Source organism: Pseudorhodoplanes sp., assembly GCF_059499825.1.
This window is the reverse complement of sequence record NZ_JCABZI010000019.1, coordinates 1-55,394: the sequence shown is the minus strand read 5'-3', so window position 1 is coordinate 55,394 and position 55,394 is coordinate 1. Positions and strand designations below refer to the sequence as shown.

General features: G+C 63.6%; 55 protein-coding genes (1 of these 55 running past the window's edge). 33 read left to right on the top strand and 22 right to left on the bottom strand.

Annotated features, from left to right (window positions below; all coding sequences use genetic code 11):
- Positions 1–75, top strand: the final stretch of a protein-coding gene (locus AC5I5I_RS23080; RefSeq protein WP_495977018.1) for a DUF502 domain-containing protein. It extends 690 nt beyond the left edge of the window; 75 of the gene's 765 nt are visible here — the last part of the coding sequence; its start codon lies beyond the left edge, outside the window; it ends in the stop codon at positions 73–75.
- 35 nt (positions 76–110) lie between these two features.
- Positions 111–476: a DUF805 domain-containing protein gene (locus tag AC5I5I_RS23075; protein WP_495977016.1), complete on the top strand. Its 366-nt coding sequence runs from the start codon at positions 111–113 to the stop codon at positions 474–476.
- On the opposite strand, the gene recG is transcribed toward AC5I5I_RS23075, so the two are convergent.
- On the bottom strand, positions 477–2,576 hold the full coding sequence (gene recG / locus AC5I5I_RS23070; RefSeq protein ID WP_495977014.1) for an ATP-dependent DNA helicase RecG: 2,100 nt from the start codon (positions 2,574–2,576) through the stop codon (positions 477–479).
- Positions 2,577–2,727: 151 nt separating this feature from the next.
- Between recG and AC5I5I_RS23065 the strand changes: the two genes are divergently transcribed.
- Positions 2,728–3,018 carry an FAD assembly factor SdhE gene (locus tag AC5I5I_RS23065; RefSeq protein ID WP_495977012.1) on the top strand — a complete coding sequence of 97 codons (291 nt, stop codon included), beginning with the start codon at positions 2,728–2,730 and terminating at the stop codon, positions 3,016–3,018.
- Positions 3,018–6,527 (top strand): transcription-repair coupling factor, encoded by a 3,510-nt coding sequence (mfd, locus tag AC5I5I_RS23060; protein WP_495977010.1) that lies wholly within the window; start codon positions 3,018–3,020, stop codon positions 6,525–6,527. Before AC5I5I_RS23065 ends, mfd begins: the two co-directional genes overlap by 1 nt.
- Here the strand turns inward: mfd and AC5I5I_RS23055 are convergent.
- The 5 genes from AC5I5I_RS23055 to AC5I5I_RS23035 form a co-directional block, all read right to left on the bottom strand.
- A complete protein-coding gene (locus tag AC5I5I_RS23055; protein ID WP_495977009.1) occupies positions 6,524–7,198 on the bottom strand; it encodes a DsbA family oxidoreductase in 675 nt (224 codons plus the stop codon). The genes mfd and AC5I5I_RS23055 overlap by 4 nt on opposite strands.
- Before the next feature lie 56 nt (positions 7,199–7,254).
- Complete coding sequence (locus AC5I5I_RS23050) at positions 7,255–8,505, bottom strand: GGDEF domain-containing protein (RefSeq protein WP_495977007.1); 1,251 nt, start codon at positions 8,503–8,505, stop codon at positions 7,255–7,257.
- A gap of 76 nt (positions 8,506–8,581) precedes the next feature.
- The gene (locus AC5I5I_RS23045) at positions 8,582–10,078 is read right to left on the bottom strand and encodes an AMP-binding protein (protein WP_495977005.1); all 1,497 of its coding nucleotides are present in this window, start codon (positions 10,076–10,078) and stop codon (positions 8,582–8,584) included.
- A gap of 2 nt (positions 10,079–10,080) precedes the next feature.
- Positions 10,081–11,853 (bottom strand): extracellular solute-binding protein, encoded by a 1,773-nt coding sequence (locus AC5I5I_RS23040; protein ID WP_495977004.1) that lies wholly within the window; start codon positions 11,851–11,853, stop codon positions 10,081–10,083.
- A gap of 96 nt (positions 11,854–11,949) precedes the next feature.
- Positions 11,950–12,156 (bottom strand): hypothetical protein, encoded by a 207-nt coding sequence (locus tag AC5I5I_RS23035; RefSeq protein ID WP_495977002.1) that lies wholly within the window; start codon positions 12,154–12,156, stop codon positions 11,950–11,952.
- Here AC5I5I_RS23035 and AC5I5I_RS23030 point away from each other — a divergent pair.
- Together AC5I5I_RS23030 and AC5I5I_RS23025 are read left to right on the top strand one after the other, a co-directional pair.
- Positions 12,155–12,895, top strand: a complete 741-nt coding sequence (locus AC5I5I_RS23030) for an invasion associated locus B family protein (RefSeq protein ID WP_495977000.1) — start codon at positions 12,155–12,157, stop codon at positions 12,893–12,895. The two genes, AC5I5I_RS23035 and AC5I5I_RS23030, sit on opposite strands and share 2 nt — an antisense overlap.
- A 208-nt stretch (positions 12,896–13,103) precedes the next feature.
- The gene (locus AC5I5I_RS23025; RefSeq protein WP_495976998.1) at positions 13,104–13,802 is read left to right on the top strand and encodes an invasion associated locus B family protein; all 699 of its coding nucleotides are present in this window, start codon (positions 13,104–13,106) and stop codon (positions 13,800–13,802) included.
- Positions 13,803–13,873: 71 nt separating this feature from the next.
- Here the strand turns inward: AC5I5I_RS23025 and hspQ are convergent, their stop codons facing one another.
- Positions 13,874–14,212: a heat shock protein HspQ gene (hspQ, locus tag AC5I5I_RS23020; protein ID WP_495976996.1), complete on the bottom strand. Its 339-nt coding sequence runs from the start codon at positions 14,210–14,212 to the stop codon at positions 13,874–13,876.
- 93 nt (positions 14,213–14,305) lie between these two features.
- Entirely contained in the window at positions 14,306–15,349 is a 1,044-nt protein-coding gene (locus tag AC5I5I_RS23015; protein ID WP_495976994.1) for an HpcH/HpaI aldolase/citrate lyase family protein, read from the bottom strand.
- A 173-nt stretch (positions 15,350–15,522) separates the two neighbouring features.
- Between AC5I5I_RS23015 and AC5I5I_RS23010 the strand changes: the two genes are divergently transcribed.
- The 3 genes from AC5I5I_RS23010 (at position 15,523) to AC5I5I_RS23000 (ending at position 18,950) form a co-directional block, all read left to right on the top strand.
- Positions 15,523–16,689 (top strand): ABC transporter substrate-binding protein, encoded by a 1,167-nt coding sequence (locus tag AC5I5I_RS23010; protein ID WP_495976992.1) that lies wholly within the window; start codon positions 15,523–15,525, stop codon positions 16,687–16,689.
- 161 nt (positions 16,690–16,850) lie between these two features.
- Entirely contained in the window at positions 16,851–17,807 is a 957-nt protein-coding gene (locus tag AC5I5I_RS23005) for an AEC family transporter (RefSeq protein WP_495976991.1), read from the top strand.
- Between the two features lie 48 nt (positions 17,808–17,855).
- The gene (locus AC5I5I_RS23000) at positions 17,856–18,950 is read left to right on the top strand and encodes a CaiB/BaiF CoA transferase family protein (protein WP_495976989.1); all 1,095 of its coding nucleotides are present in this window, start codon (positions 17,856–17,858) and stop codon (positions 18,948–18,950) included.
- Here AC5I5I_RS23000 and AC5I5I_RS22995 read toward each other — a convergent pair.
- Positions 18,945–20,147 carry a UbiH/UbiF family hydroxylase gene (locus tag AC5I5I_RS22995; protein ID WP_495976987.1) on the bottom strand — a complete coding sequence of 401 codons (1,203 nt, stop codon included), beginning with the start codon at positions 20,145–20,147 and terminating at the stop codon, positions 18,945–18,947. The genes AC5I5I_RS23000 and AC5I5I_RS22995 overlap by 6 nt on opposite strands.
- A 268-nt stretch (positions 20,148–20,415) precedes the next feature.
- Here AC5I5I_RS22995 and AC5I5I_RS22990 point away from each other — a divergent pair, with 268 nt between their 5' ends.
- The 8 genes from AC5I5I_RS22990 (at position 20,416) to AC5I5I_RS22955 (ending at position 28,287) form a co-directional block, all read left to right on the top strand.
- Complete coding sequence (locus AC5I5I_RS22990; RefSeq protein ID WP_495976985.1) at positions 20,416–21,258, top strand: DUF2182 domain-containing protein; 843 nt, start codon at positions 20,416–20,418, stop codon at positions 21,256–21,258.
- Positions 21,259–21,275: 17 nt separating this feature from the next.
- Positions 21,276–21,887 carry a DUF1326 domain-containing protein gene (locus tag AC5I5I_RS22985; RefSeq protein ID WP_495976983.1) on the top strand — a complete coding sequence of 204 codons (612 nt, stop codon included), beginning with the start codon at positions 21,276–21,278 and terminating at the stop codon, positions 21,885–21,887.
- Positions 21,888–21,897: 10 nt separating this feature from the next.
- A complete protein-coding gene (locus tag AC5I5I_RS22980; RefSeq protein ID WP_495976981.1) occupies positions 21,898–22,608 on the top strand; it encodes a CDP-alcohol phosphatidyltransferase family protein in 711 nt (236 codons plus the stop codon).
- Positions 22,609–22,650: 42 nt separating this feature from the next.
- Positions 22,651–23,382 (top strand): SDR family oxidoreductase, encoded by a 732-nt coding sequence (locus AC5I5I_RS22975; RefSeq protein ID WP_495976979.1) that lies wholly within the window; start codon positions 22,651–22,653, stop codon positions 23,380–23,382.
- Between the two features lie 109 nt (positions 23,383–23,491).
- Positions 23,492–24,469, top strand: a complete 978-nt coding sequence (locus tag AC5I5I_RS22970) for a quinone oxidoreductase family protein (RefSeq protein ID WP_495976977.1) — start codon at positions 23,492–23,494, stop codon at positions 24,467–24,469.
- Between the two features lie 166 nt (positions 24,470–24,635).
- Positions 24,636–25,811: a urate hydroxylase PuuD gene (locus AC5I5I_RS22965; protein WP_495976975.1), complete on the top strand. Its 1,176-nt coding sequence runs from the start codon at positions 24,636–24,638 to the stop codon at positions 25,809–25,811.
- Between the two features lie 2 nt (positions 25,812–25,813).
- The gene (locus tag AC5I5I_RS22960; RefSeq protein WP_495976973.1) at positions 25,814–27,079 is read left to right on the top strand and encodes an allantoate amidohydrolase; all 1,266 of its coding nucleotides are present in this window, start codon (positions 25,814–25,816) and stop codon (positions 27,077–27,079) included.
- Positions 27,076–28,287 (top strand): ArgE/DapE family deacylase, encoded by a 1,212-nt coding sequence (locus AC5I5I_RS22955; RefSeq protein ID WP_495976971.1) that lies wholly within the window; start codon positions 27,076–27,078, stop codon positions 28,285–28,287. Before AC5I5I_RS22960 ends, AC5I5I_RS22955 begins: the two co-directional genes overlap by 4 nt.
- A 34-nt stretch (positions 28,288–28,321) precedes the next feature.
- Here AC5I5I_RS22955 and AC5I5I_RS22950 read toward each other — a convergent pair whose 3' ends face one another.
- Both AC5I5I_RS22950 and rimO read right to left on the bottom strand, forming a co-directional pair.
- The gene (locus AC5I5I_RS22950) at positions 28,322–30,673 is read right to left on the bottom strand and encodes a caspase family protein (protein WP_495976969.1); all 2,352 of its coding nucleotides are present in this window, start codon (positions 30,671–30,673) and stop codon (positions 28,322–28,324) included.
- Positions 30,674–30,894: 221 nt separating this feature from the next.
- The gene (gene rimO / locus AC5I5I_RS22945; protein WP_495976967.1) at positions 30,895–32,214 is read right to left on the bottom strand and encodes a 30S ribosomal protein S12 methylthiotransferase RimO; all 1,320 of its coding nucleotides are present in this window, start codon (positions 32,212–32,214) and stop codon (positions 30,895–30,897) included.
- Positions 32,215–32,518: 304 nt separating this feature from the next.
- Between rimO and AC5I5I_RS22940 the strand changes: the two genes are divergently transcribed.
- Entirely contained in the window at positions 32,519–33,430 is a 912-nt protein-coding gene (locus AC5I5I_RS22940) for a LysM peptidoglycan-binding domain-containing protein (protein WP_495976965.1), read from the top strand.
- Positions 33,431–33,446: 16 nt separating this feature from the next.
- On the opposite strand, the gene AC5I5I_RS22935 is transcribed toward AC5I5I_RS22940, so the two are convergent.
- From AC5I5I_RS22935 to soxY, 9 genes are all read right to left on the bottom strand, one after another.
- The gene (locus AC5I5I_RS22935) at positions 33,447–33,833 is read right to left on the bottom strand and encodes a c-type cytochrome (protein ID WP_495976963.1); all 387 of its coding nucleotides are present in this window, start codon (positions 33,831–33,833) and stop codon (positions 33,447–33,449) included.
- A 21-nt stretch (positions 33,834–33,854) separates the two neighbouring features.
- Complete coding sequence (locus AC5I5I_RS22930; protein WP_495976961.1) at positions 33,855–34,826, bottom strand: MBL fold metallo-hydrolase; 972 nt, start codon at positions 34,824–34,826, stop codon at positions 33,855–33,857.
- Complete coding sequence (locus tag AC5I5I_RS22925) at positions 34,826–36,094, bottom strand: FCSD flavin-binding domain-containing protein (protein WP_495976959.1); 1,269 nt, start codon at positions 36,092–36,094, stop codon at positions 34,826–34,828. Before AC5I5I_RS22925 ends, AC5I5I_RS22930 begins: the two co-directional genes overlap by 1 nt.
- On the bottom strand, positions 36,091–36,456 hold the full coding sequence (locus tag AC5I5I_RS22920) for a c-type cytochrome (protein ID WP_495976958.1): 366 nt from the start codon (positions 36,454–36,456) through the stop codon (positions 36,091–36,093). Before AC5I5I_RS22920 ends, AC5I5I_RS22925 begins: the two co-directional genes overlap by 4 nt.
- 7 nt (positions 36,457–36,463) lie before the next feature.
- A complete protein-coding gene (locus AC5I5I_RS22915) occupies positions 36,464–37,081 on the bottom strand; it encodes a c-type cytochrome (protein ID WP_495976956.1) in 618 nt (205 codons plus the stop codon).
- Between the two features lie 46 nt (positions 37,082–37,127).
- Positions 37,128–38,411, bottom strand: coding sequence for a sulfite dehydrogenase (gene soxC, locus AC5I5I_RS22910; protein WP_495976954.1), 1,284 nt, complete (start codon positions 38,409–38,411; stop codon positions 37,128–37,130).
- 66 nt (positions 38,412–38,477) lie between these two features.
- Positions 38,478–40,160 (bottom strand): thiosulfohydrolase SoxB, encoded by a 1,683-nt coding sequence (gene soxB, locus AC5I5I_RS22905; RefSeq protein ID WP_495976952.1) that lies wholly within the window; start codon positions 40,158–40,160, stop codon positions 38,478–38,480.
- A gap of 91 nt (positions 40,161–40,251) precedes the next feature.
- On the bottom strand, positions 40,252–40,581 hold the full coding sequence (gene soxZ, locus AC5I5I_RS22900; RefSeq protein WP_495976951.1) for a thiosulfate oxidation carrier complex protein SoxZ: 330 nt from the start codon (positions 40,579–40,581) through the stop codon (positions 40,252–40,254).
- Between the two features lie 43 nt (positions 40,582–40,624).
- Complete coding sequence (gene soxY, locus AC5I5I_RS22895) at positions 40,625–41,083, bottom strand: thiosulfate oxidation carrier protein SoxY (RefSeq protein WP_495976949.1); 459 nt, start codon at positions 41,081–41,083, stop codon at positions 40,625–40,627.
- A 343-nt stretch (positions 41,084–41,426) separates the two neighbouring features.
- Between soxY and soxA the strand changes: the two genes are divergently transcribed.
- The 3 genes from soxA to AC5I5I_RS22880 all read left to right on the top strand — a co-directional run bounded on the left by soxA (position 41,427) and on the right by AC5I5I_RS22880 (position 43,483).
- Positions 41,427–42,254 (top strand): sulfur oxidation c-type cytochrome SoxA, encoded by an 828-nt coding sequence (gene soxA / locus AC5I5I_RS22890; RefSeq protein ID WP_495976947.1) that lies wholly within the window; start codon positions 41,427–41,429, stop codon positions 42,252–42,254.
- Between the two features lie 17 nt (positions 42,255–42,271).
- Positions 42,272–42,895 carry a sulfur oxidation c-type cytochrome SoxX gene (gene soxX / locus AC5I5I_RS22885; RefSeq protein WP_495976945.1) on the top strand — a complete coding sequence of 208 codons (624 nt, stop codon included), beginning with the start codon at positions 42,272–42,274 and terminating at the stop codon, positions 42,893–42,895.
- A 66-nt stretch (positions 42,896–42,961) separates the two neighbouring features.
- Positions 42,962–43,483 (top strand): DsrE family protein, encoded by a 522-nt coding sequence (locus AC5I5I_RS22880; protein WP_495976943.1) that lies wholly within the window; start codon positions 42,962–42,964, stop codon positions 43,481–43,483.
- A gap of 28 nt (positions 43,484–43,511) precedes the next feature.
- On the opposite strand, the gene AC5I5I_RS22875 is transcribed toward AC5I5I_RS22880, so the two are convergent.
- Positions 43,512–44,078, bottom strand: a complete 567-nt coding sequence (locus AC5I5I_RS22875) for a thioredoxin family protein (RefSeq protein WP_495976942.1) — start codon at positions 44,076–44,078, stop codon at positions 43,512–43,514.
- Between AC5I5I_RS22875 and AC5I5I_RS22870 the strand changes: the two genes are divergently transcribed.
- The 12 genes from AC5I5I_RS22870 to AC5I5I_RS22815 all read left to right on the top strand — a co-directional run bounded on the left by AC5I5I_RS22870 (position 44,077) and on the right by AC5I5I_RS22815 (position 54,719).
- Complete coding sequence (locus AC5I5I_RS22870) at positions 44,077–44,490, top strand: thioredoxin fold domain-containing protein (protein WP_495976940.1); 414 nt, start codon at positions 44,077–44,079, stop codon at positions 44,488–44,490. The genes AC5I5I_RS22875 and AC5I5I_RS22870 overlap by 2 nt on opposite strands.
- Before the next feature lie 83 nt (positions 44,491–44,573).
- Entirely contained in the window at positions 44,574–44,915 is a 342-nt protein-coding gene (locus AC5I5I_RS22865) for an ArsR/SmtB family transcription factor (protein WP_495976939.1), read from the top strand.
- A 2-nt stretch (positions 44,916–44,917) separates the two neighbouring features.
- Entirely contained in the window at positions 44,918–46,054 is a 1,137-nt protein-coding gene (locus AC5I5I_RS22860) for a YeeE/YedE family protein (RefSeq protein ID WP_495976938.1), read from the top strand.
- Between the two features lie 199 nt (positions 46,055–46,253).
- Positions 46,254–47,588, top strand: coding sequence for an ABC transporter substrate-binding protein (locus tag AC5I5I_RS22855; protein WP_495976936.1), 1,335 nt, complete (start codon positions 46,254–46,256; stop codon positions 47,586–47,588).
- Between the two features lie 109 nt (positions 47,589–47,697).
- A complete protein-coding gene (locus AC5I5I_RS22850; protein WP_495976934.1) occupies positions 47,698–48,648 on the top strand; it encodes an AraC-like ligand-binding domain-containing protein in 951 nt (316 codons plus the stop codon).
- A gap of 174 nt (positions 48,649–48,822) precedes the next feature.
- Complete coding sequence (locus AC5I5I_RS22845) at positions 48,823–49,485, top strand: DAPG hydrolase family protein (protein ID WP_495976932.1); 663 nt, start codon at positions 48,823–48,825, stop codon at positions 49,483–49,485.
- 32 nt (positions 49,486–49,517) lie between these two features.
- Positions 49,518–50,789 carry an ABC transporter substrate-binding protein gene (locus tag AC5I5I_RS22840; protein ID WP_495976930.1) on the top strand — a complete coding sequence of 424 codons (1,272 nt, stop codon included), beginning with the start codon at positions 49,518–49,520 and terminating at the stop codon, positions 50,787–50,789.
- Between the two features lie 106 nt (positions 50,790–50,895).
- Positions 50,896–51,612: an ABC transporter ATP-binding protein gene (locus AC5I5I_RS22835; RefSeq protein ID WP_495976928.1), complete on the top strand. Its 717-nt coding sequence runs from the start codon at positions 50,896–50,898 to the stop codon at positions 51,610–51,612.
- On the top strand, positions 51,612–52,313 hold the full coding sequence (locus AC5I5I_RS22830; RefSeq protein ID WP_495976926.1) for an ABC transporter ATP-binding protein: 702 nt from the start codon (positions 51,612–51,614) through the stop codon (positions 52,311–52,313). Before AC5I5I_RS22835 ends, AC5I5I_RS22830 begins: the two co-directional genes overlap by 1 nt.
- Before the next feature lie 13 nt (positions 52,314–52,326).
- Entirely contained in the window at positions 52,327–53,196 is an 870-nt protein-coding gene (locus AC5I5I_RS22825) for a branched-chain amino acid ABC transporter permease (RefSeq protein WP_495976924.1), read from the top strand.
- A 9-nt stretch (positions 53,197–53,205) separates the two neighbouring features.
- Positions 53,206–54,354, top strand: coding sequence for a branched-chain amino acid ABC transporter permease (locus AC5I5I_RS22820; RefSeq protein WP_495976922.1), 1,149 nt, complete (start codon positions 53,206–53,208; stop codon positions 54,352–54,354).
- 77 nt (positions 54,355–54,431) lie between these two features.
- Positions 54,432–54,719 (top strand): hypothetical protein, encoded by a 288-nt coding sequence (locus AC5I5I_RS22815; RefSeq protein WP_495976920.1) that lies wholly within the window; start codon positions 54,432–54,434, stop codon positions 54,717–54,719.
- A 41-nt stretch (positions 54,720–54,760) separates the two neighbouring features.
- Here AC5I5I_RS22815 and AC5I5I_RS22810 read toward each other — a convergent pair whose 3' ends face one another.
- Complete coding sequence (locus tag AC5I5I_RS22810; protein ID WP_495976918.1) at positions 54,761–55,045, bottom strand: hypothetical protein; 285 nt, start codon at positions 55,043–55,045, stop codon at positions 54,761–54,763.
- Between the last annotated feature and the right edge of the window lie 349 nt (positions 55,046–55,394).

Genomic DNA, 55,394 nt, shown 5'->3' with positions numbered 1-55,394 from the left:
GTCGCGGCCATGGCCGCCGCTGCGCGAATCGCGCAGACCGCGCGCGACGACAAGGCGAAGGAGCCTAGCGTGTAGGGCGTGCGTGTTTTCATCAACGGGGAGACGGGGCGATGAACTTCACTGAAGCAATTACATCCGGATTTCAAAACTACGCGAACTTCAACGGGCGCGCCCAGCGTTCGGCTTTCTGGTACTGGGTGTTGTTCACGTTTGTTGGGGGATTGATCACGGCTGGAATCGATACGGCGATCTTAGGCGCCGAGGGCTGGTCGCCGATCAATTCGCTGTTCAGTCTTGCGACCCTTATTCCCAGTCTTGCGGTCGGCGCGCGCCGGTTGCACGACATCGATCGCTCCGGCTGGTGGCAGCTGCTGCATTTCATCGTGCTGATCGGTACGATCGTGCTGATCGTGTGGTTCGCTTCGCGCGGGACGTCGGGACCCAATCGGTTCGGACCCAATCCGCTGGGCGAGTGATCATCCCGCGTCGATGAGCCGGATCGCGTCGTCGCGCTCGAACAGATAGAGCAGCACCCGCAATGCCTTGCCGCGCTCGCTTGCGAGCGCGGCATCGCGATTGAGGATCAGCCGCGCATCGTCGCGTGCGACCGGCAGCAGATGCCCGTGCACCTCGGCCGAGGCGATGCGAAAGGCCGGCATGCCGCTTTGTCTGGTGCCGAGGACATCGCCTTCACCGCGCAGTTTCAGGTCCTCCTCGGCGATGCGGAAGCCGTCCTCGGTTTCGCGCATGATCGCAAGACGCGCCTTGGCGGTCTCGCCGAGCGGCGCGCGATACAGGAGCAGGCAGGTCGACTTGCCATGGCCGCGGCCGATGCGGCCACGTAATTGATGAAGCTGCGCGAGGCCGAAGCGTTCGGCGTGCTCGATCACCATCACGGTCGCCTCCGGCACGTCGACGCCAACCTCGATCACCGTAGTCGAGACCAGCAATTGCGTCTCGCCGATGGAGAAGCGCCGCATGGCCTCGTCCTTCTCCGAGCCGCGCATCTGGCCGTGTACGAGATCGACCGCCTTGCCGAAGCGCTTGCCCAACGTCTTGAAGCGGTCTTCGGCGGCGGCGAGATCGCTGCTCTCCGATTCCTCCACCAGCGGACAGACCCAGTAGACCCGCTGCCCCTCCGTGAGCGCGCGGCCGACAGCATCGGTCACCTCCGCCAGCCGGTCGAGCGGAATGGTGCGGGTATCGATCGGCTGGCGACCGGCCGGCTTCTCGCGCAATTCCGAAATGTCCATGTCACCGAAATAGGTCAGCACCAGCGTGCGGGGGATCGGTGTTGCGGTGGTGACCAGCATGTCGACCGCTTCGCCCTTGTTCACCAGCGCAAGCCGCTGATGCACGCCGAACCGGTGCTGCTCGTCGACGATCGCCAAGGCCAGATCGCGGAACGCCACGTCGTCCTGGAACAGAGCATGGGTGCCGACCAGGACGTGGATATCGCCCGCCGCAAGTCTGGCGATGAGTTCGCTCCGGTCCTTGCCGCGTTCGCGCCCGGTCAGGATCGCGGCGCGGATGCCCAACGCCTCGGCGAGCGGGGCGATGGTGTTGAAATGCTGGCGCGCCAGGATTTCGGTCGGCGCCATCAGCGCCGCCTGCCGTCCGGTTTCGATCACGGCGGCGGCGGCGAGCAATGCGACCACGGTCTTGCCGGAGCCGACATCGCCCTGCAGCAGCCGCACCATCCGTTCCGGCTTGCCGAGGTCGGCGACGATCGCATCGAGGGCGCGCGCTTGCGACAGTGTCAGCGAGTAGGGGAGGGCTGCGATGATCGCGCGGCGCAGGTGGCCGTCGCCGGCATGCGCGCGGCCCGCGCGCTTGCGGTTATGCGCGCGCATCAGACCGAGTGCGAGCTGGCTTGCCAGAAGCTCGTCATAGGCCAGCCGCATGCGCGCCGGACCATCGGGCGCGAGGTCGTCCAGCTCGTGCGGCCTGTGCAGGGTGCGGAGCGCGGGACCGAAGGCCGGGAAACCGTTCTTGTCCTGAAAGGCCGGCTCCTGCCATTCCGGCAGCTCCGGCACCTTTGCAAGTGCCGCATCCATGGCCTTCACGATCATGTTCGCGGTAATGCCCTCGGTGAGCGGATAGACCGGCTCGATCATCGGCAAGGCGGCGAGACCTTTCTCGTCGACCACGCGATCCGGATGCACCATCTGCAGCATGCCGTCATAGAACGCGGTGGTGCCGGAGACGTATCGGGTTTCGCCTACCGGAAAGAGCTTCTCCAGATATTCCTTGCGGGCGCGGAAATAGGTGATGACCAGGTCGCCGGTCTCGTCGCTGGCATAGATCAGATGCGGAGCGCGGTCGCGGCCTGGCGGAGCGGGACGGTGGCGGTCGACCGTGACCTTCACGGTCACCACCGCGCCGGGCTCGACCTCTCGCAGCTTGGGGCGCGCACGCCGGTCGATCGCGCTGCCGGGCAGATGGAACAGGAGGTCGACGATTCGCGGTTCGTCATCGCGGCCGAGCAGGCGCCGATACAGCTTTTCCAGCTTCGGGCCGATGCCCGGAAGCGCCGTGATGCCGGCGAAGAGTGGATCGAGCAGGGTCGGCCGCATGGCAGAGCAGTATCACAGCCGGGCGGACAGAGCCGCTACATCGGCTTTTTTCGGACGCGCGATCGTTCCGAAACCGGTTTCCACTTTTCGGGATCGCGCTTATATACGCCCGCCCGGCCCGTCCGGGCTTTTGGCGTTTTCAGGTTTTGGCATGACCGGATCGACACGATCGAGCGAAGGGTTGAACGAGCGGCAGCGGCGGCTGCTGTTCCGGTCCTGGCATCGCGGGATCCGGGAAACCGATCTGGTGCTTGGCCGTTTCGCCGATGCCCATATCGCCGATCTGTCCGATGCCGATCTGGATACCTATGAAAGGCTGCTCGACAACGTGCCCGACCACGATCTCTACGTCTGGGTGACCGGAGAGGCCACCATTCCCGACGAGCAGCGCTCCGATCTGCTCGACCGGATCATTCGTTTTCACAATACCGGCGACCGCTGATGATCCATTCGCCTGCCGAACTGATGAAATCCGGCAAGCCGGTGACCCTGTCGGGCGTCGCCGATGGCGCCGAAGGCCTGGTGATCGCGGACCTGGCCCGCGCGGTCGCGGCCGGTCGCGATGCTCCCGCCGTCAGCCTGCTGGTTGTGTGCCGCGACGGACAGCGTCTCGCCGCACTGGCCCGCGGGCTCGCTTTTTTCGCGCCGGAGATCGAGCGGCTGGAATTTCCTGCCTGGGACTGTCTGCCTTACGACCGGGTGTCGCCGCATGCCGGCGTGCTGGCGCAGCGCATGACCACGCTGTCGCGGCTCGCCAATGTCGAGGCCCGCGACAAGCCTGCGGTGGTGCTGACCACGGTCAACGCGATCCTGCAGCGCGTTCCGCCGCGCACGATGGTGATGGGCCAGTCGCTGTCGGCTGCACCCGGCAACGTGCTGCCGATGGAGCGGGTTGCGAGCTGGCTGGAACTGAACGGCTATACCCGCGCCTCGACGGTGCGCGAGCCGGGCGACTACGCGGTCCGCGGCGGCATCCTCGACCTGTATGCGCCGGGCATGGGCGAGCCGGTGCGGCTCGACTTTTTCGGCGACCAGATCGAAACCATCCGCGCCTTCGATCCGGAGACGCAGCGGACGCAGTACGATCTGCGCGCGCTCGATCTCGTGCCGGTGTCGGAATTCCAGCTCACGTCGGAGACGATCCGCAAGTTCCGGCTCGGCTATATGGCGGCGTTCGGCGCCGCCACCCGCGACGACCTGCTCTATGAGGCGGTGAGCGAAGGCCGCCGCTATCCCGGCATGGAGCATTGGCTGCCGCTGTTCCACGATCACATGGATACGCTGTTCGACTATCTCGACCGCACGCCGGTCGTCCTCGAACCGCTGGGCGATGATGTCGCGCATGAGCGCATCACCCAGATCGTGGACTATTACGACGCACGCAAGACCGTTCCGGATGGCGCGGGCGGCGTGCCGTACAAGCCGCTGCCGCCGGAGCGACTGTATTTCAGCGAGGAAGAATGGCGCGGTCAGCTTGCGCGCCTGAGGCTTGCGCGGATGACGCCGTTCGCCGTGCCGGACAGCGAGGGCGCGTCCGTCGTCGATATCGGCACCAAACAGGGACATAACTTCAGCGCCGAACGCGCTGAAGCCGATGCGAACGTGTTCGATGCCGTGGTCAAACATGTCGCCGCGTTACAGCGCGACCGCAAGCAGGTTGTGATCGCGCTCTGGAGTGACGGCGCGCGCGACCGCATGAGCCATGTGCTGCGCGATCACGGTCTCGCCAATCTGGTCAATGTCGGCTCGTGGCAGGAGGCGCTGGCGCGCCCGGTGACCGAGGTCGCGCTTGCGGTCCTCGGGCTCGAATCCGGCTTCGAGACGACGCAGGCCGCGATTATCGGCGAGCAGGATATTCTGGGCGACCGGCTGGTGCGGCCGCGCCGTGCATCGAAGAAGGCCGAGAACTTCATTGCCGAGGCGACCAGCCTGTCGGCCGGCGATCTGGTGGTCCATGTCGATCACGGCATCGGCCGCTTCATCGGCCTTTCGACCATCGAGGCGGCGGGCGCGCCGCATGATTGCCTCGAACTGCATTATGCGGGCGGCGACAAGCTGTATCTCCCGGTCGAAAATATCGAACTGTTGTCGCGCTACGGGTCGGAAGACCTCGAGGTCGAGCTCGACCGCCTCGGCGGTACCGGCTGGCAGACGCGCAAGGCGCGGATGAAGAACCGGATCCGCGAGATTGCGCATGAACTGATGAAGATCGCGGCCGAGCGCAAATTGCGCGAGGCGCAAAAGCTCACCGTGCCGCCGGGGATGTACGACGAATTCTGCGCCGGCTTTCCGTACGAGGAAACAGAGGATCAGCAGGCCGCGATCGATGCCGCTTTGGAGGATCTCGCGTCCGGCCGGCCGATGGACCGGCTGGTCTGCGGCGATGTCGGCTTCGGCAAGACCGAAGTGGCTTTGCGGGCCGCGTTCGTCGCGGCGATGAGCGGCAAGCAGGTGGCCGTCGTGGTGCCCACCACGTTGCTCGCGCGGCAGCATTACAAGACCTTCACCGAGCGCTTTCACGGTTTCCCGGTCAAGATCGGGCAGGCGTCACGGCTGGTCTCGTCCGCCGACCTGTCGGCGACCCGCAAGGCGCTGGCGGACGGCACGCTCGACATCGTCGTCGGCACCCATGCGCTGCTTGGCAAGAACGTGAAGTTCAACGATCTGGCGTTGGTGATCGTCGACGAGGAACAGCATTTCGGCGTCGCGCACAAAGAGAAGCTGAAGACGCTGCGCGCCGAAGTCCACATGCTGACGCTGACTGCGACCCCGATCCCGCGTACGTTGCAGCTTGCCCTGACCGGCGTGCGCGACCTTTCCCTGATTGCATCGCCGCCGGTGGATCGGCTGGCAGTGCGCACCTTCGTCTCGCCGTTTGACCCAATTGTTGTGCGCGAGGCGATCCTGCGTGAGCGCTATCGCGGCGGGCAATCGTTCTATGTCTGCCCGCGCATTGAGGATCTCGCCGGGGCCAAGGAATTCTTCGACAAGACCGTGCCGGAGGTGAAGGTGGCGGTGGCGCATGGCCAGATGCCGCCGACGGTGTTGGAAGACATCATGTCGGCTTTCTATGACGGCAAATTCGACGTGCTGATCTCCACCACCATCGTCGAATCCGGCCTCGACATCCCGACCGCCAATACGCTGATCGTGCACCGGGCCGATCGGTTCGGGCTGGCGCAGCTCTATCAGTTGCGCGGCCGGGTAGGGCGTTCGAAGATCCGCGCCTATTCGCTGTTCACGCTGCCGGCGGAGAAGCGCATCACCGCGCAGGCCGAGCGTCGTCTGAAGGTCCTGCAGTCGCTGGATACGCTCGGCGCCGGCTTCCAGCTTGCGTCGCACGATCTCGACATCCGCGGCGCCGGGAATCTTCTGGGCGAAGAGCAATCCGGTCACATCAAGGAAGTCGGGTTCGAATTGTATCAACAGATGCTGGAAGAGGCCGTCACCGCGCTGAAGGCCGGCATCACCGAGCCGATGGCGGATCAATGGTCGCCGCAGATCACGGTCGGCACGCCCGTGCTCATTCCCGAAGATTACGTTGCTGACCTGTCGGTGCGGCTCGGACTTTATCGCCGCATCGCGACGGTCGAGAACGAGCAGGAGATCGAAAGCTTCGCCGCCGAACTGGTCGACCGCTTCGGCCCGCTGCCGGAAGAGGTCAAGCATCTGTTGCAGATCGTGGTGATCAAGCTTCTGTCGAAGCGCGCCAATGTCGAGCGCATCGATACCGGCCAGAAGGGCGCGGTGCTGCAATTCCGCGACAACAGCTTCGCCAATCCGGAGGGCCTGATGCGCTATATCGCGGGTCAGGCGCCGATCGCGAAGGTGCGGCCGGACCAGAAGGTCGTTTTCCTCGACGATTGGCCGAAGCCGGTGCAGCGCCTGCTTGGCACGACGAAGATCCTGCGCAACCTGGTGAAGATCGCCGAGGGCAAGAAGGCGGCTTAGCCAGCCGCCTTCTGCTTCCGCTCGTCCGCAGCCTTTCGGATCACGCTGGCAAGCTGCTCCGGCGCCTGCGCGCCCGAAACCGCCATGGCGTTGTCGAAGATGAAGAACGGCACGCCCTGGATGCCAGCCGACTTCGCTTGCTCCACGCGCTGTGAGACGATGGCGAGATCGTCGTCCGACGCAAGCTTCTTCGCGGTCTCGATCTCGTCGAGCCCGACATCGGCGGCGGCCTTCGCCAGCACCGCCTTGTCGGACAGGTCGGCGCCTTCAGAGAAATACAACTCCATCAGCCGCTGCTTCATCTGTGGCGCCTTGCCGATCTGCTCGGCCCAGTGAATGAGGCGGTGACTGTCCGTGGTGTTCGGCTGCCGGCTCAGCTTGTCGATGGCATAGACCAGTCCATCCTGCGCTGCGGCGGCGGAGACGCGGGTGGCGATCTCCTTGTAGCGCTCGGGCGAACCGAATTTCGTGGTCAGATATTGTTCGCGGGAAATGCCTTCGGCCGGAATCCAGTCATTGAGGAAGTAAGGATGGTAGTGAACCTCGACCGGAATATCCGGATTGAGCGCGATCGCCTGTTCGAGCCGCTTCTTGCCGATGAAGCACCACGGGCACACGACGTCGGAGACGACATCGACGCGGATGGGATCAGTCGCTGCGGGATCGGTCATGCGCGGACCTGCCTTTTTTGCGAAAAGCCTGTCCGGGTGATGTAGGCCGCCCGCGACTAAGCCGCAACCGCGGCGGCGGTGATCCGCGCCAGCAGGGTTTCCGGCGTGTCGGTGGATTGCCACGCCGTCAGCGCAATCTCGGGCGCCACCGGACGCCGTCGTCCCGCCTGCAGCATCGTGTTGCGCAACACGCTGACCAGACGCTTGGCCACGGTCTGGGCCTGTCGCGGCGCGGTATCGGCGAACGTCACCAGGATCGATCCGTCGCGGTCCCGGCAGGCGAAGTCGGCACCGCGCACCAGCTTGGAAATCAGCCGCGCCGCGTCGTTCAGGGCGCGCGGGTCGGTATCCGGATCGAATGTCAGGCGCGCCACCGACAAGCCGCTGGAGCGGCGGCTGGCATCGCGAATGACGCGGTCGAGTTCGGCCATGAAGGCGGGCTCGTTCATCAATCCGGTCAGCGGATCGATGACGCCGTCCTTGACGAAGGCATCGAGCGCGCGGCGGAGCCGGGCCTCGAAGGCATGCAGCCGGACCAGCGGAAGGATCCGCGATACCAGACAGCCGGGTTCGTTCGCCGAAATGAGATGCGGCAGGCGCCGCGTATCGATGTTGCTCGGCCGCCCGATCAGTCCGACCGGAAGATCGCGGAAGCGCGAATCCTCGGCGATCACGGTCAGCAGCGCATCGACATTGTGCGGATAAAATCCGTCGCCGATGACGAGTCCGTCGGCATCGCGCGATTTCAGATAGCGCGCGGCAGCCTCGATGGTCAGCACGCCGATCACCCCGGTTCGCTCTCCGAGCGCGACCGACAGATGCGGATAGCAGCGTCCCCGGCCGGCGAGAATGACGGTCGCGTCCTCGAGCGGATCGTTGACGGCGGTGCGCGGTATCGGTTGCCCTGCCGACCGCGCGGCTTCGGCGCGGCGCAGCACGCTCGCATGCAGCGCGCGCACCCGCAGGACCGACAGCAGCCGCGCGGCAATTGCCTGCGGTGTTGCGTCCGCCGGCATCGCAAGCGCTTCGCGATAGGGCAGCGCATTGTCGCCGGCGGCGCAGGCGACAACCGGCACGATTGGCGTGCGGCGCGTGATGCTGCGCGTCAGGCTTTCGCCCAGCGCGGGATCGCTCGCGGCGTGACCGTCAGCCAGAACGATTGCGGACGGATCGGTGGCCTCGATCGCGGCGCGCGCCTGCGCGCACGACGCTTCGATCACCGGAAAGGCGCCGGCCTCGGATAAGGCTGCGATCAGATCCGGCGAACTGCGTTCGGCGATAACGACGACCGGTCCTTGCAACGACATGTCTGCGTCCCTGTGATGAGGCGCAGACGCTAGCGTGCCCGCCATTAATGCGTGGTCAACGCAAGGCCGCAAATTGTCATGCAGCGCGATCCCGGAACGCTGCCGACAGCAACGGGTTCATGCCCATCGTTTGAAGCATGTCGCGCATCGCCGCCGGATCGGCGGCATGTCCGGCCAGCCGGTGACCGGACAAGGCATGCGGAAGTGCGGCGACGACGCTATTGCTGTCGATTCCGCGCACCATCAATTGCAAATCGTTGATGGCGAAGCGGTAGCCGCCGACCGCAACGAGCCCCGCGGGCGCTGCGGTCACGACCAGTGACTGCTCCTCGGCAATCAAACGGCAAGAATAACCGGTATCGACGTAACCGCTGTTTCCGGCGGTCGCGGTAACCGTCTCGGAACCATATGGATCGAACGGAGCTGCGGCGAGCGCGCCCTGAATGCCGAGGGTGCCATTTGGCAGCAGCGTGACGTCCGCGCAATCCGGCCCGCCGGGTGCAATCGACAATGGACCGGTCGGCCAGGGCAGAGTCCGCCCGCCGGGAGAACGGCGTGCGGCAAGCAAGGCAGATTCGCCGAACGCGGCAACATCGACGAGCGTGACATCGAGATTCGTCCATTGTGCCGCGGCGGCAAACCGCTCGGGCGCGCGCCAGACCGAGATCACGCCATGGATTCCGGCGGGCTCGAGCCAGTCGCAGGCGCACAGCGCGGACAGCATTGCATCCGGCACAACAAGCGCATTGCAATGCTCGCGTTCGATCTGTTGCCGCAGCGTGACCGGATCGATCGGATGATGCAGGACGAGTGTACCGCCGCTCAAAAGCCACGGCACGAGGGCGGCAGATATCCCGGCACAGGATGTCGCCGGCAATGTCGACAGGATTACGGCATCAGGTCCGATCTCCGCGCGTTGACGAACGAGGCGCCCGGCGGTCAGCAATTGCGTCGTATTGCGCGCAACCGGAACGACGCCGCCGGAAGTGGTATCGAATGTGATCAGCGCGAACGGCGCGCCAGCGCTATCCTGAAACAGCACCGCGTCTGGATGCTCGTCGGCGGACGCCAGCAGATCGTCGAGCGGGACGATGCCGTCGGCGGCGGCGCAGCCAAATCCACACACTGCGCGGATCGGAAAGAGTTCGGCCGCAACCTCGAGTGCAAGCCCGCCGTGATCGAAGCCTGCCACATGGCCGCAGGTGACGATGGCGCGCGCACCGGATTCCGACAAACCCGCGACGCAATCGCTGCGCCGCCACAACAGCGGCAGCGGCGCGGCAATCATGCCGGCGCGCATGATCGCGAGCAGCGTCACGATGCTGGCCGCAGTGTTGGGCATCTGCAGGCCGACGACCGTGCCGGGTGCAAGCCCGATCTCGTGCAGTCGCGCGGCGATGGCGGCGACCGCACGCTCTGCCTGCGCGTAGGTGAAGCGGCGAGGGGCGTCGCCGGTCACGGATGCGATGTCCGGCGGATCGACCAGCGCCATTCCGTCGGGATTGCGGACGGCCTGCGCCTTGAGGATCGCGTCGAGCGAAGGGACTGCATTCGCGGGAACGGTCATGGGCATGGTTACGGGCCAGGCTTGTGCCACCAGGATTCCGGCAGGAAGCCAAACAGCGGCGTCACCTTGGGATGGTCCACACGAGTCCAGCGTGCCACCCATTGATCGGGCAGGTGGAACAGCGGCACGACATAGAAACCGGAGATCAATACCCGGTCGAGCGCGCGGACGGCGGATTCGAAGGTGTCGCGGTCGCGCGCGATCAGGAGTTGCGCGATCATGGCATCGATAGCCTTGCTCCTGGCGCCCATGTAGTTGCGCGTCCCGTCAACGTCGGCGGACGCGGATCCCCAATAGAAGCTTTGTTCGTTGCCGGGCGAAAGCGACTGATCCCAGCGATACGGCATCATATCGTAGTCATAGGTGAGTCGGCGCCGGTCGAATTGTACGGCGTCCACGCTCCTGACGGTTGCCGCGATCCCAATCCGCTTGAGGTCGCGGGCATAGGCGAGTGCGATTCGCTCATGGTCGCGGGTGCTCACCAGGATTTCGAAAGTCAGCGGCTCGTGGGTCTCGCGGTGGCGCAGAACCGTCCCTTCCAGTTCGTATCCGGCCGCGGAAAGCAGCGCGAGCGCCTTCTTGAGCACCTCGCGGTCCCGGCCCGAGCCGTCGGTTACGGAGGGCAGATAGCGTCCATCGAGCACGTCCTCGCGGACGGCGCCCGGAAAAGCCGCCAGCCAGGCGCGTTCGCGTTCATCCGCCGGCCGCCCGATCGACGACAGGTTCGACCCTTCGAAATAACTCGCGGTCCGCTTCTGCAGGCCGAAGAAGAAATTCTTGTTGACCCATTCGAAGTCGAACAGCGAGGCCAGCGCTTCCCGCACCCGGATATCGGCAAAGATCGGACGCCGGGTGTTGAAGACGAGCCCGCTCATGCCGACCGGTGTGCCGTTGCGGAAGGTTTCCTTCACATAGCGGCCGGCCTTGAAGGCAGGCGTGTCGTAGCCGGTCTGCCAGCGGGTGACGTCGCTCTCCACGCGAAGGTCATAAAGCCCTTTCTTGAACGCCTCGAACAAGGCGTTCTCGTCGCGATAGAAATCGAATTTGATCTCGTCGAAATTCCACAGGCCGCGATTGATCGGCAGGTCCGCGCCCCAATAATCCGGGTTGCGCACGAAGGTGGCGCTGCGTCCGGGATCGACCGACTTGACGATGTAGGGACCGCTGGAAACAAGCGGCGTGAAGGTGGTCTCTTCGAAATGCGCGGGGTCGATTGCGTGTTTCGGCAGGACCGGCATCAGGCCGAGGATCAGTGGCAATTCGCGGTCGTTGTTGCCAGCCAGGTCGAAACGCACCGAATGCGGACCGGTGATCTCCGCCCTGGCGACCTTCGCATAATAGGTGCGGTGATTGGGCCGGCCCTTGTCGCGCAGCAATTGCCACGTGAACACCACGTCCTCCGGCGTCACCGGCTTGCCGTCGGAAAAGCGGGCGCGGGGATTGAGATTGAAGGTGACGAAGTTTCGTTCGTCGTCGGTCTCCACGCTCTCGGCGAGCAGGCCGTAAAGCGTAAACGGCTCGTCATAGCCGCGTGCCATCAGGCCCTCGATGACGTAACCGCGGATATTGGGAAGCGGCAGCCCCCTGACCACCAGCGGGTTGACGGTGTCGAAGGTGCCCTGCACGCCGAGTGTCAGCCGACCGCCCTTCGGCGCATCGGGATTGACGTACGGCATTGCCGAGAATCCCGCCGGCATCTTCGGTTCGCCATGCATGGCGATCGCATGCTGCGCGCCGGCGGCCGACGCTGCGGCCGGGTCCATCAGCCGGACCGCGAGCATCAAAACAAAAGCGGCGATCGGCCATAAGCCGCTGCGGGGACGGGACGGGAGCGTCGGTCTCAAAGCGGGCGATCCGATTCGTTCAACGTTGCCCAGTCATATATGGAACGGGGCCGCGATCGCTGCGGTGTTGCGCCTCATATCGGCATTTTTGCCTTCAAGCTTTATTGTGAGGGCGTTTTCGGGTATCAGGCCGATGCCCGGCGTCACGCTGTCGCCTTTTTTGGCATTGAGACAGCGGCTTGGCCGCCATAGGGCCCACCGCTGCTGCACGCGGCGAATAATGAGGACAAGTAGGATCATGACGTATTGGTCTGCGTCCGCACCGGCCCGGCCGGTCGCCCGGATGCTCACACTCGTTGCTGCGATCGCGGTTTTTTCGGCCGCCGGCTACGCCCCAGCTTCGGCGCAGGCCCCCGCGCAAAAGGCCGCCCCCAAGGGCCAGCAAAAGGGTGGCGCAGCGCCGGCCGCTCCGGCAGCGCCTGCAGCCGGTGGCCAGCAAGAGCAGGCCATGCCGCCGCTGATTTATTCGAACTGGACCAAGATCTGCGGCAAGGGGCCTGAACAGGGATCCAAGCAGATCTGTCAGACCGGCAAGGACGGCCGGCTTGAATCGGGCATGCCGGTGGTGGCCGCGATTCTGATGGAGATGGAAGGCGAGGGAAAGAAGGTCCTCCAGATCATGCTGCCGCCGGGCGTTTATCTGCCCAAGGGCACCCGGGTCGTTGTCGATCGCGACGAGCCGTCGGCGATCATCGGGACGTTCCTCACCTGCGCCAATGGCGGCTGTATCGCGCATCTGGAAGTCACCGGCGACCTCGTGCAGAAGCTCAAGAAGGGCCAGAATCTATACGTTCAGGCCTACAACATGGCGCAAAGCGTGATGACGCTGGCGCTGCCGCTCGGCGATTTCGCCAAGGCCTATGACGGGCCGCCGACCGATCCGAAGCAGCTCGAAGAGAAAAACAAGCAGTTGCAGGACGAATTGCAGAAGCGCGCCAACGATCAGCGGCAGAAGCTGGAAGGCGGCAAGCCCAAATAGCGTCGGGCAGGCGACAATGCGCCGCTTCGCCGGCGCAGGTTGCTATGGTAGGGCGCGTCGCACGGCGCGCCCTTTTTATTTCGGCGCCCGGTCTGGAATGGACGGGCCAGGGCGAAGGGCAGTGGAGTCACGCTTCCGCTGCGATGGAGGCGGCACGTTACCGGTATGATTCTCCGGCCGCGCCCCGCAGATCGAGGAAAAACGACCCATGACCCATGTCTTTTCATCGTTATGGACGCATCGGTTCACCCGGATCGCTCCGGCTTCCATACTGGCTGGCGTGCTCGTGCTGAGTTCGCTGGCGGAAACCGCGGCGCAGCAAAAGGCACCCAAGGCTGCCCCGAAAAGTCAGGCCCAGCAGGCGGAGCCCGCGCCGCCGCCGGCGCCTGAGATCCCGCCGCTGGTCTATTCGAACTGGGCCAAGCTCTGCAGCACGGATCCCCAGGCCGGCGGCAAGACCCTGTGCCGCATCGGCAACGACGGACGTCTGGATTCCGGAACGCCGATGGTCGGCGCGGTGCTGATGGAAATCGACGGCGATGCACGCAAGATCTTGCAGATCATGCTGCCAATGGGCGTTCTCCTGCCGCGCGGCACCCGCGTGCTGGTCGACAATGACGAGCAGGGCGCGATGGTGCTCCCGATCGTTGTCTGCTCGGGCGGCGGCTGCATGGCGCAGGCGGAAGCCAACGCCGACCTGGTGACCAAGCTCAAGAAGGGCCAGAATCTGTACGTGCAGGCCTACAACATGCAGCAATCCGTATTCACGCTGGCGCTGCCGCTGGAGGGGTTCGCCAAGGCCTATGATGGCCCGGCAACCGATCCGAAGGACCTCGAGGCGCAAAACAAGAAGCTTCAGGAACAACTGCGCAAGCGCGGCGAGCAAATGCAGCAGCAAAAGAAGTGATAGGCTGCCGCTCAGGTTCACGCTGAACCAGAGCGCCGTGTTCATGCGCCGGCCGATGATGTCGTGCCGGCCTAGTTCACGATGAGATCGCGCGGCCGATAGGCGCCGCGTCCGTCCTTCACGAACATCTCCCGCACCTGCGGATGACGGATCGGTTCGGCCGAATGGTCGGCCTGCAGGTTCTGCTCCGACACATAGGCGACGTATTCGGTTTCACCGTTTTCGGCGAACAGGTGGTAGAAGGGCTGGTCCTTGGAAGGACGCACCTCGGCCGGGATCGACAGCCACCATTCCTCGGTGTTGCTGAAGGTCGGATCGATATCGAAGATCACACCGCGGAATGAAAAAATGCGGTGCTTCACCACCTGCCCGATATGGAATTTCGCCGTGCGCGGCTCTGTTCTGCTCATGACACAATAATAGGTAGCGCAGCCGCGCGCGTCATCCCTCCGGGGGCGAGATAAGAGGCTTTCGCAAGTCCGGAGCCTGCGCGGCTCTCGGCCTTATAGGCCATAGCGCGCCGCCAGATCCGGGTCCTTGGCCGCGACCAGTTTCGCCAGATCGACCACCACCTTGGCCTGTTTCCAGGTCGCGTCGTCCTGCATCTTGCCGTCGATCATGACCGCGCCGGTGCCGTCCGGCATGGCGTCCAGAATCTTCCTCGCGAAGGCCACTTCGTCCGGGTCCGGCGAGAACACGCGCTTGGCAATCGCGACCTGGGTCGGGTGCAGCGACCACGCTCCGGCGCATCCCATCAGGAAGGCGTCGCGGAACTGGACCTCGCACGCTTCCTGATCCGAAAAGTCTCCGAACGGCCCATAGAACGGCTTGATGCCGGCAGCGGCGCAGGCATCGACCATCTTGCCGAGGGTGTAGTGCCAGAGGTCCTGCTGGAAGACCGCGCGCGAACCGCCGCCGGGCAGCGGGTCCGCCAGTACCTTGTATTCGGGATGACCGCCGCCGACACGGGTGGTCTTCATCGCGCGAGACGCGGCAAGGTCGGCGGGCCCGAGGCTGATGCCCTGCATGCGCGGGGAGGCGGCGGCAATCGCCTCGACATTCATGACGCCTTCGGCAGTTTCGAGGATGGCGTGAATGAGGATCGGCTTCTTCACCTCATGCCGCGCCTCGAGCTGCGCCAGCAGCTGATCGAGATAATGGATATCCCAGACGCCATCGACCTTCGGCAGCATGATGACATCGAGCTTGTTGCCGATGGCGGCGACCAGTTCGGTGATGTCGTCCAGCACCCAGGGCGAATTGAGCGCGTTGATGCGGGTCCACAGACCGGTCGCGCCGAAGTCGGTGGCTTTTGCCATGGCGATGAAGCCGTCGCGCGCGGCCTTCTTGGCGTCGGCCGGGATCGCGTCCTCGAGATTGCCGAGCACCACGTCGACCTCGCGCGCGAGCTGCGGGACCTTGGCCGTGACCTTTTCGATATGCGGCGGCACGAAATGGATCATGCGCTCCAGCCGGACCGGCAATTCGCGCATCGGGGCAGGGGCGCCCGTAGCCAATGGCTTGAAGAAGTTGCGTGGTAGCTTCATGAGCAACGATTAGTGCACCGCAACTGCGACGCCAAGCCGTACTTTTGTGCTTGCGCGATGCGGACCCGCCATTGAGACTGCCTGCCACGAAATGCGGCAGGATCGGCTGCCCGCAGGTCTTGTCGGCTTGCGCCAGAACGTGGCTCTGGCGTGTTACGAGGAAAGGTCCGGAAATGCATGTATTCAAAGGCGTTTGCGCCATCGTTGCGCTGGCTCTGGCCGGCGGCCCGGCCCTGGCGAAGGACCCCGTCAAGATCGGTCTGATCACGACCCTGTCGGGTCCCGCCGGCTATCTTGGTGCCGATATCCGTGACGGGTTCATGCTCGCGGTCGAGGCCAAGGGCGGCCCGTTCGAGGGCAACAAGCCGGAGGTGATGATCGAAGACGACGGCGTCAAGCCCGGTCAGGCCAAGGCGATCGCCGACCGCTTCCTCAAGTCCAGCAACGCCAAGATTTTCACCGGCATTGTTTTCGGAAACGTCGCGGCCGCTGTGGTGCCGGACGTGCTTGAAGCCGGCGCCATCTATGTCAGTCCGAACTCCGCTGCGACCGCCTTTGCCGGCAAGGACTGCAACCCGAACTATTTCGTCGTGTCCTTCCAGAATGACGGGCAGGGCGAAAGCGTCGGCGCGCTGGCAAAGTCGCTCGGTTACAAGAAAGCATTTATCCTGGCGCCGAACTATCCGTCCGGCAAGGACATGCTGCAGGCCTTCAAGCGGGAGTTTGGCGGCGAAATCGTCGCAGAGAAATATACCAACCTCGGGCAGACCGACTTTGCCGTGGAAATCGCCGAAATCCGGGCCGCCAACCCCGAGGTCGTCCACGGCTTCCAGCCCGGCGGCATGGGCATCGCGTTTTTGCGCCAGTATCACCAGGCCGGTCTGAAAATCCCGCTGGTGATGCATGCCGCATCGATGGACCAGGCCATGGTGAAAGCGCTCAAGGATGCTGGCGTCGGCGTCCAGGTTGCCAGCCAATGGAACGACGATTTCGACAATCCGGCGAGCAAGGCATTCGTCGCTGCCTGGAAGGCCAAATACGGCGACCGTCCGGTCACGAGTTATGCCGCGCAGGGCTACGATGCGGGCCTTCTGATCGGATCGGGACTAAAGGCAACGAACTTCAGCACCGACAACATGGACGCGCTGCGCGCTGCGATGCGCAAGGCCGACTTTGCGTCGGTGCGCGGGAACTTCAAGTTCGACAAGAACCAGCATCCAATCCAGGACTGGTATGCGCTGACGGCCGAGAAGTCACCGAGCGGCGACTTCATCCTCAAGACCGGGAACAAGGTGCTGTCGAACCATGGCGACATCTACGCCAAGGATTGCAAGATGTAAGTTGTCGCCGCGTCTGGTCGCGTCGGTGATGTGGTAACGAACCGGCCGGTCCCATGGACGCTCCATGGACCGGCCGGATTTTTTGACGCTATAACGCAGCACCCGCCGTCGTTGCGCTGACGCGTCCGCGCAAGCCGTCTCATCGAAGCGCTGCGATTTTCATGATCGACGTTCTCAATCTCGCGCTTCCGTATTTCGGGCTGATCTTTCTCGGTCTCGCCTGCGGCCGCCTGAAGCAGATCCCGGATACCGGGCTCGCCTGGATGAATTTCTTCATCGTCTATGTGGCGCTGCCCTGCCTGTTCTACCGGATCGTGGCCAAGACCCCGCTCGAGGAGCTGGTGAACGTATCGTTCGTGGTGGCGACCAGTCTGTCCACCACCATCGCCTTCTTCATTGCGTTCGCGATCGCGAAACTTGGCCGCCGCACCATGCCCGAGGCGACCATCGCGGGCCTCGCCGGCGGCTACGGCAATATCGGCTATATGGGCCCGGGGCTGGCGCTCTCGACGCTGGGGCCGCAGGCGGCCGCGCCGGTGGCGCTGATCTTCTGCTTCGACAGCATCGTCCTGTTTTCGCTGGTGCCCTTCCTGATGGAGATTGGCGGCGGAGAGCGGCGCGGCTTCTGGCGCTCGGTCCTGTTCGTCGGCAAGCGCATCGCGTTGCATCCGTTCATCATCGCGACGCTGCTCGGCGTGCTCTCGGCTGCTTTGCATTTCGAGCCGCCGGTGGCGCTCGACCGGCTGATGCAGTTCCTACAGAACGCGGCGGCCCCCTGCGCCCTGTTCGTGCTGGGCGTGACCGTCGCGCTGCGGCCGCTGCCGAAGCTCGCCTGGGATGTGCCGGCGATCGTCCCGGTGAAACTCGTACTGCACCCGCTGATCGTATTCGTCATGCTGGCCTGGTTCGGGCCGTTCAGTGCCTCATGGACCTATGCCGCCGTGCTGATGGCGGCGCTGCCGCCGGCGCTGAACGTGTTCGTGCTGGCGCGGCAATACGACGTCTGGGTCGAGGAGGCCTCCGGCTCGATTCTGATCGGCACCATGGTGTCGGTCTTCACGCTGACGAGCGTGATGTGGCTGGTGCAGACCGGGCTGCTCCCCGCGACGCCGTTCTAGCTTCCACCGCGCCTCTGCTATCCTCGCTGTTCAGAGGGGAGCGAAGCGATGCCGCAGCCGCTGTCGGGGATCAGGATCGTCGACCTTACCAATCTGCTGCCGGGCCCGCTGGCGACGCTGATGCTGGCGGAAGCCGGCGCCGAGGTGACCAAGATTGAGCGGCCGGGCGGCGACGACATGCGCGGGTATGCGCCGCAATGGCAAGGAACCGGCGCGGCCTTCAGCCTGCTCAACCGCGGCAAGAAGAGCCTGACACTGGATTTGAAGAGCGCAGCCGGCGCGACGGAGCTTCGCGCACTGCTTGAAAATGCTGATATTCTGATTGAACAGTTTCGGCCTGGAGTATTGGCCAAACTGGGCTTCGCCTACGAAGCCGTGCGGGCGATCAACCCCAAACTGATCTACTGCTCGATCACAGGCTACGGCCAGACCGATCCACGCGCGACCGAGGCCGGACACGACCTGAACTACATCGCCAGCACCGGGTTGCTGGCATTCCAGCCCGGTCCGCCGGATCGGCCCGTGGTGCCGCCGGCGCTTGTCGCCGATATCGCGGGTGGCACGTTCCCTGCCGTGATCAACATCCTGCTGGCGCTGCGCCAGCGCGACCTGACCGGCGAGGGCTGCCATCTCGATATCGCCATGACCGATGCGATGTTCACCTTCGCCTGGCGGGCGCTGTCCGGTTATTGGGCCAGCGGTTCGCTTGCAACGTCCGGACAAAGCGAACTCACCGGCGCCACGCCGCGCTATCACCTGTATCCGGCCAAGGACGGCGGGATCGTCGCCTGCGCGGCGCTGGAGGACCATTTCTGGCGGCGCTTCGCCTCTCTGATCGGACTTGATGCTCCGCTTGCCGACGACCGGCGCGATCCCGACGCAACCATGAATGCGGTGGCGGCCATCATTGCGAACCGCAGCGCCGCAGAGTGGGAGCCAGTTTTCGCAGAAGCGGATTGCTGCGTCACCATCGTGCGCACGCTGGAAGAGGCGTTGCGCGATCCGCATTTCGTGGGCCGCGGCCTGTTCGCTCATAAAGTGCGGGGCGGGCAGGGTGCGACGATTACGGCGTTGCCGGTGCCGATCGATCCGCAATTCCGCGAGCCGGAAGGCAGCGAGAAGGCCTCGCCGCCGCCGTTATAGGAGCGCCTCGCCGCGCATCAGCCGTGGCTGTGCCGCACGGGGCATCACGCCTTCGCGCATCATCGCGCGCCGCAGCGGGCCGATGGTGTTGAGCATGTGCAGCCCGATTCCGCGCAGGCCCTGCACCGGAAGAAAGCCCGAGAGCAGCGACCGGTTCATCAGATCGACCGCGATGGTGCGGCTCATGACATCGGCGCGCCGCTCGCGATCGTAGCGATCGATGACCTCCGCCGACCCCGGATCGTCTCTATGGTCCGCCGCGATTTCGGCAATCGCCGCGGCATCGCGCAAGCCGAGATTGAGACCCTGCGCTCCGATCGGCGGGAAGCGGTGGGCAGCCTCTCCGATCAGCGCGATCCGCTCGGCCGCAAACCGGCTCGCGGTGTCCATCACCAGCGGGAAGGCGCCGTGGCCGGGATCGGCCTTGATCTTGCCGAGGATCGAATGCGAGCGGCGCTCCAGCTCGCGATCGAGTTGATCGCCCTCGAGCGATTGCAGGTCGCGTGCGGTGGCCTCGTCGACCACGCAGACGATGCTGGATCGGTCCCCCGGCAAAGGCACGGTCGTGAACGGGCCATGCTCGGTATGGAATTCGGTGGAAATATCGCGATGCGGACGGCTATGCGTGACACTGTAGGTCAGCGCGACCTGCGGATAGCTCCGGCTCTGCACGGCGATACCGGCGGCGGTCCGGCACAGCGAGTTTTTGCCGTCGGCGCCGATGGCGAGCCTGGCCTCGATGGTGTCGCCGCCGGCCGTGACGATCGTGACGCCGTCGATGTGGCTGTCGATTGCGGCCGCGTCGTCCCGGATCAGCTGCAGGTTGGGCATCTCCGCGGCGCGGGCTTCCAGCGCGGCGATAAGACGGCGATTTTCGATATTCCAGGCAAAGGCCTCGAGCCCGATCTCGCCAGCGTCGAAACGGGCTTCCGGCGCCCGCCACAGCCTTTGGGTGGCGTCGACGATCCGCAGGGCCGCAAGCGGAGCGGCATGCTCGCGGCAGGCGTCCCAGACCCCGAGCGTTTCAAGTGCGGCGACCGAACTGGCCAGCAGCGCGGTGGTCCGGTTGTCGTCCGGAGCCTGGCGCGCGACCAGCGCGACCTCGAACCCGACCGAGGCCAGGGCAAGCGCCGCCGTCAGGCCGGACGGCCCTCCGCCAACCACCGCTGTGGCCGTTACCCGAGATGACGATTTCATTCGCCTGACAATCCTTTGCGACCCTTATCTACGGGTCCGGAAACCATCCTGCCAGTGTGACATTTCCCAATGTGCCGGCACTGGGTTAGGAGTTAGGCTAGTGGAGCGAATTTGACATTCGCTACCCACCTGGCCGCAAGTTCGCAGAGCGAATGTCAAATTCAAAGCTCCACTAGAATCAGAAGTTTGCTAGTGGTCCTTTGATTCTAACGTTCGCAAAGAGGTCGCCGAAAAGGGATGCGAACGTTAGAATCAGACCACTAGTGCCATGACGCAGCTTTCCGCCGATACGAGGCCAATGTCGACCGGGCCATGGATGGCCGGTCTCGCCACCGCGTTGGCGCGTCCGAGGTGGATCGCCTTTGCTTGTATGGCGGTGCTGACGGCGTCCGGCTGGGGTTATCTGCTGGCGGTTGCGATGCAACAGGCTCCCGCGGGGCCGTCCGGGTTCCTCGACGCGATGTGCCGGGCCTTGCCAGCCGGAGCGACCGGCGGCGGCGTTGCGATCATCGCCACCATGTGGGTCGCGATGACGCTGGCCATGATGCTGCCGACCGCGGGTCCGATGATCCTGACCTATGGCGAGATCGCCGAGACCGCGCAGCGGCAGGGACAACGGATCGTCTCGCCGTCGCTCCTGATCGCCGGATATCTGACGATCTGGATCGGGTTCTCGGCCTTTGCGACATTGGCCCAGGCCGCGGCGATGTCGCTTGCCGCATCGCCCGGCGTGGCAAGCATCGCGATGCCGGCAAGCGCGGCCTTGTTTCTCACCGCCGGGCTCTATCAATTCTCGGCGCTGAAGCAGGCGTGCCTGCGAGCCTGCCAGCAGCCGTTCTCGTTTTTCTTCCTGAACTGGACGGATCGTCCCGGCGGCGTATTCCGGCTCGGGCTGCGACAGGGGCTTTACTGTCTCGGCTGCTGCATCGCGATGATGCTGTTGATGTTTGCCGCCGGTGCGATGAACGTGGTCTGGATGGCGCTGCTTGGGCTGGTGATGCTGATCGAGAAAATGTCCGTGTCTGCGATTTTCGGACGCGCCATTGGCATAGCATTGATCGCCGTGGGCCTCACGATCGTTGCAGTCTGGGGATCGGGTCTTGTGAGTTAGGGTCGGGAGACACATCCGTGCCGGATCAATGGAACCTCAAAGGCGAACTGACGCTGTCCTGCTCATGCACGGTGTTCTGCCCGTGCGTGCTGTCGCTGGGCGAGCATCCGCCGACCGAAGACCGCTGCCAGACCTGGGCCGCCGTGCGGATCGATCAGGGGCACTATAACGACACCGACCTTTCCGGCCTGAAAGCCGGGGTAATGATCGAAATCCCCGGCCTGATGTCGCGCGGAAACTGGACCGCGGCGCTGTTTGTCGACGAGGACGCTTCGATCCACGCGATGAAGGGCCTGACCCGCATCTTCACGGGAAAGGTCGGCGGCTCGACGCATCTGCTATCGATCCTGGTGAGCAGCTTTCTCGGCGTGCGTCAGGTGCCGATCAGCTATCGCACCGAAGGCCAGACCCGGCTCGTCACCATCGACAAGATCGTCGACGGCGCGATCACGCCCGTTGCCGGCAAGGCCAAAGACCAGAACGTCACCATCCGAAACAGCGGCTACTGGATCGCGCCGGACGTCACTATCGCGAAGGCCGACAAATCGCGCTTCCGTGCCTTTGGCCGCAACTGGAATTTCACCGGACGGTCGGCTGAAATCTGCCAGATCGATTGGGGCAACCGGTAGCCTGACGGACATGCAGCAGGACGGAAGCCACGCGCCCGGCCGGGCGGGACGGGTACGACCCTTTCTGGTGCATATCTTCACCGCCTGCGGCGCGGCCTGCGCGTTGCTGGCGATGCTCGCCGCCGCGAAGGCGGACTTCGTCACCATGTTCGTCTGGCTCGCGGTGGCGCTGTTCATCGATGGCGTCGACGGAACACTGGCGCGGCGTTTTCGTGTCGCTGAGATCCTGCCGCGCTGGTCGGGCGATGCGCTCGACCTTGTCGTCGATTTCACCACCTATGTGTTCGTGCCGGCCTTTGCGTTGGCCACCAGCGGACTGCTACCGCAACCGGCGGCGATCCCGCTTGCCATTGCGATCGTTGTCACCAGCGCGTTGTATTTCGCCGATGAACAGATGAAGACCGCGGACAATTATTTCCGCGGTTTTCCGGCGCTGTGGAATGCGGTGGCCTTTCATCTGTTCGTTCTGAAGTTGCCGCCATGGATCGCGGCGGCTGCGGTTGCCGTGCTCGTCGTGCTGACCTTCATGCCGCTGCGCGTCCTGCACCCGTTCCGGGTTCCGCATCTGCGCGTCGCCAACCTGCTCGCGCTCGCAGCCTGGTGCGCGCTCGGGGCCTATGCGCTTGTGACCGCGCTCGATCCGGGTCCTATCGTTGCGTGGCTTCTCGTCGTGATCGGGGTATATTTCCTCACTGTCGGTCTTGCGACCGCGGACGATTAGCAATCGAAAAGCCTTAAGACGAAACTGACAACCGGGATGGAAATGAAAGATATTGTCCTGATTACCGGCGGCGGCCGCGGTATCGGCGCGGCTACCGCCAGGCTTGCGGCGGCGCGCGGCTATGACGTCATCATCAACTACAAGAGCAATGCCGAGACCGCGGCGCAGGTCGTGCGCGACATCGAGCAAGCCGGCGGACGAGGACTCGCGGTGCAGGGCGACATGGCAAAGGAAGAGGATGTCGAGCGCCTGTTCAAGGCGGTCGATGGCTTCGGACCGCTGAAGCACATGGTCTATAACAGCGGCGTCACCGGCAAGAATTCGCGGTTCGAGGCGGTGTCGACGCAGACGCTGCGGGACAATGTCGAGATCAACCTGATGGGTGCGTTCTTCTGTGCCCGGGCCGCGATCCCGCGGCTGTCGACCAAGCATGGCAAGACGGGCGGCAGCATGGTGTTCCTGTCGTCGGTGCAGTCGAAGCTCGGCGCCGCCGGTGAATATGCGTGGTATGCCGCGACCAAGAGTGGGGTCGACGGCCTGGTCACCGGATTGTCGAAGGAACTGGCCGGTGAGGGCATTCGCGTCAACGCCGTATCGCCCGGCCCGATTGACACCGAAATTCACGAACCCGGGCGGCTGGCGCGGATCGCGCATCAATTGCCGACGGGCCGGGTCGGCACGCCGCAGGAGGTCGCGGAAGCGATCCTTTTCCTGATTTCGGATGCCGCGAGCTATACCAGCGGCACCACCCTGACTGTATCTGGCGCGCGCTAGGTCTCGTTCCCGCGAGCAAGCGCGCGCTTGCGCCGGGCGCGATGCCGCCTATGATCCCGGCCGGTTTCGAGGCCCGCCGGTTCGAACGGGCTCGTCAGGGAGAGTGGTCATGGTCGCAGCGGTCCGGGTTCACAAGCATGGCGGGCCTGAGGTCCTCACCTTCGAGGATATCGAGATCCCGGCGCCGGGGCCCGGCCAGATCCGGATCCGGCAGCATGCCTGCGGGGTGAATTACATCGACACCTATTTCCGCATGGGCATGTATCCGTCGCCGGTCGGGATGCCGTTTGTGTCCGGAAACGAGGGCGCGGGCGAGGTGATCGCCGTTGGCGAGGGTGTCTCCGAGATAAAGGTCGGGGATCGCGTTGCCTATGTCGTCGCGCTCGGCGGCTATGCGGCCGAGCGGCTGCTGCCGGCCGACCGGGTGGTTAAAATCCCGGCGGCCATCTCCTACGAGCAGGCCGCCGGGATGATGCTGAAGGGCATGACCGCGCAATACCTGCTGAACCGCACCTACAAGGTGACCAAGGGCTCGACCGTGCTGATGCACGCCGCGGCCGGCGGCGTCGGCCAGATCCTGTGCCAATGGGCGAACCATCTGGGCGCCACCGTGATCGGAACCGTGGGCTCCAAGGAAAAGGGCGAGATCGCCAAGGCCAACGGTTGCCACCACATCATCTATTACCGCGACGAGGATTTCCCGACCCGCGTCAAGGAAATCACCGGGGGCAAGCTTTGCGACGTGGTTTATGACGGCATCGGCAAGACCACGTTTCCGGCCTCGCTCGACTGCCTGCGGCCGCTCGGCATGTTCGCAAGCTTCGGCTCGGCCTCCGGCCAGATCGAAGCCTTCAACATCAATATCCTGCAGACCAAGGGTTCGCTGTTCGCCACCCGGCCGACGCTGAACAACTATGTCGCCAAGCGCGAGGACCTGGTCGCGACCGCGGATGACCTTTTCAAGGTCGTCTCCAGCGGAGCGGTCAAAATCCCCGTCAACCAGACCTATGCCCTCAAGGACGCCCGCAAGGCGCATGAGGACCTGGAAGGGCGGGAAACCACCGGATCGTCGATCCTGATCCCGTAGACGGCATAACGTTTGCTAGTCTGTGACCCGCGAATCTAATCTCTCCGTTCGTCCCCGTACCCGGGTCTGCGCTTTGCGCAGCCCGAGGGTAAACGTCACCGGGGACCCAGGAGAACTGGAGTCCCGCTTTCGCGGGAATGAACGCGGATAGTGTCGGGTCGAAGCAATGGACGTCTTTCTCGGCGAATGGGGCAATCTGCTGCTGCGCTGGGCCCACATGATCGTGGGCATCGGCTGGATCGGCACATCTTTCTATTTCATCGCGCTCGACTATTCGCTGAACCAGAAGGAGCGCAAGAGTCCGGGTGTGTTCGGCACTGCCTGGCAGGTGCATGGCGGCGGCTTCTATCACGTCGAGAAGTTCACGGTCGCGCCGCCGCATCTGCCGCCGCATCTGCACTGGTTCAAGTGGGAGGCCTATCTCACCTGGGTCACCGGCTTCGGGCTCCTGATCATCCAGTATTATTTTCACGCCAGCGCCTACCTCATCGACCCGTCGGTGATGCCGCTGGAGCCGTGGCAGGCGATCGCCATTTCGATCGCCTCGCTCCTGGTCGGCTGGGTCCTGTATGACGGCCTGTGCCGGTTGTGGGGCGAGCGCACGATCCCGCTCGCGATCTCGGTCTTCCTGCTGATCCTGCTGGCGAGCGTGCTCTACACCAACGTGTTCTCGGGGCGCGGCTCCTTCATCCATGTCGGCGCTTTCATCGGCACCATCATGGCCTTCAACGTCTTCGTGACCATCATCCCCGGCCAGAAGATCATGGTCGGGCAGTTGCTGCGCGGCGAGGAGCCGGAGGCGAAATATGGCAAGGTCGCCAAGCAGCGCTCGCTGCACAACAACTACCTGACCTTGCCGGTCCTGCTGATGATGGTGTCGCCGCATTATCCGTTCCTGTCGGCGCATCCGCATGCCTGGATGGTGGTGGCGCTGATCCTGCTCACCGGCGGGATGTTCCGGCACATCCTGAACCAGATCGATATAGGCCAGCCCTGGGAAAAGTACGGCTGGGCCGCGCCGATCACGGCGTTTGCGCTGATCTGCGCCATCTTCATCACCGCGCCCCGGCAGGCTGCGACTAGCGGGCCGCCGGTGTCGGACGGCGAAGTACTGGCGCTAACGGCCAAGCATTGCGTGATGTGCCACGCCAGACGGCCGACGCATGAAAGCTTCAAGGAGCCGCCCAAGAATGTTACGCTGGAGACGCTCGCCGATCTCAAGCGCTTTAACCAGCTCATCATGATCCAGACCGTCCGCAACAAGGCGATGCCGCTCGGCAACCAGACCAACATGACGGACGACGAGCGTGCGCAATTGGGACGCTGGCTCAGCGCTCATTGATCATGACCGCTCCCGCCGACATTGAAGCGATCGGTGCGCGCGCCGAAACCATGCTGGCCGAGCTTGGCGCGGTTTCGTCCGAGCCGCAGCGGCTGGTGCGCCTCTATCTCACGCCCGAGCATCGGCGCGCGGCCGACCTGATCGGCTCCTGGATGCGCGATGCCGGTATGACCGTGACCGAGGACGCGCTCGGTACGGTGCGCGGCCATTGGCGGCCTGACTTGAAAAGGCGGCTTCTGATCGGCTCGCATATCGACACCGTGATCGATGCGGGAAAATACGACGGCCCGCTCGGCGTCGTCGCCGGAATCCTCGCGGTTCGCGAGCTTATGGACCGCGACATCGACCTGCCGTTCGGCATCGATGTGCTCGCGTTCGGCGACGAGGAAGGCTCGCGCTTTCGCACCACGCTGGCCGGTTCGTCCGCCTGTGCCGGCGTGTTCGACCGCTCGTCGCTCGCCTTTCCGGACCGCAACGGCATTTCGCTCGGCGATGCGATCGAGGCCTATGGCAAACGCATCGATGATATCCCGGCCGCAGCCTACAACCCCGCCGACGTGGTAGGCTTCGTCGAATTGCATATCGAGCAGGGGCCGGTGCTGGAAGCGCAGAACCTGCCGCTCGGCGTGGTGACCGGCATTGTCGGGCAGAGCCGCATGCGCGTTGTCGTGCTGGGCGAGGCCGGGCATGCCGGCACGGTGCCGATGCGCATGCGCCAGGATGCGCTGGCGGGCGCGGCCGAACTGATGCTGCTGATCGAGCAGACCGCGCGCGAGAACGAGGACGACGGCATGGTGGCAACGGTCGGACGCATCGAGGCGTCGCCCGGTGCGACCAATGTCATTCCTGGGCGGGTCGGCTTTTCGCTGGAATTCCGGTCGTCGTCGGACGACAAGCGAAAGGCCGCGATCGAACTGATCAAGGCGGACGCGCAGCGGATCGGCGTCAAGCGCAAGCTGGAATTTGCTTTCGAGCCGTTCCACGAAACCAGTACCACGGCCTGCACGCCGGCGCTGCAGGCCCTGATGGAGGATGCGATTGCGTCGCTCGGATATCAATCGATCCGATTGCCGTCCGGCGCAGGGCACGATGCACAGGTGATGGCGAAGCTCTGCCCGATGGCGATGCTGTTCGTGCGCTGCAAAGGCGGCATCAGCCACAATCCAGCGGAATTTGCCAGCGAAGCGGACATAGGACTGAGCGTCGCGGCGCTGGTGCGTTTTATCGAGAAATTGGCCGCCGAAGAGGCGAAACGGGGCGCAGCATGAGCGATTTCATCGATGCCAATTTTCCGCGCGAAGTCGAATTCCTGAAAGCGCTGGTGCGCGTGCCGTCCGACAATCCGCCAGGCGATTGCGCGCGCCATGCCGAGGAAGCTGCGCGCCTTCTCGAAGGGCTCGGATTCAAGGTAGAGCGTCACGTGGTGCCCGATGAGATCGCCAAGAAGCACAGCATGGCGTCGGCGACCAACCTGATCGTGCGCGAGACCTTCGGCAGCGGGAAAGGGCCGGTGATTGCCATGAACGCGCATGGCGACGTGGTGCCGCCCGGCGAAGGCTGGACCCACGATCCCTATGGCGCGGAGGAAAAGGGCGGCGCGATCTATGGCCGCGGCGCCGCGGTGTCGAAGTCCGACTACGCGACCTATGCCTTCGCGCTGCTGGCGCTGAAGGACAATCCGGCCGGGCTTAACGGCACCGTCGAACTGCACCTGACCTATGACGAGGAGACCGGCGGCTATACCGGTCCCGATTGGCTGCTGAAGCAAAAGCTGACCAAGCCCGACATCGCGTTCTCCGCCGGTTTCTCCTACGCGGTCGTCACCGCGCATAACGGTGTCTTGCATCTCGAAATCACGGTGCGCGGCAAGCAGGCCCATGCCGCGATGCCCGAGAGCGGCGCCGATGCTCTCGAAGCCGCGAACAAAATTCTTGCGGCGATCTACAAGGAGCGCAAGCGGCTCAACCGGATCAAGTCGAAATCGCCCGGCATCGGTTCACCGAAGATCACGGTCGGGCAGATGGCCGGCGGCTTTGCCACCAATGTGGTGCCGGACAAGGTGGTGATGCGGCTCGATCGCCGTCTGATTCCGGAAGAGAACGGCAAGAAGGTCGAGCGCGAGCTGATCGCCCTGATCAAGCAGGCCGGCGCCGGCAAAGGCATCAAGATCGACTGCAAGCGCGTGATCCTGGCCGAACCGCTGCGTCCGCAACCGGGCGTGAAGAAGATCGTCGAGATCATCCAGCGCCACGCCAAACGCGAACTGAAGACCGCGATCAAGGAGATGGGCGTGCCGCTCTATACCGACGCGCGCCACTACAGCGCAGCCGGCATTCCGACGGTGCTGTATGGAGCGGGTCCGCGTTCGATCCTCGAGGCGAATGCGCATTCGGCCAACGAGCATATCAGACTGTCGGACCTTAAAGCGGCGACGAAAATCGTCGAAGCCTCGCTGCGCGACCTGCTGAAGGCCTGAGGCCGTTTGTTGTCGCGATAGCTGCGGAGTTTGGCTATCGCACCAGCGACGATTCCACGCTGTTGCCATAGGCACCGAGTTCGTTGCGGTCGCCGGCGCGCGGCGGCGCTTCGGTCGGCTTGCCTTCGCCGCGGCCGAGCAGGGGACTGGATACCGCATCCCGGACATATCCGTCCGGAGTCCAGCGGCCTGCAGCCGATTTGAGGTGGTAATCGCCGTTCTCCGGGTCGGCAAACAGGGGGTCGACCGGCGGGATGATGCCGTCGCCGAAATTTACCCGCAGGCCGTTCGCGCCATACCGCGTCTGCACCATCGAGTGCGATATGTTGATGCGCACGTTGTTGCAGTTCTGATCGCAATTGGCGGCGATGTCCTCGTTCGGTTTGTTGCCCCAGAAGATCGCATTGATGAAGGCATAATTGTCCGGCGCGCCGGAGCCGGCATCGATCCGCACGCCGTTGCCTGGGCCTTTGCAGCCCGGGGCCTTCGCATTGATGCTGGTCAGGTGATCGAAGCGCCCGACTGTCGGACCTTCGGCGGGGCCGCTGTCGAGATAGATATTGCCGCCGCAATTGCCGTCATAGACTTCGTGATAGCTGCGGCAGGACGCGGATTCGTCGCAGAACATGCCGCCGCCCGCGATACCCGCGCTGTTGCCACGATAGACGTTCCAGTTCAGCCGCGCATCGGTTTTCTGGCCGCTGCCGATATCCGCGCCGATGAACAGGCCGCCACCCCATTTGGTGACGGTGTTGCGGGTGAACAGGTTTGCGGTGATCCGCAGCGTGGTGCCGAACAGATAGACCGCGCCGCCATGCGAGGTCTCCGGCTCGACGCCGTGATTGTTGTCGACCCAGTTGCTCTCGACGGTGACGGTATTTTCCTTGGTGTCGTCGTTGGTAAAGATGGCGCCACCACGGCCGCAGCTGTTGTTGCGAAACACGTTGTGCGTAATCCGCCCGCTGACATTGGTGAGGGATACTCCGCCGCCGGCCAGCTTGTTGTCGGTACAGCGGTTGTCATGGATGAAATTGTTGGTGACGTCGAAGCGCTGCGACTCATAATGCTCGCGCACGATCGCCTGCGAATAGCCGCTGATGTCGAAGCCGTCGATGACCGTGCGCGCATCGCCTTTGGGGGCGGGATCCTCATAGCGGATGAACGAGCCGCGTCCATTGCCAACCGCTCTCGTGATGAAGGTTGAGGAATCGCGTCGTTCGAAGCCGCGCTGGAAACCTCCGGCAAAGGTCAGGTGCTTCTCTCCCGGTTTGATCTCCTCGCGATAGAGCCCTTCCGCAACGCAGATAACCGCGCCCGGTTCGGCGGCGTTGACGGCTTCGCCGATGGTTCGGAACGGGCTGCGCGACGATCCGTTGCCGCGTCCTGCGGTGGAGTCCACAAAGAGATTGCAACGCGGCAACTCGGTCGCGCGCGCAGCGGTGACCCAGCGGGGTGCGCCGCGCTGGCCGGATGCCGGCGCTGCGGGCTGCGGAGCGGTCGCCGGGGTCGGTTGCGGGCGCGGCGGGGCCGGGGCCAGAGGTGGCGCCACGGCGACCTGCGGTGCGCGCTGCGTCGCCGGCCGCCCTTGCTGGGTCAGGAAGATGCGGCCGCCGCGCGTCTGATCGTAATAGGCGGGATATTGCTCGTGTCCGATGGTGGCAGCGAGACGGGCAACCTCTTCGCGCATGTCGATGACGATATCGGCGAGATGGGCGTCGGTTCGCGCCAGCGCCGGAATGAGAACGCGGGTGAAGACCGAATTGGGCGACCGGTCGGCGTCGCCCAGCCGGTCGAGCGCGGCTTGTCCGAAGCCGGCGCTGTAGATCGTGAAAACGCCCTCGGCCTCGCGGGACCGCGACAGGCCGGCCTGGTTGCCGACCGAGCGGGTCAGGCCGGCTTGCCGGAACGGATTGTCGCGGCATGCGTCCAGCACCATGATCAGCACGCGCGGCTTGGCGGCCTGGATATCGGCAACCAGGTCGGATTCGCCGAGCGCCATGTTCCGCACCCGGATTTCCTCTCCCTGCTGCGGCAGGGGAATGTCGGCGGGCAGCAGATAATTTGCGCCCGACAGCGACACGCCGTGGCCGGCGAAAAACACGAGCGCGATATCGCCCGGCTTGATGGCGCGCGTGAACCTGACGATGTGATCGACGATCTGCCCGCGGTCCAAATTCTCGCCGCGGATGACGCTGAAGCCGAGTTGCTGAAGCGCGTTGCCCATGGCGCGGGCATCGTTGACCGCTTTCTGCAATTGCCGGTCGGCCGGAAGATTGGGATAGCGGTCGTTGCCGATCACCAATGCGACCCGGTTCTGCGCCCTCAGGTCGCCGCAGCCAAGAAGTAGCGCGCATGCACCGATCAGCAGACAGACCAAGTTTCGCATCGATGCCCCAGCCCAATGAAAAGCCGTCCGCCCGAAAGACCCGCAACAGCTCGGTCGCGGACCTGCGCGATCCGGTTCAGATCACCTTTCGGAATTGACCCGACAGGCGCATTGGGGAGGGCGCGGCGGCGCGGCGCAAATCATTTTTGCGCTATGGGAGGCCAGAAGGATCAGATCGCTGGGAGTTCCGACCGCAGATAAGTGCCGGCGGACGGTGCCGCTCAAAAGCCGACGACGCTGCCGTGCAGATCGTAGGCGTCGGCGCGCTCGATTTTCACCTGGGCGAATTCGCCGACCCGCAACGGCCGGCGGCTGGTCACATGCACCGCGCCGTCGATATCCGGCGCATCGGCCTTGCTCCGACCCTTGCCGCCGTAGGGCGTCAGTTCGTCGATCAGCACTTGCTGGCGCGTGCCGACCTTGCGCTTCAGACGGCGCGCCGAGATCGCCTGCTGCTTCTGCATGAATCGGTTCCAGCGCTCGTCCTTCAGCTCCTGCGGCACCGCGCCGTCGAGCGCATTCGAGGTCGCGCCGTCCACCGGTTCGTATTTGAAGCAGCCGACGCGGTCGAGCGCGGCCTCGTCGAGCCAGTCGAGCAGGAACTCGAAGTCGGCATCGGTTTCGCCGGGAAAGCCGACGATGAACGTCGAGCGGATGGTGAGATCGGGGCAGACCTCGCGCCACTGCCTGATCCGGTCGAGCGTCTTTTGCTGCGCACCCGGCCGCTTCATGCGCTTCAGCACCTCGGGGCTTGCATGCTGGAACGGGATGTCGAGGTAGGGGAGGACCTTGCCTTCGGCCATCAGCGGGATCACGTCGTCGACATGCGGGTAGGGATAGACGTAATGCAGCCGCACCCAGGCGCCGAGCTCGCCGAGTTCGCGCGCCAGCGGTACGAACTTCGCCTGGACCTCGCGGTCGTGCCAGAGGCTGGTCGCGTATTTGGTATCGACGCCATACGCCGAGGTGTCCTGCGAGATCACCAGCAGCTCTTTCACGCCGGCCTGCACCAGCCGTTCGGCCTCGCGCAATACGTCGGCGGCCGGCCGCGACACCAGATCGCCGCGCAGCTTCGGGATGATGCAGAAGGTGCAGCGATTGTTGCAGCCTTCGGAAATCTTCAGATAGGCATAATGCCGTGGCGTCAGCTTCAGGCCCTGCGGCGGCACCAGGTCGACGAAGGGTTCGTGCACCGGAGGCAACGCCCGATGCACCGCCTCCATGACGCTCTCGTATTGCTGCGGACCGGTGATCGCCAGCACGTTCGGATATTGCGCGGTGATCTTTTCCGGTTCGGCGCCCATGCAGCCGGTGACGATCACCTTGCCATTGTCCGCCATTGCCTCGCCAATGGCCGCGAGCGACTCCGCCTGCGCCGAATCCAGAAAGCCGCAGGTGTTGACGATCGTCACGTCGGCGCCGGCATGGCCCCGCGCGAGCTCGTACCCCTCGGCGCGCAACCGCGTGATGATGCGCTCGGAATCGACCAGCGCCTTGGGACAGCCCAGCGAAACAAAGGATATGCGCGGCGCAGCGGTCATGGGCGGCTTCTGATGGAGAATGCGGGGCGTTAGGGCAGGCGGGGGGCCGGGTCAACCGCAAAATCCGTCCTGACATGCCCAGCGCTGATTCCCGGCCGGAAGCAGCATCCTGGTCAGTGACGCGAAACCTGGGCGGTATGCAGATAATGACGGTGTCTCAATGGGTTAGCGGCGCGAAACCGCAATCTTTGTAAAATTTTAACGAAATCCGCATTTGATCGCCCAAGCATCGTAAGGCGTGCGTTTCCCCGCTTCCTCAGCCCATCGGCGCAGGCGGCGCAACGACCTCAGGGGCCGACACCGCATGTTCAACCTGCCGCGCCTAGCGATGGTCGGCCTGCTCGCCGCAGGTCTGTCCGGCTGTGGTTCGCTCTCGGTGCTGGAGGGCTTCCTGTCTCCGGACGGCGGTCTGGCCCAACAAAAGCCCGCAGCCGGCAAGGCCTATGTGTTTCGCGGCATGGGCGGACGTTTCGCGTCGTTCGAGATGGATTATCTGCGCGACAAGATCGAGGCGAGCGGCATCGAGGCCGAGACCTATAATCATATCAATTGGTACGGGCCGGCGCGGGAAGCGATCGCGCGCTACAAGAAGAACCCTCAGCCGATCATGGCAATGGGACATTCCGCAGGCGGCGACGCGGCGCTTGCCTTCGCCTGGAAACTCAAGGAAGCCGGCGTGCCGGTGAGCCTGATCGTGGCCTTCGATCCCACCCGAAAGGCGCCGAATGTCCCGAACAATGTCGACCGCTTCATCAACATCTATCAGTCGCTCAACTTCTTCGGCGGCGGATACATCCGCGCCTCGTCGGATTTCCGCGGCCATTTCGCGACCATCGACCTGAAGAATTACTGGGAAGTGCTGCACGTCAACATGGTCAAGATCCGCGGCCTGCAGGACAAGATCGTCGCCAAGGTGGTGCAGATTTCGACCCTTCCGGTGCAGCTCGAAGGACCGACGGTGCCGATCCGCTATACGATGCCGCGTGGCGAGCCGATCGAATTATGGGATTCCGGCGTCGCGATCCGCACCGAGCCGGGCGACACCGTGGGCAGTGTCGCGCAGCGCTATGCGGCCCCGGTCTGGGCCGTGGCGCAGTTGAACGATGTGAGTCCGAATGCGAGCTTCGAGGGCGGACGGCGGCTGATCATTCCGCGGCATCTCGAAGCGGCGGCGTTCGGGCCGCCGCTCGCGAGTTTTGCGCCGGTCCGCAACTAAGGATCGGCCTCAGTCTTCACTGAGCCTTCTTGCCGTCCTTGTCGAACTGCTTGAGATAGGCGGTCAGATCCTTGATCCGCTTTTCGTCCTTCAGTCCGGCATAGATCATCTTCGTGCCGGGAATCTTGGCTCGGGGGTTCTGGATGTATTCGGCGAACACCGCATCGTCCCAGACGATGCCTGACTTCTTGTTGGCCTCCGAATAATTGTAACCCTCGATCGTCCCGGCGGTGCGCCCGAACAGACCGTTCAGGTTCGGGCCGACGCCGTTCTTGGCGGTTTCGCCGACCTGGTGGCAGGCGCGGCATTGAACGAAGACCTTTTCGCCTGCGGCGGCGTCCTGCGCATGCGCGGGCATGCCGAAGGCAAGAATGGTCAGGGCGGCGGCGGCGATACGTGTCATTGCGATCCTCGGGAATTGTGGTCAGAGCGGGATAAAACGATAAGCGGCGCCTTTGCGTTCCACCGCGCCGTAGCCCGGCCAGGCGAGGTGAAAGCCGATCAGCGGAATGCGATCGGTGGCCAACTGGTCTAACAGTCGCTTGCGGGTGTTAATTCCGCGTTCGCTGTCGAAATCAGCGCCGATGCGCCATTCGGGCCTTGCGAACGAGATTGCTGCATGTGCCAACACGTCACCACCCACGATAAGTTGCTGGCCGCCGTCTTCGATGACGACCGCCATGTGTCCCGGCGTGTGTCCGGGTGTCGCGAGATACGTCAGTCCCGGGGCGACGGTTTCACCATTTTTGCGGCGCTCGGTCTTTGCCTCGATCGCTTTCAGGATGCGGCTCGATCCAAGCGCCATGCCTTTCAGGGCATCGGGCACGCGCGTTGCCGTGTCGGGGTTGCTCCAGAAGTCCCATTCGGCATCCGAGATCACGTAGCGCGCATTCGGGAAGCGGTCGCCATCGCCGAAATCGTCGATCGCGCCCCACAGATGATCGGCATGGCCATGGGTGAACACGACTTTGGTAATGCTGTCCGGCGCGATACCCGCGGCCTCGAGATTCTCCTGCAGCTTGCCGGCGGTCGGCTGGAAGCTCGGTCCGGATCCGGCGTCGATCAGAATGCGTTCGTTGCCGGATTTGACCAAAACGGCATTGGTTTGGGACGGAGCGCCGTCTTCCGGCAGCCCATGCGCTCTGAACAAAGCTGCGGCCTCGGACAACGGCGTGTCCGGCAGCGAGAATGACAGCGGTACGTTGAGGACACCGTCGCTGACGATCGTAACCTCGATCGCGCCGACCTTGTGCGTGACCGGAGCGGTCGCCGCCCGTGCGGGCAGCAGCGGCAGCGCCAGCGCCGCACCGATCCCTGCGAGCAACGCGCGCCGATGCGGCCGAAGCCGCACCGCCTTGTCTTGCTTTACGCGTGCGGAATCCGTGGCGTCGAACATCACGAGAAAATGTCGGTGATGATGCCCTGATACCAGCCCATATTCTCGGCCTGCGTCTGCTTGCGAAGCTCGGCGTCCTCGCCGGTCTTCGACACGAAGGTTTCGACCGCCGCGATCTTGCCGTCCTTCGGCTCGTAGCGTCCGCCGACCTTCACGGTGTCGTCGGTCTCGATCAGGCTCCAGCAGGTGTTGGTATAGCGGGCCGGGAAGGTCGGCGACTTCGTCAATTCGCCGCGGATCACCATGGCCGCGACCTTGGCCTGGCTGTTGGCGGAGAATGCCGATTTCGGCATGTCGCCGGCGATGCTGGCATCGCCGAGAACATAGATGTTCGCGTCCTTCGCCGACTGCATGCTTTCCGGCTTGATCGGGCAGAAGCCGCTCTCGTTGGTGAGCCCGGCATCGCGCGCGATCTTGCCCGCCATCTGCGCCGGGATCACGTTGATGAGCTGGGCTTTGTAGTCGCCCAGGTCGGTCTTCACCGTCATGGTCGAGGCATCGACGCCCTTGATGCCGCCATGCATTTTCGGATCCTGCCACTCGACCATGCCGGGATAATGTTTCTCCCAGCCTTCGACGAACAAGCCCTGCTTGGAGAAATTGGCCTTCGGATCCAGCGCGATGATCTTTGACTTGGTGTGCCCCTTCTTCTTGAGCACATGCGCCATCATCGAGATGCGTTCATAGGGCCCGGGCGGGCAGCGATAGGGGTTTGGCGGGCACACCATGACGATGGTCGCGCCGTCGTCGAGTGCGTCGAGCTGCTTCTTCAACAGCTGGGTCTGCGGGCCGGGCTTCCAGGCATGCGGCATGATTTCGCTCGCCTTTTCCGAATAGCCCGGAACGGAATCGTACTTGATGTCGATTCCCGGCGCGACCACGAGCCGGTCATAGGGCAGGGTGGCGCCGCTCGCGAGCCGCACCGTCCTCGTTTCCGGATTGATCAGCGCAGCCGGTTCATGCACCAGCGTGATGCCGTATTTCGCAAGCCCGGAATAATTCTGGGTGATCGAATCGAACGGACGGAAATCGCCCAGATAAAGATTCGAATGGAAGCAGGTGACGAATTCCTTCAGCGGCTCGATCAGCGTGACATGAACCGCGCCCTGTGAATCGCGCGCGACATACTTCGCCAGCGTCGCGCCGCCCGGGCCGCCGCCGATCACGACGACACGAGGCCTGGCCTGGGCGATGGCCGGAGCAGAGAATGCGCCGGCGGCCGCGATCGCACCGGCTCCCTGAATAAAATGTCTGCGGTTCGTTTTCATGATTTTCCTCCCTCGCGCTTTGCCGGGGCCGGAGCGACGCTCCCGAAATAGGCCGCCAACGCAGCGATTTCCTCTGGTGACAGCCGTCCCGCAATCGTTTGCATGACGGCATGTTCTCGCTTCTTAGTTTTGTACTCGTTCATGATCTGGACGAACGAATCCTCCGGCCAACCCACGATGGGAGGAATGCCGTCAAATCGTCCCGACAACTGGTGACAGGTGACGCACTCCGAAGACAGATATTGGCCGAAGGCGCGGTCGCCGGATGCGTGCGACAATGTCGCAGGCACGGCCGTGAGACCCGCGATCGGGGCGATGACAGCCGCAACGCAAGCAAGGTGCCAACGCCACCCCTGGATCATAGAACCGTCACTCCACCTTCGGGCCCTGGCCGGGCTCGGGCGTCACGTCGATCACTCTGGCCCGTCCCGTAATCGCCGCTTCACCCGGCTTGCAATTGCTCATGCACGGATCCTTTCGCCAGAATGCCTTTTCGGCGACCTCCCGGTCATCATCGAAAAAATTGCCCTGGTTGGGAAGCTTGATTGTTCTGAAATTCTTGTCACTCAGTTCAAAATCTTCCGAAGTTACGATGTCATTGAGAAAAAGTACGTAGGCAGTAATCGCATAGAGCTCGTCGTTGGTGAGCGTTTGCGATGCACCAAACGGCATCGCGCGGCGGATATAGTCGATAACGGTCGACGCATAAGGCCAGTAGGAGCCGATCGACTTGACCGGATCGTGACTGGCCAGCGTGTTGTTTCCGCCCGACAGGATCGGCCAGCGTCCGGCACTTTCACCGAACTCGCCGTGGCATGCAGCGCAGCGTTCCACATAGAGCGGCTCGCCCTGTTTCACGGTGCCCTTGCCGACCGGCAGTCCCTGACCGTCCGGCCGGATGTCGATATCCCAGCCGGCGATTTCCTCCACCGTGGCCTCGCGGCCGATATTGAGTTTTTTCTCCGACGCGACAGCGCCGGCGGCCATGACGCCCGAGATGCAGACCGCCGCGAGCGTCAAACGAAGTGCACGGCTAGGATACTTCGACATTCTCGACCTCGCCGTTCTTGTGCACGTGCCACGTCTGGATGCCGTTGTTGTGGTAGATCGAGTTGATCCCACGCACCTTGCGAAGCTCGTCCTTGGTCGGCTGCACGTAGCCGGTCTCGTCCATGGCGCGCGACTGCAGCAGGAGCTCGCGGCCATCCCAGTCGAACTCGAAATAGAAGCGGGTGAGGGCCTTGTCCCAGACCGGGCCGTCGAGCTTTGCGGTGCGCCAGTTGCGGCCGCCGTCGAGCGAGACGTCGACACGCGCGACCTTGCCGCGGCCGGACCAGGCGATCCCCGACAGCACGGTGAAGCCGGATTTGTGGTTGAGCGGCGCCTGCGGCGACGGATTGGTAATCACGGACTTCGCGTCCATCACATAGGTGAAGCGGCGCGCCTTTCCGTTCTCGAGCAGGTCGGTGTATTTCGAGGTTTCCTCGCGATGATGCCAGGGCTGGTCGCCGATCTCGATCCGGCGCAGCCACTTGACCCACATGTTCGCTTCCCAGCCGGGGATCACGGCGCGGACCGGATAGCCGTTCTCGGGATAAAGCATCTCGCCGTTCATGCGATAGGCGATCAGCACATCGTCCAGCGCCTTTGCGAGCGGCAGCGAGCGCGTCATCGCGGCGGAATCGCCGCCTTCGAGCAAGAGCCACTTTGCATTGGTCTTGACGCCCGCCTCGTTCAGGAGCGTCTTCAGCGGCACGCCGGTATACATGACCGAATGCACCATGCCGTGCGTGTACTGGCAGCCATTGAGCTGCGCGCCGCGCCACTCCATGCCGGAATTCGCCGCGCATTCGCAGAAATGGGCGCGGTTGACGCGCGGCATCCGCTTGATGTCGTCGAGCGTGAAGATAAGCGGCTTGTCGACGAGGCCGTGCAGGATCAGACGGTAGTCGGCCGGGTCGACCTCGGCGATGCCGGAATGATGCCGCTCGAAGCAGAGCCCGTTGGGCGTAATCGGGCCATCGATTGCGTGCAGCGGCGTGAAGCTGACCGAACTTTCGCGTGACGCGGTGAGCCACTCGACGTCGCGGCGAATGATGTTTTTCTCGAATTCGGATGGCCTGCCATAGCCGCGCACCGCGACGCCTTCGCCGAGGTTGCGCGTCCAGTCCGGGATATTGGGCGGCTGGTTTGCTGGATTGCCGGTGGGCGTGCCCTGCGGCCCTGCCACAGCGGCGCCCGTCGCCAGCGCGCCGCCGGCAGCAAGCCCGCTGCGCAGGAAGCCGCGCCGCGATGTCAGTCCCGTGGGGTCCGTCATGCGATGCCTCCGGTCCGGATCAGTTTCAACGATGCGTATGTTTGCATGTGTCTGGCCAAATTTTTTTTACACGCCGGTCACGCGAACGTTCGTCAGCTCCTTCGGAGCCACGACCTTCTTCTTTTCGAGATGCTTCATCACCACGTCCCAGATCGGCGGACCCTCGGTGCCCTCGTTGACGCTCGCCCAGCCGGAGACTGTGTAGTCGCGTCCGCTTTCGATCGGCTTGCCGGTGCGGATCAAGGTCATGTCGGAGATGCGCTGGCCGCCGGGCTTGCTGACATCGATGGTGTAGGACATGCCGCCGACCCGCACCATATCGCCGCCCTGCTGGTAATACGGGTCCGGATAGAACAGGTTGTCGGCCACGTCCTCCATGATTTCCTTGAGCCGTGCGCCGGTCATGGTCATGCGATAGGCGTTCGGATAGGTGATGGCGGTGGCGTTGTAGACATCCTCGCGGGTGATTTCCTGACCCGGCAGCAGCGAGGCGCCCCAGCGGAAGCCGGGCGACAATGCGATCTCGGCATCGCGCTCCGACAAGAGCGCGTCGCAGATCACATCGTCGAGCGTACCGTTGAAGTTACCGCGCCTGTAAAGCACCGTTTCGGTCCGCGCCACGCTTTCGGTCAGCATCTTTTCGTGCGGCTTGCGGATGGCGTCGATCTTGGCGGCCATTTCAGCGTCCGGCGCAATCACGTCGGAGAATACCGGGATCAGCCGGAAACGATGACCCTTCACTTCGCCGTCGCGCACATCGAGGTCGAGACGCGACACGAACTTGCCGTGACTGCCCGACGCGACCAGCAGCGTCTTGCCGACCTTCACCATATCGGGAAGCGCGTCGTGGGTGTGCGCCGTCAGGATCACGTCGATGCCGTCGACGCGCGAAGCGAGTTTGCGATCGACATCGAAGCCGTTATGCGACAGCAGCACGACCAGTTGCGCGCCGTCCTTGCGGACCTTCTCGACATTGACGCGCAGATCGTCCTCGCGAATGCCGAACGACCAGTTCGGAATCATCCAGCGCGGATTGGCGATCGGCGTATACGGGAAGGCCTGGCCGATGACGGCGATCTTGACCCCGCCGCGCTCGAACATCTCGTAGGGCTTGAAGGCCGGTTCGTCCCATTCGGTGTCGCGCATGTTCTGCGCCAGGAACGGGAAGCCGAGGCCGTCGACAATCTCCTTCACACGATCGGTCCCGAGGGTGAATTCCCAGTGACCGACCATCGCATCGGGCTTCAGCAGCGCCATGCAGTCGACCATGTCCTGGCCTTTGGACTGCAGCGAGGTGTAGCTGTTCTGCCAGGTATCGCCGCCGTCGAGCAGCAATGTGCGGTCGCCGCGTTCGGCGCGGATTGCCTTGATGACGGTGGCGATCCGGTCGAGTCCGCCCAGCTTGCCATAGGTTTTGGCCAGCGCCGCAAAGTCGGGATAGGCGAGGGCGTAGGCGTCCGCGCTGCCGGGAACGATGCCGTAATACTCGAGCAGCGCTTTCCCGGTGATGTGCGGCACCAGGCCCTTCACTTCACCGGTGCCGAGATTGATCGACGGTTCGCGGAAATAGATCGGACGCAGCTGGGCGTGGATGTCAGTGATGTGCACCAGCGTGACATTGCCGAGCGGCTCGAACCGCAACAGATCGGCCTGCGTCAGCCGCTGCTGGGCGAAAGCGGATGTCCAGCCAGACGGAACAATTGCCGCCGTAGCGGCCGCAAGCTGAATGAAATCGCGCCTGGAAATCATGCACGCCTCTTTCGGACCCAGCCTCCGCCGGGCGAACCAGACCTGGTGTTTCGCGCCGCTCAGCCGCGAAACCGACAACGCGAGAGTGCCGTCAGAGAACCTTGATTGAGTCTTCGCCGACGATCTTGGAGCCGTCGTCATCGATCCAGGTCAGCACCACCGGACCCGATTCCATCGCCTTGAACTTGAACTGGATATAGGGGTTGGCGGACACGGCCGGCTCGAAATCCGCGGAGAACACTTCCTTGCCGTTCACCGTGGCAGTGAACTTGTTGAGGATCTTGCGCGGGATCACCTTGCCGTCGGCGCTCTTGCGCTGCCCGGTTTCCATGACGTGAGAGACGAGCGCCTTGACCTCGACGATGTCGCCTTTCTTGGCTTCCTTCTTGTCGAGCTTGATGCGCGGCTTGGGCGTGGACATTGCAGTCTCCTGAAACGTTGATTCGGCGTCGGTGCGTGCGAGCTCAGCCGCCGCAGCCGCCGATCGTGACCTTCACCTGCTTCTTGGCGGTGTAGAATTTGCCATCCTTGGTCTTGGCGATCGCGACGATGTTCTGCGTGCCGGCAAGACGGATGCGGGTATTGGCTTCGGCGACGCCGCTGGCCGGGGTGAAATGGAAGGTCGCGATGCCGGCATTCGGATTGCCGTCGGCCAGAACGATGACTTCGCTGACATAGTCGGCGTCGGTCATAGGGCTGTCGACCGAAACGGTGATCGGCACGGTGTTTCCGTTCTCGGCGATTTCCGGCAGGTCGAGTTTCACCTTGCCTTCGACCGCGGCTGCACCGCCGGTGAATTTCTTCGCCATCTCGTCGAGATTGTTCGCCGCTAAGGCCGGGACCATCGATTGTCCGAGAGCCGCCGCCGCGACTGCCGCAGCGCCCGCGAACAATGTCTGCCGGCGCGTGATTGCTATCGTCATTTCATCCTCTCCTGAGCGCGTCGCCTTCATCTGGGCGATGCGAGGCCGAACTTCAATTGCGACGATGGATTCGCATGACAGGAGCCCGGCAGCAAGCGCGCCGATTGCCTCACGTTTCCTCGCCATCGTCCGTTTATATAACACGGAACATATTCATTGACTTGAAAGTGTTTACTGAATTCGCGAACGGCGCGCAACGATTATTCTCCTTTGCACTGCACAAACAGCAAATGCTTCTCATGCGGAAAAATGCATGTAAAGGTGAATGAAACGGCCACTTGATCTTCAAGGTCGAAGCTTCGTACAGCGTTGCGAAGCGCGCAACAAAACGGGAGGGAGCGGCGTGAGATTCAGCACAGCTATCGCAGCGGCCATATGCATCGGCGCGCTATCCGCCATCGGTGTCGCGGTGGCGCAGGACGCCGAGACCGAGAAGGCAATCGAGCGCTATCGCCAGATGCTGAAGGAAGATCCGTGGAGCAATCCGGGTCTTCTGGATTCCGATCGCGGCGAAGCATTGTGGAAAACCGCGCGCGGACCGAAGAACGTCACGCTCGAGCAGTGCGATCTCGGCAAGGGGCCGGGAAAGGTCGAAGGCGCGTTCGCGGAACTGCCGCGTTACTTCAAGGATGCTGACCGCGTCATGGATGTCGAGACCCGCATCCTCTGGTGCATGGAACAATTGCAGGGCTTCAAGGCCGCCGATCTCGTCAAGCGCCCGCATCCAGGCGGCGGTCAGCCGGTGAAGGAACTCGGCGCTATCGCCACCTGGGTCGCCAACCAGTCGTCCGGCCAAAAATTCGCAGCCAAGCTCGATCAGCCGAAAGAGAAAGAAGTCGTGGCGCTGGGCGAAGAGTTGTTCTTCCGCCGCTCGGGGCCGTTCGATTTCTCCTGTGCGACCTGTCACGCCGCCGAGGGCCTGCGCATCCGCCTGCAGGGGCTGCCGTATCTCGCCAACCCGAAGGAAGCGGCCAAAGTGGTGGGTGAATGGCCAGCCTACCGTGTGTCGTCCACACACGTGATGACGATGCAGCACCGAATGTATGACTGCTATTGGCAGATGCGGATGCCTGAACTGCAACTCGGCTCCGATGTCAGCATCGCGCTGATCGCGTATCTGACCAAACAGGCAACGGGCGGCGAGATCGCTGCGCCCGGTCTCAAGCGCTGAACGGAAGGACAAGCATCATGAAAAAACTTCCGTTTGTTGTGACTGCCGTTGTCATCATTGCCGGGTCGGCCGCGCTGGCCCAGCAAAAGTCGACGGTGCCGCCGGGCGTGGCCGATGCCGCGATCAAGGCGGCATTCCCCGGTGCGCCTGAACAATTCGTCCCGCGCTTGTCGCAGGACGAAACCATGAAGCAATGCTCCGCGTCGCATAACAATCCTTCGAAGGAGGTCGCCGACGCGATCCAGAAGCGCGAGAAAACGAGCATCGAATATCCCGCCGACGGCAAGTTCATCGGCGACTGGAAGAAGGGCGAAGCACTGGCGCAAAACGGTTACGGCATGCGCTTTTCGGATTATCCGGCGACGCGTGCCAACGGCGGCAATTGCTATGCGTGCCACCAGATCACGAAACAGGAGGTGAGCTACGGTACGCTCGGACCGAGCCTGTATCAGTACGGCAAGCTGCGTGACTTCAAGGACGCCGACATCAAGGCGACCTACGAGAAAATATATAACTCCCACGCGGCCCTTCCGTGTTCGAATATGCCACGCTTCGGCTCGAATAAAGTATTGACCATCGAGCAGATCAAGGATGCTGTGGCGCTTCTGATGAGCCCGGACAGTCCGGCCAACAAGGACTGATCCTCGCTCCTGAAATTACTGGCCCGGCACGCAAACCGCGCCGGGCCAATTCACATGGAGGCGGTCATGACCCTTGCAAAGACCAGCCGGCGCGGCTTCATCGGCGCGCTGGCCCTGTCGGGTGCCAGCATCGGCGCATCACGTGTCGTTGCGGCACCCGCCAAGCTCGATCCTAGCGACATCAAGAAGGAAACCGAGGTCGCCTGCCTTTATCACTGCGATTTCGGCGATCCGGAGCGCTTCTCGCAGATGCTGACCAACATGAACAATCACCTGTCGGCCTACGAGTTCGACTCGCTGCGCCTGAAGCTGGTGATCGTGGCGCACGGCGCCGGCATCAAGTTCTTCCTGGCCGATCGCTCCGGCACGCCGTGGGAGAAGGACAAGATCGACGACGAGATCTACAAGCGCTTCGTCGGCCTGACCAAGTTCGACGTCGAAGCCTATCTCTGCGAGATCACCTACAAGCGCCAGAACATCGACATGGCGAAGACCCGCGACGGCGAGTACCTCAAATTCGTACCGTCGGGTGTCGCGACCGTCGGCCAGCTGCAGACCAAGGGCTTTGCCTATCTGAAGGTGGGGTAGACGGTAGACGGGGCCGTACGCGTGGCGCTCAGCTATTCGCCTTGAGATAATCCATCAGGCTCGACTTCTCGTAGCCACGCTCGGCCACGAAGCGGAACATCGCCGTAAACGGCTTCGGCTCCATATAACCCTGCCAGCGCGCGACCTCGCGGGCCTGTGGCGCCTTCTGCGCCAGTCCCGCCGTTGATTCCGGAAAGAACTGAAACGTCGGCGTCGCGCGCACGCCGTATTTCCGAGCGAAGTCCTTTTCAGCCAGGCGCTCGCCGTCGAAATCGGTCACCTCGCGCGAGCCGCGGATGTTGAGCTGGAGGACTTCAAACTTGTCCTTGATGAAAGTCTCGATCGCCGGATCGGCAAGATTGATCTCGTGGATCTTCTTGCAATAGGGGCAGCCCTTCAGCTCCCACATGATCACCAGACGCTTGTTCTTGTCGGCGGCCTCTTTCAGGTCGTCGTTGAGGTCGAGCAGGCTCTCCAGGAACCAGGGCTTCGTATAGAGCCCGTCGTCGTTCAGCTTGAGCGCGGAAGCGAAAGCCTGAAGCGGCACCAGCATCGCCGATGCGCCGGCCAGAAGACCGCGGCGGGAGAGCGACATGGGCCGGCTTGTTGCATTCATGATACTGCAATTATATGTCGGCCACTGGCCCGCTGCAAAGGGATTGATCGTGCGGTTGTCGAAGGCATTCATTGTCGTCGTTGCATTGCTGGGCGCCGTCCTCCCGGCCATGTCCGCCGAACTGGTCATGTATCGCCGGGCGGGCTGCCCTTATTGTCTGCAATGGGATCGCGAGATCGGGCCGGTCTATCCCAAGACCGATATCGGCAAGCAGGTGCCGCTGCGGCAGGTCCATCTCGACCGCGGCAAGGACGTTTCCGTCGAACTGAAGAGCCCGATCCGGTTCACCCCGACCTTTGTCGTCGTCGAGGACGGGCGGGAAAAGGCCCGCATCGAGGGATATCCGGGCGAATTCTTTTTCTGGGGCGTTTTGGAAAAGCTTTTGCTCTAGCCGCCGCGCAATTTGAAAGTTCCATCCCTTTCAAATAGTTGCAACTTGGCGCATGTATTGTTGCATCCCGACGGAGCGACGACATGGCGACCGCGCTGGCCCGCAAGCCGAAAAAGCCCGACCTCGACATCGAAGACCTGCTGAAGAATGCGCAGGCGGCGAGCGAATTCCTCAAGGCGCTGTCGCATGAGGCGCGTTTGGTGATCCTGTGCCTCCTGATCGAGGGCGAGAAATCGGTCACCGAGATCGAACAGCTGCTGAATCTCCGGCAGCCGGCGGTGTCCCAGCAACTGGCGCGGCTGCGCGCCGACGACCTGGTCGAGACCCGCCGGGATGGCAAGAACATCTATTATTCGCTGGCGCGGCCCGAAGTCCGGCAGGTGATCCAGGCCCTGCATGCCGCGTTCTGCACCCCGAAGGTGTGACAATGCTCGAAGATCTTCCGCTCAACCTGTTGCGCTTCGCGCTCGGCCTCGGCCTGGGCGGCGCGTTCGGTTTCGTCGCCCGGCGCGGACGCTTCTGCACACTCGGGGCGATCGAGGATTCGGTCTATGCCAACGACACCCGGCGCCTGCGCACCTGGCTTGTGGCGATCGGTGTCGCCGTGATCGGCGTGCACCTGCTCGAGTCCTTCGGTGAACTGGATCTGACCAAGTCGATCTACACCGGCTCGCGGCTGGAATTCGGCGCGCTGATCATTGGCGGACTCATCTTCGGCTTCGGCATGGCGCTGAACGGCACCTGCGGCATGGGCACGCTGCGCCAGATCGGTGGCGGCGACCTGCGCGCGGTGATCACCTTCCTGGTCATGGGCGTGACCGCGATGATGACCATGCGCGGGCTGACCGGCGTCGCCCGCGTCGCCGTGACCGATCCTCTGGCGGTCGATCTCGGCGCATCCGCCACCCAGCGGCTGCCGCTGCTCGCCGGGCTGAGCGGGCAGGGCGTTACAATCGCTGCGATTGTCATCGGACTTGGAATCGCCGTGTTTGCGTTCGCGCATCGCGGCTTCCGTGCCTCGCCGCGTTTCGCCGTGACCGGAATCCTGATCGGGCTGATCGTTGTGGCCGGCTGGTGGGCAACGGGCGTCGCCGGTTACGACTCGTTCGATACCCGGCGCATCGAGTCCTTCACCTTTGTCGGTCCGCTTGGCGACACGCTGCTCTACGGCATGCTCTCGACCGCCTTGTCGCTGGACTTTCCGATCGGTGCGGTGATCGGCTTCGTGATCGGCGCCTATCTTGCCGCTGTCAGCGATGGCAGCTTCCGCTGGCAGATTCCGGCCAGTGCCGCCGAGTTCAAGCGCCGCCTGATCGGTGCCTTCATGATGGGCTTCGGCGGCATCACCGCGCTGGGCTGCACCATCGGGCAGGGCGTGACCGGCGTGTCGACATTGTCAGTCGGTTCGGTGATCGCGATCGTGTCGATCGTTGCCGGCGGCCGGCTCGGTCTGTGGTGGATCGTGGAACGCGGCCAGCGCGTGGCAAGGCCGACGATCGGGGCGCCGATTGCAGCGACCGCCGGGAGTGGCCGCTTCAACCGCGTCAGCTGTACCGAACCGTGATACAGAGCGGCACGCCCGCCGCCCCTCGGCCGATCAAACATGTCAAAAATGTCACGCCGCGCCGTCCTGCGCGGCGTTGACACGTTGCGGGCGCTAACGAACAATAACGCATAACCGGAAACGCATCTCCGTTCGCGGATATGACGGCTTCGACCGCGCTTTGCGACGCGGACCAAAAGAACCCATCGGGAGGATTGCGATGACCGACAAGACCACGCGTCTGACTGTGCGCTCTGGCATCGACCGGCGCACGCTGTTGAAATTTTCCGCCGCGGGAGGTGCTGCGCTCGCGTCGAGCGGCGTCTACATGCCTGCCATCGCGCAGCAGAAGCCGATCAAGATCGGGTTCGTGTCGCCGCAGACCGGACCGCTCGCCGCCTTCGCCGAAGCCGACAATTTCGTTCTCGGCCAGGTGCGCGAAGCGACCAAGGGCGGCCTGAAGGTCGGCAACGCCACGCGGCCGATCGAAGTGGTCGTGCGCGACAGCCAGTCCAATCCGAACCGCGCCGCCGAAGTCGCCAAGGAACTGATCGTCCGTGACAAGATCGATCTGATGCTGTCGGCCAACACCCCGGAGACCACCAATCCGGTCGCGACCCAGTGCGAAATCGAGGAAGTTCCCTGCGTCACCAATAACTGCCCGTGGCAGCCTTACTTCATCGGCCGGCAGGGAAATCCCGGCGATCCGAAGAGCTGGAAGCCGTTCAATTACACCTATCACTATTTCTGGGGGCTCGAAGACGTCATCGCCGTCTTCACCAACATGTGGAGCCAGCTCGACACCAACAAGATCGTCGGCGGCCTGTTTCCGAACGATGCCGACGGCAATGCCTGGGGCGACAAGGTGGTCGGGTTGCCGCCGGCGCTCGACAAGGCCGGCTTCAAGCTGTTCGATCCCGGCCGCTATCAGAATCTCACCGACAATTTCTCGGCGCAGATCGCAGCCTTCAAAGGCGCCAATGCGGAGATTCTGACCGGCGTGGTGCTGCCGCCGGACTTCACCACGTTCTGGAAGCAGTCGATGCAGCAGGGCTTCCGGCCCAAGGCGGCCTCGGTCGGCAAGGCGATCCTGTTCCCGGTCGCGGTCGAGGCGCTGGGCAAGGATGGAAACAACCTGTCGTCTGAAGTGTGGTGGTCGCCAAGCCATCCGTTCAAGTCATCGATGAACGGCATGAGCGCGAAGCAGCTCGGCGATTCCTACGAGCAGGCCACCAAGAAGCAATGGACCCAACCGATCGGCTTCATTCATTCGCTGTTCGAGGTCGGGCTCGACGTCTTGAAGCGCACTGCGCAGATCGGCGATGCCAATGCGACGGTGGACGCGATCCAGAAGACCAATCTCGAAACCGTCGCCGGTCCGGTCCGCTGGGACGGCAAGGGCGTGCCGCCCTTCGCGGCCAAGAACATCGCCAAGACCCCGCTGGTCGGCGGCCAGTGGCGCGTCAAGGACGGCAACCGGTATGAGATCGTGATCACCGACAACCGGACTGCGCCGAACATTCCGGTAGGCGGCAAGATGGAACCGATCGGCTGATAACGAAGCCTGGCCCGGGCTTTTCACGTTTCAGCGCCCGGGCCGTATTCCCCGATCGAGACGGTGCGCGGCCCAGTTCCGCGTCTGCTTCGACCCGTGGAGCGCGCACATGAAGAGCGTCTATACGACTCGCGGTTTCGTCGGCGACCGCGCAGAATTGTGGCGCGGCGTTATTCGTGACGTTTACGCCCATCTCGAAATCGATGTCTCACCCGGCCCGGAATTCTCCGGCCAGATCGTCCGCTCGCAGCTCGGCCAGATCGAGATCACCGACGTTAGAACCGACAGCGAGATGGCGCGTCGCACCCGCCGGCACATCGCCCGCGGTGCGACCGATGCCTACATCTATCTGCTGGTCAAATCCGGTCAGCTGCATGTGACCCAGTTCGGCCGCCGCTGCATTATCGGGCCGGGGCAATACGCGCTTCTCGATCTCGATGAGCCTTACGAGTTCAATCATGCGGAACGCGTTCACAAGGTCGGTCTGAAGCTGCCGCGCCCGATGCTGCGGCGAAGTTCAGGCGAGATTGCCGCGCATTGTGCCGTCCCGCACGACGCGACTGCCGGCATCGCGCGCCTCGCCGCCGACTATATCGCCGGCCTGATCGATCCCGACGTCGATCTCTCATGTCAGCAATCCTATCTGCTGTCGCGCACCGCGAGCGACCTGGTTTTCATGTCACTCGAATCTGATGGGAAAGCGGCATTTGCGGATCAGTCGGCTGTTCGCGCTGCCATCCGACGCCGCGCCAAGGCCTTCATCGATGGGCATTGTCAGCGCCCCGACCTGCGCCCCGAGGCGGTCGCGTCCGGCCTCAAGGTATCGCTTCGCTATCTGCATCAATGTTTCGAAAGTGCCGAACTGACGGTGATGCAGCAGATCAGGGATGCCCGGTTGGAGCGGGCCTTTGCCGATCTCGAAGACCCGACGCTTCGGCATCAGTCGATCAGCCAGATCGCGTTCCGCAACGGGTTCGTCAACGTCAGTCATTTCAGCGAGACGTTCCGGGCGAAGTTCGGGCGCACGCCTCGTGACGTGCGGACACGCGACAAGGCCTAATCGGTCCTTCCGCGACACATCATGCCTGCGCATTTTGGCGCTCGCGCACGATGTCTTTGGCGTGCGCGCACACACCCGCGATCGGTCTGGACTGCACCTGCAATCCGCGCCCAGAGTGAAATTGATCCGGTGTCCAGACGGGCCGGACGCGATTTGATCACTTTGGATCGTACCATGCAGATAGAACAGGCTAACCAGCTCCTTGATCCCGGCTATCTGCCGATGGAGTCGGGATACGCCGATATCGGAGGCGGCAAGAAGCTTGTTGCCGCGCTCACCCGCATGCCGGGCTGCCGCGCTAAAATGGTGCATTGGTGGTTCGGCTGGCTCGGCGGGACCGAACAATACCGGATGTGGCACCCGACCGATCATCTGTTCAGCGATTGGGAGAACCGCAAGGACGGCAACTATATCGGTGCGGCGCATCTCGTTCATGAGTATCTGGCCGGCCCGAGCGGCCCCGTCTTCAAGCTGAGGATCGCCTTCCACGATCCGTCCGAATTGTTCGACAAGGCGCGCTATGACGCGGCGGGCGTCGTCGCGGTATGTGCCCGCATCGGCGACCTCGATCATCCAATCGACTTCGGGCGGATGACCCATTTCGTGCGCGACACCGATTACGGCTGCGAGATGCGCAGCCGCTTCTGGCTCGGCGAAATCCGCAGCCGAGAGCCGGGCAAGACGCTCTCCGAACAGGAGCAGGATGCGTTGCGTAAGGCCAATCTCAACGAAGAGCTTGCGCGACGATTGCATCAACATGCGACCGAGGAGATGGGCTACCTCGCCGAGATTTTGCCGACACTGTACCGGCGCTACACACTCGACAACACCTTCTGAGAATCGAGAGCCGAAGAGAGAAGGAGGACGCCATGCATACAGGACCTCGCCTGACGCGCCGTGCGCTGATGGGGGCGGCCGTTGCCGCTCCGGCATTGCTTCGGATCATCCCCGCGAACGCGCAGAGCCGCGTGATCAAGATCGGCTTTGTAAACCCGCAGACCGGGCCGCTCGCCGCTTTCGGAGAGCCAACCGCGTTCCTGATCGAGCAGGCCCGCAAAGCGACCGGCGGCCATGTCGATGTCGGCGGGAAGAAGCATGAATTTCAGGTCATCACCCGCGACAGCCAGTCTACCGGCAACCGCGCGGCCGACGTGACCGCGGACTTGATCCTGCGCGAAAAGGTGGATCTCCTGATCGCCGGCGGCGCGCCGGACACCACCAATGCCGTCGCCTCGCAGGCCGAAATCAATGAGGTGCCCTGCATCAACACGGCGTGTCCGTGGCAGCCGTGGTTCTTCGGCCGCAAGGGCGACCCGAAGAAAGGGTTCGACTGGACCTACCTGTTCTGCTTCGGCGTCGAGGACATCCACGCGGCCTTTCTCGACCTGTGGTCCGGTTCTGAGACCAACAGGGTGGTCGGCGGGTTGTTCGCCAATGATGCCGACGGAAATGCCTGGGCGCAGGGCCTCCCGCCCGCGCTGCAGAAGGCGGGCTTCAAGGTAGTCGATTCCGGCCGGTATCAGCCGCTGACTGACGACTTCACGTCGTTTATCGCTGCGTTCAAAGCGGCGGGTGCGGAGATCGTGACCGGCACCATGACGCCTCCGGACTTTGCGACATTCTGGACTCAAGCCGCCCAACAGGGGTTCCGCCCCAAGATTGCAACGATCGGGAAGGCTTTTCTATTCCCGTCAGCGGTCGCGGCGCTCGGCGACAGGGCGGATGGCCTTTCGTGCGAAGTGCCCTGGTCGCCCGCATTCCCGTTTCGGTCCGGGCTCACCGGTCAGTCCGGTCAGGAACTCGCCGACGAGTATACGCAGCAGACCGGACGCCCCGCGGCGTTTACCGTCGGCATGTTTCATGCGCTGTTCGAAGTTGCTATCGATGCGCTCCGCCGCAGCAAGTCGGCCGATGACCCGCGCGCCATCCGCGATGCGATACAGCAGACCAAATACAGTTCGATCCAGGGGCCGGTGAATTGGACGTCCGGCCTCAATCCGGTCAAGAATGTTTCGAAGACGCCGATTGTCGCCGGGCAATGGGACCGGGCGGCTCCGGGCCAGCCGATGCGTATGTCGATCAAGTCGAACGCAGGATGGCCCGACATCCCGACGGTAGGACGGCTCAGACTGATTTCATAATGCGGCGCGGGCAGGCGGCAGTCATGCGTCCGGGGCGGAGACGAGGGCCGCGACCGTCCGGCCGGCCCTTGTCATACCAGCGGCGCCGTTGTTTATCGTAGTCCTCATGCTGCTTGAACTTCAGGGCGTCTCGAAATCCTACGGTTCGGTCGTGGTCGCCGACAACATCGACCTGTCGGTGCAGGCGGGCGAAGCGCTCGGCATTGTCGGACCGAACGGGGCCGGCAAGACCTCGCTGTTCAATCTCATTGCGGGCGGGGTTTCGCCAGCGTCCGGAACGATCCGGCTCGACGGCAAGGACATCACCCGCGCGCGTCCGCATCAGCGTTGCATCGCAGGCGTCGGCCGCTCGTACCAGATCCCGCAGCCATTCGAGAATCTGACCGTGTTCGAGAATCTTCTGGTCGGCGCGGTCTATGGGCGCGGACAGAACGAGCGCGACGTCATCGACGCCTGCGGGCGCATTCTCGACCTGACGCATCTCTTGCCGCGCGCCAACGTGCCGGCCGGACAGTTGAGCCTGCTCGAACGCAAGCGTCTTGAAATGGCGCGCGCGCTTGCGACCGGTCCGCGGCTGTTGCTGCTCGACGAGATTGCGGGCGGATTGACCGAAGGCGAATGTCATGAACTCGTCGACACCATCCGAAGCATCCATGCCGGCGGCACCACCATCGTGTGGATCGAGCACGTGGTGCACGCGCTGCTCGCCGTGGTCGGGCGGCTGGTCGTGCTGAATTTCGGTCGCAAGATTGCGGAGGGTCATCCGCGCACTGTGATGAACTCGCCGGAGGTGCGGCAGATCTATATGGGCATCGAAGCCTGATGGCGCTCCTCGAAACCCGCGCGCTCGAATCCTACTACGGCGACTTCCAGGCGTTGTATGGCATCGACACGGTGCTGGAAGAGCGCGAGACTGTTGCGATCATCGGCGCCAACGGTGCCGGCAAGTCGACCTATCTGAAGTCGATTGCGGGCCTCATTAAAAACGATCCGGACAGCGTGATGTTCGATGGACAACCCGTCGGCGCCATGCCCGCGGCGTCGGTGATGAAGCTCGGCATCTCGCTGGTCCCCGAAGGGCGACGGCTGTTTCCCTCGCTGACGGTCGAGGAGAATCTCCTGATCGGCCGCTACGGACGGCAGACCCCGGGACAATGGACGCTCGAGGAGATCTACCGGCTGTTTCCGGTGCTGCGCGAGCGGCGCAATGCGGCCAGCACCACCTTGTCCGGCGGCCAGCAGCAGATGGCTGCAATCGGCCGCGCGTTGATCTCCAACCCGCGCGTGCTGCTATGCGACGAGATCAGCCTCGGGCTGGCGCCGATCGTGATCCGCGACATCTACGCGGCCCTGCCGCGCATCAAGGCGAGCGGCACCAGCGTGATCGTGGTCGAGCAGGACATCGTGCAGGCCCTGCAGGTCGCCGATCGTGTCTATTGCTTCCAGGAGGGCCGCCTGTCACTCACCGGCCGGCCACGCGACCTGTCGCGCGAACAGATCCACAACGCCTATTTCGGATCGTAGGCGGGACGACACGATGGCGGAATGGATCAACACCATCATCCAGGGCGTCCTGCTCGGCGGGCTCTACGCGCTGTTCGCGGCGGGCCTGTCGCTGATCTTCGGCATCATGCGGCTGGTCAACCTCGCCCATGGCGACCTGATCGTGCTGGCGGCCTTCGCCATCCTTGCGATCGCTGCGTGGCTCGGGCTCGATCCGTTTCTCGCGGCTCTCTTTGCGATCCCGATCATGTTCGTGGTCGGCTTCGGGCTCCAGCATGTGCTGCTGAACCGCACGCTCGGACGGGACCTGCTGCCGCCGCTGCTGGTGACGTTCGGCTTGTCGATCATCATCCAGAACGGCTTGCTGGAAACGTTTTCGGCCGACAGCCAGTTGCTGCGGGCCGGATCGATAGGCACCGCATCGATATCGCTCGGCGGCGGCGTGGCATTCGGCGTGCTGCCGCTGATCACCTTCCTGTCGGCGATCGCCGTGATCATGGGACTCAATCTGCTGTTCTACCGCACCCAGCTCGGCCGCGCGTTTCGTGCGACCTCTGACGATCTCGAAATCGCGCAGGTGATGGGCATCGACCATAAGCGCATCTTCGCCGTGGCGATGGGAATTTCCATGATCGTCGTCACCATCGCCGCGCTCTATCTCGGCATGCGCGCGAATTTCGATCCGACCATCGGGCCGGCGCGTCTCATCTACGCCTTCGAGGCGGTGATCATCGGCGGTCTCGGCAGCCTGTGGGGCACGCTGATCGGCGGCATGATCATCGGCCTGGCGCAAACCATTGGCGCGGCGATCAACCCGGAATGGCAGATACTCGCGGGTCACATTGCATTCCTCATCGTGCTTGTCCTGCGGCCGCGCGGTTTGTTCCCGCGCGCCTTCGATTGAGGCGGTTGCATGGATCTGTTTAGGCAAGTCGCCACGTCGCAGCAGAACAAGGACGACAAGGCCAGACGCTCGGCCGAGCCGGAGCCGACCACGCGCCGCTATGCGAGCGAAGTCGGTGCGGGCTACGGCCGTCCGCTGGCGCTGCTCGCGATCGCACTGGTCGCGATTCTGATCGCGGCGCCGACCTTTGCCAGCCGCAACATGATCCAGGATCTGATCTTCATCTTCTACATGCTGGCGCTGGCTCAATACTGGAACCTGCTGGCCGGCTATGCCGGTCTTGTGTCGGTGGGCCAGCAGGCCTTTGTCGGCTTGGGCGCCTACCTGTTGTTTGCGCTGACGATTTTCGGCGAGCTCGATCCGATCCTGGCGATCATCCTGGCCGGCGCTTTCGCGGGTCTATGCGCGGTGCCGACGGCCTTCGTGGTATTCCGGTTGCGCGGCGCCTATTTCGCCATCGGGACCTGGGTCATGGCCGAGGTCTACCGGCTGGTGCTGGCGCAGTTCAAATCGCTGGGGGGAGGGACCGGCACGTCGCTGCCGCCCGCGGTCACCAACGGCGTCTTCGGCATCGAATGGGTGAAGACCATATTCGATGTGCGCACGCCGGCGGCGCGCGACATCGTCACCTACTGGATTGCCTTAACGCTCATGGTCGGCACTGTTCTGGCGGTGTACTGGATCCTGCGCTCGCGACGCGGGCTTGCGCTGGCCGCGATCCGCGATTCCGAAGTCGCGGCGGAAGCCGTCGGGGTCGACAATTTCCGTACGAAATTCTGGGTCTATGTGTTCGCTGCCATCGGCACCGGCATGGTCGGCGCGCTGATCTATCTGCAGAAAGCGCGGATCTCGCCCGACGCCGCGTTCTCGGTGATGGACTGGACGGCTTACGTGATCTTCATCGTGGTGATCGGCGGTATCGGCACCATCGAAGGGCCAATCATCGGTGTGATCGTGTTCTATCTGATGCAGACCTACCTCTCGAGTTACGGGACCTGGTACCTGATCCTGCTCGGTGCACTTGCGATCGTCGTCATGCTGTTCGCACCCAAGGGCATCTGGGGCTACATCTCCGAACGATGGGGCCTGGTGCTGTTTCCGGTGCGCCGCAACCTGAAGGTCACCACCCTCGAGGAGGGGCGGAAAACCGGTGCATGAAGTTCCAGATTGATCGACGCCACCTGGCATGAGGGCTAGACTTCGCTGCGCCTCGCAACAGAGGCGGAGGAGGCTCCATGGAACAGATTTTGATCAATCTCGTCGCCGGTGCCTTGGGTGGTGCGGGGGCGGGGAAGACTTCGCCGCAATTCGATCTCGGAATGGTCGGCAACCTTATTGCGGGCGCGGTCGGCGGCGGCGTGCTGGGGCAGATCGTGACGCTGCTCCTCCCGTCGGTTGTGGCGGCGGCGCAGGCCGGTAACCTCAGCGTCGGTGGCATCGTTTCGCAGGTGATCGCGGGGGGCGCAGGCGGCGCCATTCTCACGGCCATCATCGGCGCGATCAAGAACCGGGCCGCAGCCTGAAATCTCAGGTCGGACGCCGTTGGGTCGGTAGCCCTGTTGGCTCAGCCCTTCGGCTGTCCTGCCTTGAACAGGGCGAGCCGCACCGCCGCCGACGTCGACACCATATCGCCTTCACCGAACGCCGCATCGATGATTCGCTGTGCGGCCACGCGAGACGAGGGCGCCGCCGGTGTGTCGAGGATGCGCTTCGCGGCGTCCTTCAGCGTGAACAGAACGGTTCCGTCTTCAAGCCGAATGGGGCTGGCAAAGAGGCGGGACCACACCGGATCCTTCTCGCGCCGCTTTTCGCGGAGGACCGTTGCGGCGGGTACAAAACGTTGCGCCATTTCCTCAAAACCTAGGTGCGGATTCTTCCAGACTCCGCAATAGCACTCCGCGGCCGGTCGGGGACGGGATTGCCTTCACGAACCTGTGCAAATCACCGATTTTTTTGCCGGGCTATATGCTTCGGGCCGGGCGATTGGTCGGCTGGCGATATCGTCCGTAATGCGGAATCCGGCCACGGGACGCATTTTGTCACGGGCGCGCCGAACGCACTGCGCTCCGCCGTTCCGTCGGCCTGTGGAACCGGAAGCGTGGCTTGCGGCCTGGCGATGCGCGCGACGATGGTCTGGCGGAAGGGGTGGGATTCGAACCCACGGTGAGCTTGCACCCACGGCGGTTTTCAAGACCGCT

Excerpts from the sequence above, each read along its gene's own strand:
- AC5I5I_RS23075 (WP_495977016.1), top strand. The coding sequence starts at position 111 with ATGAACTTCACTGAAGCAATTACATCCGGATTTCAAAACTACGCGAAC.
- recG (WP_495977014.1), bottom strand. The coding sequence starts at position 2,576 with ATGCGGCCGACCCTGCTCGATCCACTCTTCGCCGGCATCACGGCGCTT.
- AC5I5I_RS23065 (WP_495977012.1), top strand. The coding sequence starts at position 2,728 with ATGACCGGATCGACACGATCGAGCGAAGGGTTGAACGAGCGGCAGCGG.
- mfd (WP_495977010.1), top strand. The coding sequence starts at position 3,018 with ATGATCCATTCGCCTGCCGAACTGATGAAATCCGGCAAGCCGGTGACC.
- AC5I5I_RS23055 (WP_495977009.1), bottom strand. The coding sequence starts at position 7,198 with ATGACCGATCCCGCAGCGACTGATCCCATCCGCGTCGATGTCGTCTCC.
- AC5I5I_RS23050 (WP_495977007.1), bottom strand. The coding sequence starts at position 8,505 with ATGTCGTTGCAAGGACCGGTCGTCGTTATCGCCGAACGCAGTTCGCCG.
- AC5I5I_RS23045 (WP_495977005.1), bottom strand. The coding sequence starts at position 10,078 with ATGCCCATGACCGTTCCCGCGAATGCAGTCCCTTCGCTCGACGCGATC.
- AC5I5I_RS23040 (WP_495977004.1), bottom strand. The coding sequence starts at position 11,853 with ATGCTCGCGGTCCGGCTGATGGACCCGGCCGCAGCGTCGGCCGCCGGC.
- AC5I5I_RS23030 (WP_495977000.1), top strand. The coding sequence starts at position 12,155 with ATGACGTATTGGTCTGCGTCCGCACCGGCCCGGCCGGTCGCCCGGATG.
- AC5I5I_RS23035 (WP_495977002.1), bottom strand. The coding sequence starts at position 12,156 with ATGATCCTACTTGTCCTCATTATTCGCCGCGTGCAGCAGCGGTGGGCC.
- AC5I5I_RS23025 (WP_495976998.1), top strand. The coding sequence starts at position 13,104 with ATGACCCATGTCTTTTCATCGTTATGGACGCATCGGTTCACCCGGATC.
- hspQ (WP_495976996.1), bottom strand. The coding sequence starts at position 14,212 with ATGAGCAGAACAGAGCCGCGCACGGCGAAATTCCATATCGGGCAGGTG.
- AC5I5I_RS23015 (WP_495976994.1), bottom strand. The coding sequence starts at position 15,349 with ATGAAGCTACCACGCAACTTCTTCAAGCCATTGGCTACGGGCGCCCCT.
- AC5I5I_RS23010 (WP_495976992.1), top strand. The coding sequence starts at position 15,523 with ATGCATGTATTCAAAGGCGTTTGCGCCATCGTTGCGCTGGCTCTGGCC.
- AC5I5I_RS23005 (WP_495976991.1), top strand. The coding sequence starts at position 16,851 with ATGATCGACGTTCTCAATCTCGCGCTTCCGTATTTCGGGCTGATCTTT.
- AC5I5I_RS23000 (WP_495976989.1), top strand. The coding sequence starts at position 17,856 with ATGCCGCAGCCGCTGTCGGGGATCAGGATCGTCGACCTTACCAATCTG.
- AC5I5I_RS22995 (WP_495976987.1), bottom strand. The coding sequence starts at position 20,147 with ATGAAATCGTCATCTCGGGTAACGGCCACAGCGGTGGTTGGCGGAGGG.
- AC5I5I_RS22990 (WP_495976985.1), top strand. The coding sequence starts at position 20,416 with ATGACGCAGCTTTCCGCCGATACGAGGCCAATGTCGACCGGGCCATGG.
- AC5I5I_RS22980 (WP_495976981.1), top strand. The coding sequence starts at position 21,898 with ATGCAGCAGGACGGAAGCCACGCGCCCGGCCGGGCGGGACGGGTACGA.
- AC5I5I_RS22975 (WP_495976979.1), top strand. The coding sequence starts at position 22,651 with ATGAAAGATATTGTCCTGATTACCGGCGGCGGCCGCGGTATCGGCGCG.
- AC5I5I_RS22970 (WP_495976977.1), top strand. The coding sequence starts at position 23,492 with ATGGTCGCAGCGGTCCGGGTTCACAAGCATGGCGGGCCTGAGGTCCTC.
- AC5I5I_RS22965 (WP_495976975.1), top strand. The coding sequence starts at position 24,636 with ATGGACGTCTTTCTCGGCGAATGGGGCAATCTGCTGCTGCGCTGGGCC.
- AC5I5I_RS22960 (WP_495976973.1), top strand. The coding sequence starts at position 25,814 with ATGACCGCTCCCGCCGACATTGAAGCGATCGGTGCGCGCGCCGAAACC.
- AC5I5I_RS22955 (WP_495976971.1), top strand. The coding sequence starts at position 27,076 with ATGAGCGATTTCATCGATGCCAATTTTCCGCGCGAAGTCGAATTCCTG.
- AC5I5I_RS22950 (WP_495976969.1), bottom strand. The coding sequence starts at position 30,673 with ATGCGAAACTTGGTCTGTCTGCTGATCGGTGCATGCGCGCTACTTCTT.
- rimO (WP_495976967.1), bottom strand. The coding sequence starts at position 32,214 with ATGACCGCTGCGCCGCGCATATCCTTTGTTTCGCTGGGCTGTCCCAAG.
- AC5I5I_RS22940 (WP_495976965.1), top strand. The coding sequence starts at position 32,519 with ATGTTCAACCTGCCGCGCCTAGCGATGGTCGGCCTGCTCGCCGCAGGT.
- AC5I5I_RS22935 (WP_495976963.1), bottom strand. The coding sequence starts at position 33,833 with ATGACACGTATCGCCGCCGCCGCCCTGACCATTCTTGCCTTCGGCATG.
- AC5I5I_RS22930 (WP_495976961.1), bottom strand. The coding sequence starts at position 34,826 with ATGTTCGACGCCACGGATTCCGCACGCGTAAAGCAAGACAAGGCGGTG.
- AC5I5I_RS22925 (WP_495976959.1), bottom strand. The coding sequence starts at position 36,094 with ATGAAAACGAACCGCAGACATTTTATTCAGGGAGCCGGTGCGATCGCG.
- AC5I5I_RS22920 (WP_495976958.1), bottom strand. The coding sequence starts at position 36,456 with ATGATCCAGGGGTGGCGTTGGCACCTTGCTTGCGTTGCGGCTGTCATC.
- AC5I5I_RS22915 (WP_495976956.1), bottom strand. The coding sequence starts at position 37,081 with ATGGCCGCCGGCGCTGTCGCGTCGGAGAAAAAACTCAATATCGGCCGC.
- soxC (WP_495976954.1), bottom strand. The coding sequence starts at position 38,411 with ATGACGGACCCCACGGGACTGACATCGCGGCGCGGCTTCCTGCGCAGC.
- soxB (WP_495976952.1), bottom strand. The coding sequence starts at position 40,160 with ATGATTTCCAGGCGCGATTTCATTCAGCTTGCGGCCGCTACGGCGGCA.
- soxZ (WP_495976951.1), bottom strand. The coding sequence starts at position 40,581 with ATGTCCACGCCCAAGCCGCGCATCAAGCTCGACAAGAAGGAAGCCAAG.
- soxY (WP_495976949.1), bottom strand. The coding sequence starts at position 41,083 with ATGACGATAGCAATCACGCGCCGGCAGACATTGTTCGCGGGCGCTGCG.
- soxX (WP_495976945.1), top strand. The coding sequence starts at position 42,272 with ATGAAAAAACTTCCGTTTGTTGTGACTGCCGTTGTCATCATTGCCGGG.
- AC5I5I_RS22880 (WP_495976943.1), top strand. The coding sequence starts at position 42,962 with ATGACCCTTGCAAAGACCAGCCGGCGCGGCTTCATCGGCGCGCTGGCC.
- AC5I5I_RS22870 (WP_495976940.1), top strand. The coding sequence starts at position 44,077 with ATGGGCCGGCTTGTTGCATTCATGATACTGCAATTATATGTCGGCCAC.
- AC5I5I_RS22875 (WP_495976942.1), bottom strand. The coding sequence starts at position 44,078 with ATGTCGCTCTCCCGCCGCGGTCTTCTGGCCGGCGCATCGGCGATGCTG.
- AC5I5I_RS22865 (WP_495976939.1), top strand. The coding sequence starts at position 44,574 with ATGGCGACCGCGCTGGCCCGCAAGCCGAAAAAGCCCGACCTCGACATC.
- AC5I5I_RS22860 (WP_495976938.1), top strand. The coding sequence starts at position 44,918 with ATGCTCGAAGATCTTCCGCTCAACCTGTTGCGCTTCGCGCTCGGCCTC.
- AC5I5I_RS22855 (WP_495976936.1), top strand. The coding sequence starts at position 46,254 with ATGACCGACAAGACCACGCGTCTGACTGTGCGCTCTGGCATCGACCGG.
- AC5I5I_RS22850 (WP_495976934.1), top strand. The coding sequence starts at position 47,698 with ATGAAGAGCGTCTATACGACTCGCGGTTTCGTCGGCGACCGCGCAGAA.
- AC5I5I_RS22845 (WP_495976932.1), top strand. The coding sequence starts at position 48,823 with ATGCAGATAGAACAGGCTAACCAGCTCCTTGATCCCGGCTATCTGCCG.
- AC5I5I_RS22840 (WP_495976930.1), top strand. The coding sequence starts at position 49,518 with ATGCATACAGGACCTCGCCTGACGCGCCGTGCGCTGATGGGGGCGGCC.
- AC5I5I_RS22835 (WP_495976928.1), top strand. The coding sequence starts at position 50,896 with ATGCTGCTTGAACTTCAGGGCGTCTCGAAATCCTACGGTTCGGTCGTG.
- AC5I5I_RS22830 (WP_495976926.1), top strand. The coding sequence starts at position 51,612 with ATGGCGCTCCTCGAAACCCGCGCGCTCGAATCCTACTACGGCGACTTC.
- AC5I5I_RS22825 (WP_495976924.1), top strand. The coding sequence starts at position 52,327 with ATGGCGGAATGGATCAACACCATCATCCAGGGCGTCCTGCTCGGCGGG.
- AC5I5I_RS22820 (WP_495976922.1), top strand. The coding sequence starts at position 53,206 with ATGGATCTGTTTAGGCAAGTCGCCACGTCGCAGCAGAACAAGGACGAC.
- AC5I5I_RS22815 (WP_495976920.1), top strand. The coding sequence starts at position 54,432 with ATGGAACAGATTTTGATCAATCTCGTCGCCGGTGCCTTGGGTGGTGCG.
- AC5I5I_RS22810 (WP_495976918.1), bottom strand. The coding sequence starts at position 55,045 with ATGGCGCAACGTTTTGTACCCGCCGCAACGGTCCTCCGCGAAAAGCGG.